General features: G+C 60.0%; 48 protein-coding genes, 1 tRNA gene and 2 pseudogenes (2 of these 51 running past the window's edge). 36 read left to right on the forward strand and 15 right to left on the reverse strand.

Features of this window, described 5'->3' with window-relative positions; translation table 11 throughout:
* Together rapA and ABE960_RS14430 are read right to left on the reverse strand one after the other, a co-directional pair.
* Positions 1-264, reverse strand: partial view of an RNA polymerase-associated protein RapA gene (gene rapA / locus ABE960_RS14425; RefSeq protein WP_349762996.1) — the beginning only. Its footprint begins 2,685 nt before the window's first position; the window shows 264 of its 2,949 coding nt (coding positions 1-264); its start codon is at positions 262-264; its stop codon lies off the left edge, out of view.
* 116 nt (positions 265-380) lie between these two features.
* Positions 381-1,181 carry a redoxin family protein gene (locus ABE960_RS14430; RefSeq protein WP_349762997.1) on the reverse strand — a complete coding sequence of 267 codons (801 nt, stop codon included), beginning with the start codon at positions 1,179-1,181 and terminating at the stop codon, positions 381-383.
* Between the two features lie 116 nt (positions 1,182-1,297).
* Between ABE960_RS14430 and ABE960_RS14435 the strand changes: the two genes are divergently transcribed.
* On the forward strand, positions 1,298-1,531 hold the full coding sequence (locus ABE960_RS14435; RefSeq protein WP_349762998.1) for a hypothetical protein: 234 nt from the start codon (positions 1,298-1,300) through the stop codon (positions 1,529-1,531).
* 84 nt (positions 1,532-1,615) lie between these two features.
* On the opposite strand, the gene aptA is transcribed toward ABE960_RS14435, so the two are convergent.
* Positions 1,616-2,959 carry an omega-aminotransferase AptA gene (gene aptA, locus ABE960_RS14440; RefSeq protein WP_349762999.1) on the reverse strand — a complete coding sequence of 448 codons (1,344 nt, stop codon included), beginning with the start codon at positions 2,957-2,959 and terminating at the stop codon, positions 1,616-1,618.
* Between the two features lie 170 nt (positions 2,960-3,129).
* Between aptA and ABE960_RS14445 the strand changes: the two genes are divergently transcribed.
* The 6 genes from ABE960_RS14445 (at position 3,130) to ABE960_RS14470 (ending at position 10,668) form a co-directional block, all read left to right on the forward strand.
* The gene (locus tag ABE960_RS14445; protein WP_349763001.1) at positions 3,130-4,071 is read left to right on the forward strand and encodes a LysR family transcriptional regulator; all 942 of its coding nucleotides are present in this window, start codon (positions 3,130-3,132) and stop codon (positions 4,069-4,071) included.
* 138 nt (positions 4,072-4,209) lie between these two features.
* Positions 4,210-4,662, forward strand: coding sequence for a universal stress protein (locus ABE960_RS14450; RefSeq protein ID WP_349763002.1), 453 nt, complete (start codon positions 4,210-4,212; stop codon positions 4,660-4,662).
* Between the two features lie 877 nt (positions 4,663-5,539).
* Positions 5,540-5,983 (forward strand): hypothetical protein, encoded by a 444-nt coding sequence (locus ABE960_RS14455; RefSeq protein WP_349763003.1) that lies wholly within the window; start codon positions 5,540-5,542, stop codon positions 5,981-5,983.
* A gap of 305 nt (positions 5,984-6,288) precedes the next feature.
* A complete protein-coding gene (locus ABE960_RS14460; protein WP_349763004.1) occupies positions 6,289-6,831 on the forward strand; it encodes a C39 family peptidase in 543 nt (180 codons plus the stop codon).
* Positions 6,828-7,799 carry a transporter gene (locus ABE960_RS14465; RefSeq protein WP_349763005.1) on the forward strand — a complete coding sequence of 324 codons (972 nt, stop codon included), beginning with the start codon at positions 6,828-6,830 and terminating at the stop codon, positions 7,797-7,799. Before ABE960_RS14460 ends, ABE960_RS14465 begins: the two co-directional genes overlap by 4 nt.
* Positions 7,800-9,381: 1,582 nt before the next feature.
* Positions 9,382-10,668 carry a tyrosine-type recombinase/integrase gene (locus ABE960_RS14470; RefSeq protein WP_349763006.1) on the forward strand — a complete coding sequence of 429 codons (1,287 nt, stop codon included), beginning with the start codon at positions 9,382-9,384 and terminating at the stop codon, positions 10,666-10,668.
* A gap of 81 nt (positions 10,669-10,749) precedes the next feature.
* Here the strand turns inward: ABE960_RS14470 and ABE960_RS14475 are convergent.
* Positions 10,750-10,982, reverse strand: a pseudogene (locus tag ABE960_RS14475) (response regulator); the annotation flags it as partial.
* 953 nt (positions 10,983-11,935) lie between these two features.
* Between ABE960_RS14475 and ABE960_RS14480 the strand changes: the two are divergent.
* The 19 genes from ABE960_RS14480 to ABE960_RS14570 all read left to right on the forward strand — a co-directional run bounded on the left by ABE960_RS14480 (position 11,936) and on the right by ABE960_RS14570 (position 38,401).
* A complete protein-coding gene (locus ABE960_RS14480) occupies positions 11,936-12,874 on the forward strand; it encodes a primase/helicase family protein (protein WP_349763007.1) in 939 nt (312 codons plus the stop codon).
* Positions 12,871-13,125 carry a hypothetical protein gene (locus ABE960_RS14485; RefSeq protein ID WP_349763008.1) on the forward strand — a complete coding sequence of 85 codons (255 nt, stop codon included), beginning with the start codon at positions 12,871-12,873 and terminating at the stop codon, positions 13,123-13,125. The genes ABE960_RS14480 and ABE960_RS14485 overlap by 4 nt, the downstream gene beginning before the upstream one ends.
* A gap of 334 nt (positions 13,126-13,459) precedes the next feature.
* Positions 13,460-14,497: an AAA family ATPase gene (locus ABE960_RS14490; RefSeq protein ID WP_349763009.1), complete on the forward strand. Its 1,038-nt coding sequence runs from the start codon at positions 13,460-13,462 to the stop codon at positions 14,495-14,497.
* A 435-nt stretch (positions 14,498-14,932) separates the two neighbouring features.
* Positions 14,933-15,373, forward strand: a complete 441-nt coding sequence (locus ABE960_RS14495; RefSeq protein WP_349763010.1) for a hypothetical protein — start codon at positions 14,933-14,935, stop codon at positions 15,371-15,373.
* A gap of 237 nt (positions 15,374-15,610) precedes the next feature.
* Positions 15,611-16,033 (forward strand): hypothetical protein, encoded by a 423-nt coding sequence (locus tag ABE960_RS14500; protein ID WP_349763011.1) that lies wholly within the window; start codon positions 15,611-15,613, stop codon positions 16,031-16,033.
* A 319-nt stretch (positions 16,034-16,352) separates the two neighbouring features.
* Complete coding sequence (acs, locus tag ABE960_RS14505) at positions 16,353-18,302, forward strand: acetate--CoA ligase (RefSeq protein ID WP_349763012.1); 1,950 nt, start codon at positions 16,353-16,355, stop codon at positions 18,300-18,302.
* Between the two features lie 239 nt (positions 18,303-18,541).
* Positions 18,542-19,144: a WYL domain-containing protein gene (locus ABE960_RS14510; protein WP_349763013.1), complete on the forward strand. Its 603-nt coding sequence runs from the start codon at positions 18,542-18,544 to the stop codon at positions 19,142-19,144.
* Between the two features lie 12 nt (positions 19,145-19,156).
* Complete coding sequence (locus ABE960_RS14515) at positions 19,157-19,450, forward strand: BrxR family transcriptional regulator (RefSeq protein ID WP_349763014.1); 294 nt, start codon at positions 19,157-19,159, stop codon at positions 19,448-19,450.
* 25 nt (positions 19,451-19,475) lie between these two features.
* Positions 19,476-23,027: a helicase-related protein gene (locus ABE960_RS14520; RefSeq protein WP_349763015.1), complete on the forward strand. Its 3,552-nt coding sequence runs from the start codon at positions 19,476-19,478 to the stop codon at positions 23,025-23,027.
* An 8-nt stretch (positions 23,028-23,035) separates the two neighbouring features.
* Positions 23,036-25,957, forward strand: coding sequence for a DUF1156 domain-containing protein (locus ABE960_RS14525; protein WP_349763016.1), 2,922 nt, complete (start codon positions 23,036-23,038; stop codon positions 25,955-25,957).
* 8 nt (positions 25,958-25,965) lie between these two features.
* Positions 25,966-27,015, forward strand: coding sequence for an AAA family ATPase (locus ABE960_RS14530; protein WP_349763017.1), 1,050 nt, complete (start codon positions 25,966-25,968; stop codon positions 27,013-27,015).
* Positions 27,008-27,604, forward strand: a complete 597-nt coding sequence (locus ABE960_RS14535; protein WP_349763018.1) for a hypothetical protein — start codon at positions 27,008-27,010, stop codon at positions 27,602-27,604. Before ABE960_RS14530 ends, ABE960_RS14535 begins: the two co-directional genes overlap by 8 nt.
* The gene (locus tag ABE960_RS14540) at positions 27,601-30,135 is read left to right on the forward strand and encodes an McrB family protein (RefSeq protein ID WP_349763019.1); all 2,535 of its coding nucleotides are present in this window, start codon (positions 27,601-27,603) and stop codon (positions 30,133-30,135) included. The genes ABE960_RS14535 and ABE960_RS14540 overlap by 4 nt, the downstream gene beginning before the upstream one ends.
* A gap of 6 nt (positions 30,136-30,141) precedes the next feature.
* A complete protein-coding gene (locus ABE960_RS14545) occupies positions 30,142-32,565 on the forward strand; it encodes a DUF2357 domain-containing protein (RefSeq protein WP_349763020.1) in 2,424 nt (807 codons plus the stop codon).
* Positions 32,565-35,438 carry an ATP-binding protein gene (locus ABE960_RS14550; RefSeq protein ID WP_349763021.1) on the forward strand — a complete coding sequence of 958 codons (2,874 nt, stop codon included), beginning with the start codon at positions 32,565-32,567 and terminating at the stop codon, positions 35,436-35,438. Before ABE960_RS14545 ends, ABE960_RS14550 begins: the two co-directional genes overlap by 1 nt.
* Positions 35,439-35,566: 128 nt before the next feature.
* Positions 35,567-36,532, forward strand: a complete 966-nt coding sequence (locus tag ABE960_RS14555) for a tetratricopeptide repeat protein (protein WP_349763022.1) — start codon at positions 35,567-35,569, stop codon at positions 36,530-36,532.
* Between the two features lie 161 nt (positions 36,533-36,693).
* Positions 36,694-36,972 (forward strand): hypothetical protein, encoded by a 279-nt coding sequence (locus ABE960_RS14560; RefSeq protein ID WP_349763023.1) that lies wholly within the window; start codon positions 36,694-36,696, stop codon positions 36,970-36,972.
* A gap of 243 nt (positions 36,973-37,215) precedes the next feature.
* Positions 37,216-38,109: a hypothetical protein gene (locus ABE960_RS14565; RefSeq protein ID WP_349763024.1), complete on the forward strand. Its 894-nt coding sequence runs from the start codon at positions 37,216-37,218 to the stop codon at positions 38,107-38,109.
* Between the two features lie 4 nt (positions 38,110-38,113).
* On the forward strand, positions 38,114-38,401 hold the full coding sequence (locus tag ABE960_RS14570) for a hypothetical protein (protein WP_349763025.1): 288 nt from the start codon (positions 38,114-38,116) through the stop codon (positions 38,399-38,401).
* 21 nt (positions 38,402-38,422) lie between these two features.
* Here ABE960_RS14570 and ABE960_RS14575 read toward each other — a convergent pair whose 3' ends face one another.
* Positions 38,423-39,493, reverse strand: coding sequence for a tetratricopeptide repeat protein (locus tag ABE960_RS14575; protein ID WP_349763026.1), 1,071 nt, complete (start codon positions 39,491-39,493; stop codon positions 38,423-38,425).
* Positions 39,494-39,694: 201 nt separating this feature from the next.
* On the opposite strand from ABE960_RS14575, the gene ABE960_RS14580 reads away from it, so the two are divergent.
* Complete coding sequence (locus ABE960_RS14580) at positions 39,695-40,345, forward strand: hypothetical protein (protein ID WP_349763027.1); 651 nt, start codon at positions 39,695-39,697, stop codon at positions 40,343-40,345.
* A gap of 466 nt (positions 40,346-40,811) precedes the next feature.
* Here ABE960_RS14580 and ABE960_RS14585 read toward each other — a convergent pair whose 3' ends face one another.
* The 3 genes from ABE960_RS14585 to ABE960_RS14595 form a co-directional block, all read right to left on the reverse strand.
* Positions 40,812-41,645: an N-formylglutamate amidohydrolase gene (locus tag ABE960_RS14585; RefSeq protein WP_349763028.1), complete on the reverse strand. Its 834-nt coding sequence runs from the start codon at positions 41,643-41,645 to the stop codon at positions 40,812-40,814.
* A gap of 1,263 nt (positions 41,646-42,908) precedes the next feature.
* Complete coding sequence (locus ABE960_RS14590) at positions 42,909-43,850, reverse strand: tetratricopeptide repeat protein (RefSeq protein WP_349763029.1); 942 nt, start codon at positions 43,848-43,850, stop codon at positions 42,909-42,911.
* Positions 43,851-44,200: 350 nt separating this feature from the next.
* A complete protein-coding gene (locus tag ABE960_RS14595; protein WP_349763030.1) occupies positions 44,201-44,620 on the reverse strand; it encodes a hypothetical protein in 420 nt (139 codons plus the stop codon).
* A 395-nt stretch (positions 44,621-45,015) separates the two neighbouring features.
* Here ABE960_RS14595 and ABE960_RS14600 point away from each other — a divergent pair, with 395 nt between their 5' ends.
* Complete coding sequence (locus ABE960_RS14600) at positions 45,016-45,186, forward strand: hypothetical protein (RefSeq protein WP_349763031.1); 171 nt, start codon at positions 45,016-45,018, stop codon at positions 45,184-45,186.
* Between the two features lie 844 nt (positions 45,187-46,030).
* Positions 46,031-46,390 (forward strand): hypothetical protein, encoded by a 360-nt coding sequence (locus tag ABE960_RS14605; protein WP_349763032.1) that lies wholly within the window; start codon positions 46,031-46,033, stop codon positions 46,388-46,390.
* Between the two features lie 124 nt (positions 46,391-46,514).
* Here the strand turns inward: ABE960_RS14605 and ABE960_RS14610 are convergent, their stop codons facing one another.
* Positions 46,515-46,997, reverse strand: coding sequence for a hypothetical protein (locus tag ABE960_RS14610; RefSeq protein ID WP_349763033.1), 483 nt, complete (start codon positions 46,995-46,997; stop codon positions 46,515-46,517).
* A 452-nt stretch (positions 46,998-47,449) separates the two neighbouring features.
* Between ABE960_RS14610 and ABE960_RS14900 the strand changes: the two are divergent.
* Together ABE960_RS14900 and ABE960_RS14615 are read left to right on the forward strand one after the other, a co-directional pair.
* Positions 47,450-47,641 (forward strand): annotated as a pseudogene (locus tag ABE960_RS14900) (HGGxSTG domain-containing protein); the annotation flags it as partial.
* Between the two features lie 269 nt (positions 47,642-47,910).
* Positions 47,911-48,186, forward strand: a complete 276-nt coding sequence (locus tag ABE960_RS14615) for a hypothetical protein (RefSeq protein ID WP_349763034.1) — start codon at positions 47,911-47,913, stop codon at positions 48,184-48,186.
* Between the two features lie 206 nt (positions 48,187-48,392).
* Here ABE960_RS14615 and ABE960_RS14620 read toward each other — a convergent pair whose 3' ends face one another.
* Entirely contained in the window at positions 48,393-49,013 is a 621-nt protein-coding gene (locus ABE960_RS14620) for a hypothetical protein (protein ID WP_349763035.1), read from the reverse strand.
* Positions 49,014-49,117: 104 nt separating this feature from the next.
* Positions 49,118-49,423, reverse strand: coding sequence for a hypothetical protein (locus ABE960_RS14625; RefSeq protein ID WP_349763036.1), 306 nt, complete (start codon positions 49,421-49,423; stop codon positions 49,118-49,120).
* A 940-nt stretch (positions 49,424-50,363) separates the two neighbouring features.
* Here ABE960_RS14625 and ABE960_RS14630 point away from each other — a divergent pair.
* Positions 50,364-50,768 (forward strand): hypothetical protein, encoded by a 405-nt coding sequence (locus ABE960_RS14630; RefSeq protein ID WP_349763037.1) that lies wholly within the window; start codon positions 50,364-50,366, stop codon positions 50,766-50,768.
* 128 nt (positions 50,769-50,896) lie between these two features.
* Here ABE960_RS14630 and ABE960_RS14635 read toward each other — a convergent pair whose 3' ends face one another.
* Positions 50,897-51,622 carry a tetratricopeptide repeat protein gene (locus ABE960_RS14635; protein ID WP_349763038.1) on the reverse strand — a complete coding sequence of 242 codons (726 nt, stop codon included), beginning with the start codon at positions 51,620-51,622 and terminating at the stop codon, positions 50,897-50,899.
* Positions 51,623-51,901: 279 nt separating this feature from the next.
* Positions 51,902-52,627: a tetratricopeptide repeat protein gene (locus tag ABE960_RS14640; protein ID WP_349763039.1), complete on the reverse strand. Its 726-nt coding sequence runs from the start codon at positions 52,625-52,627 to the stop codon at positions 51,902-51,904.
* A gap of 779 nt (positions 52,628-53,406) precedes the next feature.
* On the opposite strand from ABE960_RS14640, the gene ABE960_RS14645 reads away from it, so the two are divergent.
* Together ABE960_RS14645 and ABE960_RS14650 are read left to right on the forward strand one after the other, a co-directional pair.
* Complete coding sequence (locus tag ABE960_RS14645) at positions 53,407-53,592, forward strand: hypothetical protein (protein WP_349763040.1); 186 nt, start codon at positions 53,407-53,409, stop codon at positions 53,590-53,592.
* Positions 53,593-53,642: 50 nt separating this feature from the next.
* Complete coding sequence (locus ABE960_RS14650) at positions 53,643-54,686, forward strand: hypothetical protein (protein ID WP_349763041.1); 1,044 nt, start codon at positions 53,643-53,645, stop codon at positions 54,684-54,686.
* Positions 54,687-55,614: 928 nt separating this feature from the next.
* On the opposite strand, the gene ABE960_RS14655 is transcribed toward ABE960_RS14650, so the two are convergent.
* Both ABE960_RS14655 and ispB read right to left on the reverse strand, forming a co-directional pair.
* Positions 55,615-55,691, reverse strand: a tRNA-Pro gene (locus tag ABE960_RS14655).
* A 91-nt stretch (positions 55,692-55,782) separates the two neighbouring features.
* A complete protein-coding gene (gene ispB / locus ABE960_RS14660; protein ID WP_349763042.1) occupies positions 55,783-56,790 on the reverse strand; it encodes an octaprenyl diphosphate synthase in 1,008 nt (335 codons plus the stop codon).
* 292 nt (positions 56,791-57,082) lie between these two features.
* Between ispB and rplU the strand changes: the two genes are divergently transcribed.
* Together rplU and rpmA are read left to right on the forward strand one after the other, a co-directional pair.
* On the forward strand, positions 57,083-57,394 hold the full coding sequence (rplU, locus tag ABE960_RS14665) for a 50S ribosomal protein L21 (protein WP_349763043.1): 312 nt from the start codon (positions 57,083-57,085) through the stop codon (positions 57,392-57,394).
* 34 nt (positions 57,395-57,428) lie between these two features.
* Positions 57,429-57,671 carry the 5' portion of a 50S ribosomal protein L27 gene (rpmA, locus tag ABE960_RS14670; RefSeq protein WP_040183062.1) on the forward strand. 15 nt of this gene lie beyond the right edge of the window, so 243 of the gene's 258 nt are visible here — the first part of the coding sequence; it begins with the start codon at positions 57,429-57,431; its stop codon lies off the right edge, out of view.

Genomic DNA, 57,671 nt, shown 5'->3' on the forward strand with positions numbered 1-57,671 from the left:
GTCCTCGCCGATGTAGACGATCAGGCCGCCGACTTCCTTGCTGTCATCGACGGTCATCTGCCAGCCCTCGGCAGACTGGATGCGGTCGCCACTGCCGAAGGCCACACGGGTCAGGGGCGCGTTGCGGCTGCTGTAGGTGCGGGTTTCCTGGCTGGCGCCGAAGAGCACGGTGACGCTGCGGGCGTCGATGTTGAGGATGGTGCCCAGGCCGAGTTCGGCCTCGCCGTCGCTGATCCAGCGCTGGCCGGGAGAGTAGTCGCTCATGGTGCCTCGGGGATGCTTGGGATCGGTTCGGTGCCGCTGGCCACACCCTGCCCAGCGGCGACAGGGCGCGGTATCTTACAGCAAAGCCCGACGCGGCTTAAGCATTCCAATGCCGATCAGCGCTCATCGAGCCATGACGAAAGGTGGGCACGGGTGATCTCGCCGACGTGCTGCTCCACGGCGCGGCCCTCGGCATCGAACAGCAGAGTGGTGGGCAGGCCCGGTGACTCGGCCAGCACCATCAGCTTCTGGCGCGGGTCGAGCAGGGCATGGCGGAAGTCGAGGCCCTGCTCGTCCAGGTAGCGCACCGCCTGCAGCAGCTCCTCGCCCTGGTTGACGATCACCACGCTCACGCCCTCTCGGGCATCGGCCTCGGCTAATATTGGCATCTCGCGCAGGCAGGGCGGACACCAGGTGGCCCAGAGGTTGACCACCACCCGCTCGCCGCTGAGCGAGGCCAGGTTCACCGTCTCGCCCTCGAGGTTCTCAAGGGCCAGGTCGGGCAGCTCGCGAAGGGCCATGCCGCCGCCCAGTGGCGCCACGGTCACCAGCGTCAGCCACATCAGTGAGGCGCCCAGCGCAAGGGCCATGCCCCCCAGCATCGCCCCCAGTCGGTCGCGCAGCGACCAGGCGGTCCAGATCAGCGCGGCCAGCAGCCCCCATAGGCCCTGGTAGCCGGGCTGCCAGAACTTGAGGATATCCAGCGGGGCCTCGGCATAGGCACCGGCGTTCATCAGCACATGGCCCAGGCGGGCGCCGACCAGCCAGGCCACGAGAAGGCCGTTGAACCAGCGCGCATGGCGCCGCCTGGGCAGGCCGAGGAGGAAGGCACTGGCCCCCAGCAGCGCCAGGGCGGCGAGGAAGGCATAAAGACGCGGCAGTGCGATCAGGACGGGCCCCAGGGCGATGGCATCCATGTCGTGGCGGTGACTCCCGTAAGGTCGGCGGCTGGTGCCGGACCGGTTACACTTGGCGAATTCGTTTCGCCAAGCCTACTGCCGGCGGGCAGGGCTGTCATCCAGCGGGAGCACTCATGACACGACCGGCCTTCGATATGCTGCGCGCCCTGGCCATCGCCAGCCAGGCGCTGGGGTTCATCCTGATCATCACCTTCGAGACCCTGATGGGGGATGCCGCTCGCCCCTGGCAGGGCTGGACACTGGCGGCCATGGTGGCGGCCGCCCTGTGGATCGCCCTGGTGCGGCTATACCGACGCAACAAGGCGCGCAAGTCGCTCAATTCTCGCAGTCGACACGAACACCGTTGATCAGACAGTCAGGCCTGGCCCACGGTCAAGCGTGGCCCCGTGCCACCTCTCGAATACCATCTCACGGAGCAATTCGTCCGTTCGTCAGTCAAGTTCGCCGATGGCCTCGCCAAGGGCGTTGATCAGCCGGTCGATCTCCTCGCGCTCGACGATGAAGGGCAGGCCGAGCTGGATGGTGTCGCCGCCATAGCGCACGTAGAAGCCCTTTTCCCAGCACTTCATGGCGATCTCGAAGGGCCTGCGGGCCGGCTCGCCGGGGTAGGGCTCGATCTGCAGGGCCCCGGCGAGGCCGTAGTTGCGGATATCGCTGACATGGCGACTGCCCTTGAGGCCGTGCAGGGCCTCCTCGAACACCGGGCTCATCTCCCGCACGCGGTCGATCAGGCGGTCCTGCTCCAGCACGTCCAGGGCGGCCAGGGCCGCGGCGCAGGCCACCGGATGCCCCGAGTAGGTGTAGCCGTGGGGAAGTTCGATCATGTAGTCCGGGCCGCCCTGCTCCATGAAGGTGTGGTAGATATCGCCCTTCACGATGACCCCGCCCATGGGCACCGCTCCGTTGGTCAACTGCTTGGCGACGTTCATGATGTCCGGCACCACGCCGAACTCCTCGGCGCCGGTCATCGAGCCCATGCGCCCGAAACCGGTGATCACCTCGTCGAAGATCAGCAGGATGTCGTTGGCATCGCATATCTCGCGCAGCCGCTTGAGATAGCCCACCGGCGGCGGGATCACTCCGGCGGAGCCTGCCATGGGCTCGACGATCACCGCGGCGATGTTGGAGGCATCGTGAAGGGCGATCAGCTCCAGCAGCTCGTCGGCACGCTCGGCCCCTCGCTCCGGCATGCCGCGGGTGAAGGCATTCTCCTTGAGCAGGGTATGGGGCAGGTGGTCGGCATCGATGCCCTGGCCGAACAGGGCGCGGTTGGCGCCGATTCCGCCCAGGCTGATGCCACCGAAGTTGACGCCGTGATAGCCCTTGGAACGACCGATCAGCTTGGTCTTGGTCGGCTGGCCCTTCTTGCGCCAGTAGGCGCGGGCGATCTTCAGCGAGGTGTCTGCGCTCTCGGAGCCTGAGCCGGTGAAGAAGACGTAATCGAGGCCCTTGGGGGTCAGTTCACGGATTCGGTGGGCCAGCTCGAAGGCCTTGGGATGGCCATACTGGAAGGGGGGAGCATAGTCCAGCTGGCCAAGCTGCTGGTTGACGGCCTCGGCGATCTCGGGGCGGCAGTGTCCTGCGCCGCAGGTCCACAGGCCGGAGAGGCCATCGTAGATCTGGCGACCGTCGGCCGCGGTGAAGTAGCTGCCCGCGGCGCCGACGATGATCCGCGGGTCGCGCTTGAACTGGCGGTTGCCGGAGTAGGGCATCCAGTAGGCATCCAGCTGCTCTTCGGTGAGGCCCGCGGTCTGCTGGTGAGAACGATCTGACATGACAGCACCCTCCGAGGTCATCGTCTTGTCGGTGGTGGAACAGGAGCAGCGTGGCGCAGCATGGCGATAAGTTAAATCTAGTCTTGTTGAATTTCATGTAAGCGTTAGCTTAACTTTTGTGCATGTCAGGCATAGGCTTCGAGAGACACCACCGCGAGGGGAGGCAGGCGATGTCACGTCGCAAGGAGGCACTCACGGGACAGCTCGGTGATGCGGACCTGCGGCTGTTGCGGATCTATCGCAAGGTCGTGGAATGCGGGGGGTTCTCGGCCGCCGAGGTGGAGCTGAACATCAGCCGTGCCGCCATCAGCATGGCGATGAACGACCTGGAGACGCGGTTGGGACTTCGGCTGTGCCAGCGTGGCCGCAGCGGCTTTGCCCTGACCGACGAGGGCGCCGAGGTCTATGAGGCCACGCTTCAGCTGCTGGCGGCGGCGGAGGGGTTTCGTACCCGTGTCAACGGCCTTCATGCCTGGCTCAAGGGTGAGCTGAACATCGGCATCACCGACAACCTGGTGACCATGCCGGAGATGCACATCACCGATGCCCTCAGCGCGCTGAAGGACCGCGGCCCGGACGTGCGCATCAACATCCGCATGATCCCGCCCCACGACATCGAACTCGGCGTATTGGACGGCCGCCTGCACACCGGGGTGGTTCCCTCGATCAAGACCCTGCCAGGGCTGCACTACCTATCGCTCTACGAGGAGACGTCGCGGCTCTACTGCGCCTCCGGCCATCCGTTGTTCGAGGTCGAGTCGGTGACGGACCCGCAACTGGCAAGCAGCGATGCCGTGACTCCGGCCTATGCTCAGAGCCCGGAGATCAAGGCCCTGCATGAACCCCTCAAGGCCACCGCGTCGGCCACGGACCGGGAGGGCATCGCCTTCCTGATCCTCTCCGGGCGCTTCATTGGCTACCTGCCGACGCATTTCGCCGAGCACTGGGTGCGTGACGGCAGGCTGCGCGCCCTGAACCCGGACACCTGCCGCTACGTCACCGGATACAGCGCCATCACCCGCAAGGGAGCCCCGCCCAACCTGGTACTGGAAAGCTATCTCGAGGAACTGGAGCAGCGCGTGGAGGACGGAGTCAATCCTCCGTGCCGGTGATGGGCTCGCGGGTGTCGGACGTTGCTCAGGGTGTCGGTGGGTATATCGGTATTTGCCGAAATGGTGGCAGCGTCTAGTCTTTAAGGTAAAGGGCCGGCCGAGGCCCCTTTTTCCAACCGCACAGGACCGAGACCCTTCATGTACCAGTCAATCCTTGTTCCGATCGATGGCTCCCCCCATTCCGAGAAGTCCCTCACCATGGCGGCGCAACTGGCCCGCAGCACTGGCGCTACGCTCCATCTTATGACCGTGGTTGAGTTTCCCCCCGACAACCTCGGCCTGTTTCTCGGTGGCACCCCCGAACCTTTCACCGAGGAGGACCGCGAGAAGCTGGCGGCCGACATGAAGCAAGATGGCCACAAGGTTCTCGAGCAGGCCCACGCCAAGGTCGACCTCTCGGGCATCGAGGTCAAGGACGTGTTGCGCCAGGGTCAAGCGGCCTCGCTGATCACCGAAGAGGCCGAGGCCCTCGGCGTCGATGCCATCATCATGGGCAGTCGCGGAGTGAGCGACATGCACGGCATGGTCTTCGGCAGCGTCTCCCACAAGGTCAGCCACACTGCCGCCTGCACCGTCATCACCGTGACCTGAGGGGCCTTCGCCCCTTTCCCTTCAGGCCCTGTTTCTCTCCGCCCCGTTCTCCCTGAGCCCGCCGACAGCCATCACGCCGGCGGTCTGTCGTGGTGCCACCACGCTGCCCTCGACTCCCGACACCCTCTTTTCTCCCGACAGTGAGTCATTCTGCTGTCGATAAGCCCCCAGGGAGTTCCCGCGTTGGTCGGCAGCGGTCTACCTTCCCTGATCGACGACATCGCCACCATCCTCGATGACGTCTCGCTGATGACGTCTCGCTGATGACGAAAGTGGTGGCGAAGAAGACCGTCGGCTTGCTGGGCGACGACCTGGCGCGGTGTCAGTCTGATGATTATTTACCCGTTAGGAGGGGGGTGAAAACAGTCAATGGCTCTCAAATGGCGCCCCGGGCTGGGCGCCTTCGCTGTGCCTGGCCTTCTGATGATTTTTCGACCAGTACGCGCGCGGGCGTCACGTACTCCCTTCACGCACCAGTCAATCACTCACCAGCCAAGGCGCCCGCATGGGCGCTTTATATGTTGGCAAATGTTCGCTTTACGGATGGGAGGCACTCTGCGCGGCACTGCTTCGTCAACCTGGTTTATTTTGGTGGAATCATGGCAGTCGATTGCCATGGTTTTTGCCAGCCATGCAAATGTATTTGTATAAATAAATAAACGGATAATTTCCGGCTAGGGAGAGTTTTTTGACGGTATAAAAAGGGGGAAAGGGGCCTTCAAAGGCCTGCAGAGACGCCCAGAAAAAATATCCGGTTTATTGAAATAGCTTGACTTGTTCTAATTTGAGTATAAATTTGCCCAGGCAGCACGGGGATTTCTTTGCCTCCTTTGCTGGATATTCCAACTAAAACGAAACCAGCATTGAGGAAAAACACATGTTGATCAAAACAACACTTATTGCCGCCGCCGTGGCCATTGGCCTGACCGGCGCTGCCATGGCCATGGCAGACGGGGCCAAGGCGCCCACAATTTTGGATGATCAGGCTCTTGATGTCGTAATCGCCGGAACAAGTAATCCAGTTGGTGCCCTTGAATCAGTTGTCGTTGAGCTCAACGACTCCGATGCATTATTTCTGACCACCCCCAATCTATGCAGCGATGGGAACCCATGTAGCGACACTCTTTATTACGGGAATCCAGCACTTGACATGACGTATGGGGGAGATGCCTGCGACGGTAGTGAGGACTGCAACAAGCATCCCGTTTTCTACACGACGATCGGTGGCGACCCCGAAGAGATAGACACCAATGGAGCAACCCCTCCAACATACGCTCCTGCAGCTGAGGTGATCGAATTTGGAGTATTGCCTCTTTTTTGATTAGCCCGTTTAGCCCCATTTAGTCTATTAACAACCTAGTGTGGGGATTAAGCTCAGGCAATTACGTCCGGAAGGGCAACGCACGCGCGCATTCAGTGCCTCAGAGTGTGTGAGTGTATCTACACTATATGCCCTAACGTCGAACGTACATTTCGAACCGGGAGGAGCCTGACTGCTCCTTCCGGTTTCGCTGATAAAGCCGGGTTGCACGTTCGACGACCTTCCTGATCGACGTTCTGGCGACTGACAAACCCAAATCCATAGTCTACTGGTGGTTCTGGGCGATCCGCCTTCAGAGACATCAGATGCGATTTTTTCCTGTAACTATCTTGATAACTGCCTTCGCTATGGCCCTGTCGCACCCACAGGCGAGCCATGCCGGCCCAGTCGTGTCGCTCAAGGAAATCCGCGAAGCAGGCGTCGTGGTGCAGCAGTGGGACACAAGCTGTGCCGCCGCCGCCCTTGCCACCGTGTTTACCTATACCTTTGACGATGCGGTAACCGAACGGGAGGTGGCGACCGGAATGCTGAAGTTTACCGAACCGCTCAAGGTTCGGTATCGGGGCGGGTTCTCGATGCTCGACATGAAGCGCTATGCCCAAGAGCGCGGCTACACCGCCACCGGCTTCCGCGACCTGAGATTCCAGGATGTCCGCTATTTCGACGCGCCCATCGTCGCCGTCGATTTCTATGGTTACAACCACTACGTCGTCTTCAAGGGGCTGACGCCCGAGGGCGAGGTCCGGCTTGCCGATCCGGCTTATGGCAACCGCACCATGAGCCGCGAACGCTTCGAAAATGCCTGGATCGACGGGATTGCCTTTGTCATGTTGGAGAACAATAAATGAGAGCATTACCCATTCTGGTATGTGCGCTCGTGCTGGCGGGGCCTGCCGCCGCAGAAACGGTGCAAGAGCTCCAGGCGCAACTGGACGCGCAGGTCCGCATCAACGAGTTGTTGAAGCAACGCATTCGCACGCTGGAGGGCGAAGCGCAGGCCGTCGCGGTGGCGGCACCTCCTGCCATAGCGGCACCTGCACCGGCACGCGCCGCCGATGATCCCGATGAGGCCCGCGCGCTGGAGCGTGCGCTTGTGCGCGAAGGCATCGCCGTCCTGCCGCCCGGCAGCTATGAGATTGCGCCCGGCATCGGCTGGACACATTCCGCCAGCGGCTCTGATACCTACAGCGCGTCCCTCGATGGTCGCATGGGGCTGCAGGGCGGCTGGATGATCGGGGCCGGCATACCCTTCCTGAAGCGGGACACGTCCCTTGGCGGAAACTCGGGCCCGGGTGACGTGTCCGTCTCTGTGTGGAAGGAGATTTGGGCGCAGGACGGAACACGGCCTTCGCTGGTCGCCAATCTCAGATACAGGGCGCCAACAGGCAAGGATTTCACCGAGACAGACATACCACTGGGCAGCGGGTTCCACCGGTTGCGCGGCGGACTATCCATGTCCAAGTCCATCGATCCCGTCGCGTTTTACGGCGGCCTGTCCTACACCCGCACATTCGCGCGCACTGTCTATGGGAGGACGGACCTGCGATACGGGGATGCTCTCGGTGGGAACGTCGGCACCTCGCTGGCAGTCACGCCCGAGATTTCGCTCAGCACGGGCGTGGGTGTCTCCTTCAATCAGGAACTCGAGGTCGATGGGGTCAAGGTTCCGGGATCTGATTCCACGGTTGCGAGCGTCAACCTGGGCGCCGGTATCCTGCTGAACAAGGACTTGTTCCTGAACATATCCGGCGTCTTCGGTGTCACCGATGAAAGCCCCGACTTCGGTCTTGGCGTTTCGCTTCCAATGCGGTTCTAGCCGTTTTATGCCAGATCCGGCGTTGGCGTAACGGGGGCACTGAAAAGTGCAGGAAGACGAACTCTGAACCGAATGGATACCGTCAAGAGGAAAAAGACACTCACCAACGCCCCAACCGCTTCCCCGCATGCAAGCGGTCCGCAACTTACCCGTTGGCAGTCGTGCCGTAGGTTTGAATCCTGCCACCTTTGGCAGATTTCTGACCCGCACGACACTTGCCTGGTGACCATCCGGCACTCTCAAGTCGCCCGGTAGCCGTCCTGGCTTTTGTCCTCACAGCGGCGGCGAATCACTACTCGGTTTCTATTGGCCAGCGCCAGCATGATGAGAATTTTTACGTTCGCGCGTGGATCGCAGCAATAGGTACGCACCGGGTACGCAGCATTGGTACGCACTCAGGGATGTAGGCAAAGGTTCATATGCTGAATGCGTCAGCAAGCTTAATATGCGTGAAGGTGCGTGAAGGTGCGTGAAGGTGCGTGAAGGTGCGTGAAGGTGCGTGAAGGTGCGTGAGGCGTGGGGGTGGCCGTCCATGGCCATGCCGCTTCCGTGCGGCGATCCCTCCGGCGCGCCCTAAGCGGCGAGGCCGCGAGACGCGCCAATCTAAGCGTGGCCCGGAGTTGGAAAATGGTATGTGAGATATTGCCGACATGAGACGTAAGCGAAATCCAATCGGGTCTGCGGCCCCCTTGGCAGGCTGCCACCTTGGTAAGTCTGCTTAGGAGGACAGTATGCGACACATCGCGATTTCTCTTTTACTGCTGCCACTGGCTGGTCAGGCGCAGGTCATGAAATGCCCCGTTGGCTCTTACAGCGACCAGTGCTCGGGAGGCGAGGCTTTCCAGGGAGAAGGCGTTTCCAGCTATTCGGCCCCTGATACCCCCAGCGTTCAGCTCAACACTTTGCCCAGCACGTAGCACTTGCCGCCACCTGTTCTTGTACCACCGCATCGGCATGGATTACGTCAAGCTATGCGGTGACAAGGTCGAGTACATTGATACATCGACCGGCTGATAGCCAACTACTTGAAGCAAGCTCCGGCAACGGGCAGGGGGCATACTGATTCTTGAGCCGCTGGTGCCTGCTACCGGAGCGGCCATTTGCTTGTATCGTTAACCGAAAAACCCCCTCGCGAGGGATCAAGCCAGTGCTCGTCGATATGAATGTTGAGGTTTCTTGAGGTGCTGGATCTGCCGGGCCGGCGATGGCCACCCGCTGCCGGGCAGGCAGCAGGACGAGATGGGCAAGGCGTCAGCTGGTTGTCGTGGGCTAACTGGCTTTGCTAGATTCTGCTGGCTGCTACCTATTTGCTACCTAGAGTAGAGGGCAACGAAAAACGGCCACCGCTCTGATGAGCTAAGTGGCCGTTTTTACTGTGTTCTCTGGTCGGAGTAGCAGGATTCGAACCTACGACCTCTGCCTCCCGAAAGCAAAACTCATAGATCTTGATAAACGAAAATAGACAAAAAACCATTGATATTAAATAGATTTTCTAACTTTCTCCGTCTGTGCTTGTCTGTGGTTATCTGTGGTTATAGACTCCAAGAGCAGTTACCGATGTGGTTTCGACTTGGAGTCAGCCATGATAACCACCGACCGTCAGGTTCAAGCTCTGAAGCCAGAGAAAGGCGTCTACTGGGAGAGCGTGAAGTCGCCTCACGGTGGCGGTCTGGCGATCCGAGTGCAGCCATCCGGCTCGAAGAGCTGGTACTTCAGGTATCGATTCAATGGTAAGCAGGACAGCTACAGCTTCGGCCGCTATCCGAGCATGGGCCTTCAGGAAGTACGCGAAGCCCACAAAGATGCAGCTAACCTGCTCGCTCAAGGCATCAACCCGAAACGGGTACGCAAGGAGCGCAAGGAGAAGAATCAGGCCGCCTGGACCATGGGCGAGCTGTTCGCCAAGTGGATTATCAGCTACGCCAAGACTCCCTCGACGCGCACCAAGCGCCCTCCGTCTGAAACGGTTGTCGAGCAGACAGCATGGCGCTGGAACTATTACCTGAAAGACCATCTCGGCGAGTTGCTGGTGATGCATGTCGATAGCCAGCGTATCAAAGGCACTATCTCTGATGTGGCCGCCACCCAGTCCCGAGAGCAGGCCAGGAAGTGCCTTACCCTACTGCGTTCCATGTTCGACTTCGCTGAAGCCAGGGGGCAGGTAGAGAACAACCCTGCTTACGGTATCGAGCCGTCGAAAGTCGGCGCGTCGAAGTCCGCACCCCGTGAACGGAAGCTAGACCTCACCGAGCTAGGCCGACTGTGGGCCGCCATTGAGCAAGCCCGCCTGGCATCATCCACCGCCGCCGCCATCAAGCTGCTGATTCTCACCGGGCAGCGACGTGGCGAGCTGTTGCTGACCAAGTGGGGGCACATCGACCTTGATGCCGGTATCTGGAAGATCCCAGCCAGCAACGCGAAGAACCGCAAGGCCCATACTGTTTACCTGTCCACCGCCGCTGTCGGGCTTCTCCTATCCCTTCCACGACACGGGGAGTTTGTTTTTCCTGGTCGCGTCGAGGGGCAGCCTCTCGGTGCCAACGCCATTACGACTGCAGTCCTGCGCTTGCAGGGCCGGAAGACTCGCAAGAGGGACAAAAAAGCGCCTCTAGGCGACATGGTGCCCTTCAGCGCACATGACCTGCGTCGGAGCTTTGCGACTGGCCTGGGTGAATACTGTGCGACTCAGCCGCATGTGATCGAGAGGATGCTGAACCACGTCCCCGAGGACTCCTTGGTTGCTACCTATCAGCGTGCCGAGTACGCCGAGGAGCAGCGTCGGGCGTGGCAAGCGTGGGGAGAGCTGATCGAGAGTCAGGTAGCCCATGACCCAAAGAACGTTGTCCCGATGCGGCGGGCAATGGAATGAACAGCGAGAGTGGCGGAAAACCCACAACCAAGAGACTTGTTACATGACTGTGTGATCCCTGGCGAAGAGGTAGCCTTTGTCTCGCACACGGCGGCAGATCGACAGGCCGTCCTCGCCGGGCAGCATCAGATCGAAGATCACCAGGTCCGGCAGCAGGGAGAGGATCCGCTCGACATCGCGGGCTCCGTCGGCCTTGACCTGCTGGACTCCAGGTACTCGAGGGTCAGGCTGGCCAGCCGCTCATCGTCCTCGATGATCAACTCCTCGACGATCAGCGCATGATCCTGTTCCTGGGCTTGCAAGCTGTCGTCCATCCTCTGTTCCATCCTGGCGGGCAGGTGAGCGGTGCGCGGCCTCCCGTTGTCGGGAGCCAACGCCAGGAAGATACCCGAAAACCACGATCAAGCCGTGCCGTCGCGAGATGGCGACGGCGGGTGTCGCCAGGCCCCCACTACGAGGCTTCGCGAGATGCCCGATTCTACCCCAGAGAAGTCCACAGCCCATCCACAAGTTATCCACTTGATGAAGGCGAAAAAGCACAGCAGACTAGTACAGATCTACTGGCTATCCAGCCAGTATAAGAAGGCCCCGTAATCCCTCCTCCGACCAAAGACTCGGGATTCCGGAGCCACCACCCGCCAGCAGGCGGAAGGGAATAGCAGATGCTCGACATGAAAACGCACCACCCCCGTAAGCCCGATGCGTCAACATCGGCAGGAGCAGTGCGCAGTCATGTGAAAGAGCATAAACCTTCGGGTATCCCCGTAGGCTTGACGACAATCATAGCAGTGCTGCTGTTGAAATTGAACCCTCAGTAAGCACTGCTGCCGGTTCTGATTCCCTCCCCACCCTGCTGGCTCCTAAAAAGGAGCTGGCCATGTCTGCCAACCCTGCACGGACCGAACGTCAAGCCGCTGACTACCTGGGCTTTGCCCCCGCCACGCTGCGTCACTCACGCTGGAGTGGCTACCTCGGCGGTATTCCGGCCCCCCGGCATATTCACCTCGGGCGAAACGTCAGGTACTTGCAAGTCGACCTCGACGGTTGGCTTGCCAAGGCTGCCGAGGGGGTGTCTGTATGAACCCAACCCAACCCCACTGCCATGAGCACTCAATCCTCTACCGCGCCGACTTTCTGTGCGAAACGCTGGAGGAGCGCCATGTTTGAGCTTTCGCATCTTCTGACCGCCGCCTGGCGCTGGCTCGCCGCGGCGATTCGTCCTAGTCAACACCATGACCACCGCTGAGAAGCAGGAGGCAACATGCACTTGGAAACGACAAAGGCCCGGTCCCCCGAGAGGAGCCGGACCCATACCAAAGCGCCCCTCAATCATACCACCATCGAGGCCGCGCTGGCCGTCTCCCTGGCCCGGCATGGCGTGACGCTGGCGCCCAGAGCGTCAGGGCGGTTCGAGCGATTCGACGCGCCCGACAAGCCCAAGGGCAACGGCAACGGCTGGTATCGCATCCACTCACCCCTGGCCGCGAGCTTTGGCATCTGGCACCAGGACGTTAATGAGGTGGTGACGCTTCACGGCGCCAGCGATCCCGAGGCCGCCGCCCAGGCCCGGCTGGACGCCATGCGCTACCGTGAGCGCCGCGACCGCGAGCGCCAGCAGCGAGGGGCCCAGGCAGCCGAGAAGGCGCGCCGCTGGTGGGCTGAGGCAGGCCCTGGTGATCCGTCACATCCTTGGCTCGCCCGCAAGCGGCTACCGCCCCATGCCTTGCGCCAGCGCGGCGAGATGCTGCTGATGCCCATGTACGTCGAGGGCGAGCTGGTCAACCTGGAGCGTATCTTTCCCGATGGCAGCAAGCGCACCTTACCCGGCGGTCGCCTTGAAGGTGTGGCGAGCCTAATAGGCGACTTGTCTGGCGCCGAGCGCGTGCTGGTGGCCGAGGGCTGGTCAAACGCGGCTGCACTATACGAGGCCATGGGCTGCCCGGTCGTGATCGCCCGTAACTTCGCGTACCTGGAAGAGGTCGCTATTGGCCTGCGTCAGCGTCTCCCTGAGGCGGAAATCACCATCTGCGGTAACGACTACCACCACCTGCCCGCCCACGGATTGCCCAACATAGGCCGAGTTGCGGCCCGCCATGCGGCCCTGGCCATCGACGCCACGCTGCTGATGCCGAGCTTCTGTGAGGGCTGCAAGACCTGCACCGACTTTGCCGACGTGCGCCTTTGTCGTCTGGGAGGTGACAAGTGAGCCACTACCGCGACGGCATCGATCCAGCACTGATCGAGCTGCCCGAGAGAGCCGTATTCCCAGGTCTGATCCCCGCCCAGCCCACCACCGCCCTTAAGGCGCGCTGTACCGGCACCCTGCTGGGTCGGCCTGGGCCACGCTTTGTACGTCGTGGCCGCGCCATTCGTTACCGGCTCAAGGATGTACTCGAGTGGCTGGAGGCCGCCGAAAGCTTTGCCTCCACCGCAGAAGCAGGGAGGGCCATATCATGAGCTGGATTTCTTTATCCGATCGTATACTGATCAACCACCCAGACAGCGTCATCCAGCAGGCGGCCAGGGAGATATTCCTGAGAGGCAGGGATGGACAATTCGTCGTGAGATGCACCTATTGCCGCTGCGTCACCATCCCTACCCATTTCTACCAGGCCTCCTACTGGTGCCGGCGAAGTCGTATCAGGCGGGTCCTGGAATTGCTTCCTTTTCATGACACGTATGACAGCTCCAAGGCTGAACGGAGAGCGATCGCTGAGAGTTGCGCGCGACTGCCAGGTGATTGGCAATCCGCTTGTCGTCATGCGGTCCGCGAGGCAACTGGGAGAGTCCGATGACTTTTAGCTTCGCTAGCGCTGGTGACATGGTGGCCCACCTGAAGCCAGTAGCCTGGCTGGTGCGGGGATTCGTGGAAGCTGATTCTCTGGCGCTTGTTTTTGGCGAGCCTGGTCACGGTAAGTCGTTTCTGGCCCTGGATTGGGCCGCCAGCGTGGCGACCGGTACCGCCTGGCATGGACATCCGACCCGGCAAGGGGCCGTGTTCGTGGTGGCTGGTGAAGGCCATAATGGTATTGCTCGCCGCCTGAAGGCATGGGAACTGGCAAGTAATGTGTCCCTGAAAGTGGCGCCGTTGTTCGTGTCCCATGCTGCCGCCAGCCTGGCTGATCGGGAAAGCGCGATTGAAGTCTTGGACGCCGTGGAAGCCAGGGCCAGGGAAACCGGCCAGGCGCCCGCCCTTATCGTGGTGGACACTTTGTCTCGGAACCTTGGCCCCGCTGATGAGAACAGTAGTGTCGACATGGCCGCCTTCATTCGCACCCTGGACGCCATGCGCCAGCGCTGGCAGGCGACAGTCTGTGTGGTACATCACAGCGGGAAAGACAGCGCCAGGGGCGCCAGAGGAAGCACTGTGCTGAAGGGCGCTGTGAATGCTGAATACCGCGTGGCCAAGGATGGAGCGGGCATCGTCTGCTTGGAGGCCACCAAGATGAAAGATGCCGACCTTCCGAAGCTGCAAGCCTTCAAGCTGGAAGGCGTGAAGTTGCCGATGGTGGACGATGAAGGCGGGGACGTATGGGGCGCCGCCCTGAACCCTGTTCGTGACTATCAGCCGACCGCCAGGGGGAAGGCAGGCAGGGGGAAGAACCAGACCAAGGCGCTGGCCGCGCTGCGTGCTTTGTACGATGCCCACCGCGACCGGCTGGCGCCCGATGGTAGTGACCCCGAAGACGCCAAGGTGCTGATCGACGATTGGCGCGATGCTCTGGCCGATGAAGGCTTCAAGCGCCAGCGTTTCCATGATGTGAAGAACAGTCTGGATAGCGCGGGGAAGGTGCGACTGGTGCCGCCCTATGTGGAATTGGTGGAATGAAAGCGTGTCCGGTTTGCGTCCGGTTTGCGTCCGATTCTGTCACGAACCGTCCGTGTCCGTCCGTCCGGTTTTCTATAACCGGACGGACGGCTATTTCGGACGGCAGCTACCAAGGTCAACCCCTCCCGATCCAGGCGTATGCGTTGTTGACTCACACCACCACGCGATGAATTCCGCTCCCTGGCCAGGGAGGGTCAGGCACGCCTCGGCCTGGCCACCCCCTATCGCCGATTGCTTCGAGCATGCCGAGAGCCCCCAGGCAGGGTGCCATCAGGCTGAGACGCTGGTGCGGCTCGCATCCACCTGAATGAGGCACTCGGCAGCCTCAGCGATGTTTTCCTGACCCACTATGAGCGAAACCCTGGTTACACGCTGGACTCGTCGCTGGTGGAGGGAGCCTTCAACGTTCCGGACGTCTGTGCCACCGTGGCTCCCATGGACCTTAGCGCCACGGCGAACATCGAAGACGCCTCGCAGGCGGACTACCTTGCGGAGATTGTCTCGGGGGTGCTGCGCCAGAAAGCGGCCGGCCTGAACGACGATGCCCAGGCGCTTATGCGGGTGACAGACAGCCGCAACGACATCGTGGAGGAGACACAGGACTCCTTCGATATCGCGCTGGACAATATCTTCGATGCATTGCCGCACCTGCTGGAGGTGTGGCCGACCTCGGCGCTGGAGGCCTATCGTTTGCTTGATGTCGCCCGCCGTGAGTCGCTAGCGCTGATCCTGGCGGTGACCCAGCAGTCTGGCGCGACCCCCAGTCCGGTGGACTTTCGCTGGGCGCTGTATTCTGGCGCACTTCCGAATGGTTCTCCATTGCGTGTGCCGCCGACGCTCGAGGAGTGCCTTTCGGGATGGTGGGCCTACCATTGAAATGACCTCTCGCATGTCTGCTTTGCGACCCTTCTGAGCTTCGCTCTGGAACGGCTTTCCGAATACCCGGATGGCATTCCCCTCGAGCGGTTGCTTGCCCGCCTTGTCGAGGAGCTCCTCGAGGCCACCCCCTCTCCCCCGGCAACTTGGGCCGGCCTGCTGCAGAGCGTGCCACCGGTGCCCAATGCATAGTCCAACCAGGAAGACCATGCCGGCTATCAGCTAGCAAAGACCCTGTTGGCGCTAAATCGCAAGCAATCGGTTTGCAAGGCGTCGGATGCCTGGGCGGCCATTCAAATACTCGGCGTGCTGTATCAGCGGGAAGGGGAACGGCGCGAGACCGTTAGTCTTTACCTTGGGGGCAAAGACTCCGAAATCTTCCGATCGGTGCACACCGAGATGGCTTTCCTGGAGCCGCGCCTGGACCAGCCTTTCGCAGACACCCTGCATGAGCTACTGGAAAGGCGGGTCATCCAGCGCCACCTGTTGATCGCCCTGCGCAAGCTGCGATACCAGAAGGATTACACCTATCTGCTGGAGGTGGATGATGGCCGGTTTCGGCAGCATGATCATGCCAAGCCCGTGTTCACCAACGGGTACCGCGACACGGCGTACTTCTTCCTGAAGATCCGTGCCGCGTTTCCCGGCAAAGAGAGATGAACCAAACTTTATACTGGCTGCTGATAGCAAGACTTCACCGAGCTCCTCCATAGGCTGGCCCATCGAGGGCGCGGCTACTGATTACAGCACTGTGCTCAGACCTTGGTCTATCTTGGCGGCTCGGTGTTTAAAAAGGTTTTTAAGTCTTTGTTATAAAAAAGGAATGTTATCATACCAATGTCTAAAGGGAAGTCGCTATGGGCGGGAGTATGCTGGGACTACTTTCCAATGATGCCGGTAAAACGCGCACGCAATGCCAATGGCATGCTGGCCGGCTTCACTCATCTGACGGGGCCACCCCAAGGACAGAGGCATTTCCATGACCGAACAGCAGAAAGTCTATCCGGTAAGTGACGACTTCGCCGCCAAGTCCAACGCCGACAAGGCCACCTACCAGGCCATGTACCGGGAGTCGGTCGAAGATCCCAAGGGTTTCTGGGGTGAGCAGGCCAAGCACCTCGACTGGTTCAAGGCTCCCACCAAGATCAAGAACACCTCCTTCGACTCTCACAACGTGGATATCCGTTGGTTCGAGGACGGCACCCTCAACGCCAGCGTCAATTGCCTCGACCGCCATCTCGAGACCCGCGGCGACCAGCCGGCGATCATCTGGGAAGGCGATGATCCCAAGGATGACAAGACGCTCACCTACCGTGAGCTCTACGAGCAGACCTGCCAACTGGCCAACGGTCTCAAGGAACTGGGTGTCGGCAAGGGCGACGTGGTCACGCTCTACATGCCGATGATTCCCGAGGCCGCCATGGCGATGCTGGCCTGTGCCCGCATCGGTGCGGTGCACTCGGTGGTGTTCGGTGGCTTCTCGCCGGATGCCGTCGCCCAGCGCGTGGTCGGCGCCCAGTCCAAGCTGATCATCACCTCCGACGAGTCCGTGCGCGGCGGCAAGCAGGTGCCGCTCAAGGACAATGTCGATGCTGCCCTGACACGTGACGGTACCGAGGTGTGCGAGAAGGTGCTGGTGGTCAAGCGCACCGGCGGCGAGGTCGACTGGCACGAGGGTCGCGATGTCTGGTACGAGGATGTCGTCTCCAAGCAGTCTACCGACTGCCCGGCCGAAGAGATGAATGCCGAGGACCCGCTGTTCATCCTCTATACCTCGGGCTCCACCGGCGCGCCCAAGGGGCTTAAGCACACCACTGGTGGCTACCTCCTGCATGCGGCCATGACCCACCGATATGTCTTCGACTATCAGGACGGCGAGGTCTACTGGTGCACCGCCGACGTGGGCTGGGTCACCGGCCACAGCTACATCGTCTATGGGCCGCTGGCCAACGGTGGCACGACCCTGATGTTCGAGGGTGTGCCCAGCTATCCGACCCATGGCCGCATGGGCGAGATCGTCGACAAGCACAACGTCAGTATCCTCTATACCGCTCCCACCGCGGTGCGGGCGCTGATGGCCCATGGCGACAACGTCATGGACTCCAGCAAGCGTGACAGCCTGCGTCTGCTCGGTTCGGTGGGTGAGCCGATCAATCCGGAGGCGTGGGAATGGTTCCATCGGGTGATCGGTAATTCGAAGTGTCCCATCGTCGATACCTGGTGGCAGACCGAGACCGGCGGCATCATGATCGCGCCGCTGCCAGGTGCCACCGACCTCAAGCCGGGCTCGGCGACCCTTCCGTTCTTCGGCGTGATGCCGGCCCTGGTCGACAACGAGGGCAACGAGCTCAAGGGCGCCGCCGAGGGCAACCTGGTGATCCTCGATTCCTGGCCGGGTCAGGCGCGCTCCATCTGGGGTGACCATGAGCGTTTCGTGCAGACCTATTTCTCCGCCTACAAGGGCATGTACTTCACCGGCGACGGCTGTCGCCGTGACCAGGATGGCTACTACTGGATCACCGGCCGCGTCGATGACGTGCTTAACGTCTCCGGTCACCGCATGGGTACCGCCGAGATCGAGTCCTCGCTGGTGGCGCATGAGGCGGTGGCCGAGGCGGCTGTGGTCGGCTTCCCCCACGACATCAAGGGGCAGGGCATCTACATCTACGTGACCCTGGGCGATGGCTTCGAGGAGAGCGACGCGCTCAAGAAGGAGCTGACCCAGTGGGTGCGCAAGGACATCGGTCCCATCGCCTCGCCGGACGTCATCCAGTGGGCTCCGGGGCTGCCCAAGACCCGCTCGGGCAAGATCATGCGCCGCATCCTGCGCAAGATTGCTGCCAACGAGTGCGATGGCCTGGGCGACACCAGCACGCTGGCGGACCCCTCTGTGGTCGATGAGCTGATTGAGCATCGCGCCAATCGCTGATATAAAACTCCGAGCGAAATGTTCTAATCAAGAAAGCCGGCCCTGCGAGGCCGGTTTTTTGCAGACTTTGGCTGATGTGATAGCAATAGCAGATCGGTAGAAAACCATTATATATCAAGGAACTAATATTTTTGAGACGGAGTGAATGAACAGGGTAAGTTCTTCTGCTGTCATGTTACCTAATTTTATCTACTAGGCTATGCTCGCCAGGTCACAGTCGCCGCCAAGGAGGCCCGCGGGTGCCTAACGCATCACACCAGCCCATCACGCTGGCGTCGCACTCCACGCCGCAGCGGGAGCTTCTAGGCCATATCGACTTCACCCTGATGTTCAAGAATGAGGCGGGGCGCGACGACCTGATGAAGCTCTTCGCCATCGCGCCGACGCAGGCCACCAAGGACTTCGCGCTCTATCACGAATTAGCGCCGGCCAACATCGTTTACGATAAGTCGAAGCGCCTGCACGTCCGTGTCCGCGCATTTGCCCCGCTGTTCAACTACGACACCACCCGTACCCTGAGCACCCTGTGTCAGGGGCTTGGCGACGGCTTCCTTGGCACACTGCCGACGTCGGTGCGCTGCGAGATGCCCCATCAGCCTAACCAGCCGGATCTCACCCTGGTGGACTTGGTCAGCGAGGCCATTCACAAGGGTAGTGCGCTGGCGATTCGCTATGTGTCGCGCTCCAGCGGTGAGGCCCGGCGCGAGATTGTGCCTCACACCCTGGTCGATAACGGCCTGCGCTGGCATGTGCGGGCTTTCGATCGCCACTCCGGTTTAATTCGCGACTTCGTACTCACGCGGCTACTGTCGGCTGCTGTGCTCGAACTGAGCGTTGCATAGGAACACGAGGGTATGTTGCAGGACCGTCAGTGGAACCGCTTCGTCGAGCTGGAGTTGGTTCCTCACCCCAACATCGGCCACCCTCAGGCCATTGAGCGCTACTACACCATGCGCGAGGGGAGCTTGAAAGTGGAGCTGCGTGCTGCCCTGGCCGGCTACCTGCTTCGGCGCTGGAACGTGGATTGCTCGCCCGGTCATTCGCTGCAGGGGGCGGAGTACCAGCTGGCTCTGGCCAATGCACCGGCCCTGTATGGGGTCAAGAATCTTCGGCTGGCCCCTGGTTACGATCACGTTGAGCCGGTATAACGCGCCGAACTGCGGAGGGAACTGCATGCTGAAGCTGGAAGACATCAAGCAGGACGCTCAGGTCCGCGGTATCAAGCCCGATGAGGTGGTCCGCGTCGTGGCGGTGGTGCCGGTGGGCACCGATGCGCTGACCGTCTACTTCAAGGATAGCCAGGGCGCCGTTCATGAGCAGATGCTGTTCCGAGACAACGAGCCCAACCTCTCGCTGGCACAGGCCGGCCGTCCATGGGCCTTCGATGCGCCGGGCGCCGATTTCAAGCTGGGCTTGGAGGCCTACCGCATCAGCCAGGCGGCGCTGTTCGATCCCATGATGGCGGTGCATACCTCCAACGTGGAGCCGCTACCTCATCAGATTTCCGCCGTCTACGAGGTGATGCTCCCCCGTCAGCCGCTGCGCTTCGTGCTGGCCGACGACCCAGGCGCTGGCAAGACGATCATGGCCGGCTTGTTGATCCGCGAGCTGCTGATGCGTGCCGACGCCAAGCGCATCCTGATCGTCTCCCCTGGAGGGCTTACCGACCAATGGCAGGATGAGCTGCTGGAGAAGTTTGGGGTGCAGTTCGAGATATTCAGCCGAGAGAAGCAGGAGCAGTGCGCGTCCGGTAACTACTTCGACGAGCAGGACCAGCTGATCTGTCGTCTTGACCAGCTCTCCCGCAACGAGCAGTTCCAGGAAAAGCTGGCCAACACCGAGTGGGACCTGATCATCGTCGATGAGGCCCACAAGCTATCGGCCAACTACTTTGGCAACAAGGTCAACAAGACCAAACGTTTCCAGCTCGGCGAGTTGTTGGGCACGATTACCCGCCACTTCCTGCTGATGACCGCCACGCCCCACAACGGCAAGGAAGAGGACTTCCAGATCTGGTTGTCGTTGATCGACAGCGACCGCTTCTACGGCAAGTTCCGTGAAGGCGCCCACAAGGTCGACGTCTCGGACATGATGCGGCGCATGGTCAAGGAGGAGCTGCTCAAGTTCGATGGCACTCCGCTGTTCCCAGAGCGTCGCGCCTACACCGCCAACTATGACCTCTCCGACGCCGAGGCTGTGCTCTATGAGCAGGTCACTGACTACGTGCGCAACGAGATGAACCGTGCCGATGCGCTCTCCGGTAAGCGCAAGGGCACCGTGGGCTTCGCACTCACCCAGCTCCAGCGGCGGCTGGCCTCCAGCCCCGAGGCGATCTACCAGTCGCTCAAGCGTCGCCGGCGCAAGCTGGAAGACAAGCTCAACGAGATGAAGCTGATGGCGCGCGGCCAGTCGGTGCGGGAAGGCAGTGTGGCCTCCACCTTGGGGACTTACGCCATCCAGAAGCAGATCGAGTTGCCAGAAAACTTTGATGAACTGGATGAGGAGCTCAGTGCCGAGGAGTACGAGCTCTATGCCGAGCAGGTGGTGGATCAGGCCACCGCCGCCGAGACCGTACCCGAGCTGGAAGCCGAGATCCTGATCCTGAAGGACCTGGAGGAGCAGGCTTCACAGCTGGTGGAGTCGGGCAACGACCGTAAGTGGGAGGAGCTTTCGCACCTTCTGCAGGACAGCCCGCAAATGATTTCTGAGTCGGGCAACCGCCGCAAGCTGATCATCTTTACCGAGCACAAGGACACCCTGAACTACCTGGTCGACCGCATTCGCAGCCTGCTGGGACGCCCCGAGGCGGTGATTACCATCTATGGCGGCACCAACCGCGACGACCGCCGCAAGGCCCAGGAGCAGTTCCGCAACAACCCCGACGTACTCGTGCTGGTGGCCACCGATGCCGCCGGCGAGGGCGTCAACCTCCAGAACGCCAACCTGATGGTCAACTACGACCTGCCCTGGAACCCCAACCGACTGGAGCAGCGCTTCGGTCGTATTCACCGTATCGGCCAGACCGAGGTCTGCCACCTGTGGAACCTAGTGGCCAACGAGACCCGTGAGGGCGCAGTGTTCCAGAAGCTGTTCGACAAGCTGGAGGTGGAGAAGAGTGCTCTCGGTGGCAAGGTCTTCGACATTCTCGGCGAGGCCTTCGAGAACACCTCGCTCAAAGATCTGCTGGTGGAGGCGATACGCTATGGCGAGTCCGACGAGGTGAAGTCGCGCCTGGAGCAAGTCATCGAAGGTGCCCTGGATACCGATCACCTGCGCGAGATCATCCGACGTAACGCCTTGGTTGAGCAGCATATGGGCCTGGACGAGCTCTATGCGGTGAAGGAGGAGATGGAGAAGGCCGAAGCGCGCAAGCTGCAGCCCTACTTTATCCGCGCCTTTTTTACCGAAGCGTTTCAGATGGTGCGCGGCGAGCTGCGCCCCCGTGAACCTGGCCGCTATGAGGTGCGTCACGTGCCCGCCGCGATCCGCGAGCGCGACCGAGTGATCGGCGAGAGCCGCACCCCGGTGCTCAGGAAGTACGAACGCATCTGCTTCGAGAAGGAGCACGTGCGCCTGGCCGGCAAGCCCATGGCCGACCTGATCCATCCCATGCACCCGCTGATGCATGCTACCACCGACCTGATGCTGCAGGCCCACCGCGGCAAGCTCAAGCAGGGCGCCGTGTTGGTAGATCCCAACGACGACGGTACCACGCCCAAGGTACTGTTTATGGTCGATCATTCAGTGCGTGAGGTGGAGAACCAGAGCAACGGCTCGCCTAGGGTGGTCTCGCGCCGACTGCAGTTCGTGGAGATCGACGAGCAGGGTAGGGAGACCCATGCCGGCTGGGCGCCGCATCTGGACATGCAGCCCATCGATGACCATGACCTCGACCTCGTTCAAGACGTGCTCAAGGCGCCATGGATCACCGGCGACCTGGAAGCCCTGGCGCTCAACCATGCTGTACAGGCCCTGGTACCCGATCACTTCCGCGAGGTGAAAGGGCGCCGCGAGCGGCACGCCGACAAAGTGCTCAATGCCGTCAACGAGCGGTTGGTCAAGGAGATCAACTACTGGTCCGACCGCTACATCAAGCTCACCGACGACATGAAGGCCGGCAAGCAACCGCGCATGCAGCCGGAGATGGCGCGCCGGCGGGTCGATGAACTGACCGAACGCCTCAACCAGCGCCGCCGTGAGCTCGATGCCATGAAGCAGGTGGTCTCCAGCACTCCGGTGGTGATCGGCGGCGCCCTGGTGATTCCCCAGGGCATGCTGGCTGAACGCAAGGGCGAGACCGAGTTCACCGTCGATGCCCAGGCCCGCGCCCGTATCGAGCAGCTGGCCATGCAGGCGGTGATGGACGCCGAGCAGGCTATGGGCCACCAGGTGTTCGATGTTTCGGACCAGAAGTGCGGCTGGGACGTGACTGCTCGCCCCCCGGCCAACCCGGATGGCTCGATCTTGACCGACCGCCATATCGAGGTGAAGGGCCGCGCAAAGGGGCAGACCACTATCACCGTCTCGCGCAACGAGATCATCTACGGCCTCAACCAGGCCGACAAATTCTGGCTGGCCATCGTCATCGTAGATCGCGACAGCGTCGAGGGCCCCCACTACGTGAAGAGCCCCTTCACCACCGAGCCCGACTTCGGCGTGGCCAGCATCAACTATGACCTGGGCGAGCTGCTTTCCAAAGCTGCCGGTCCACAACAGACGCTATAGGGAACCGGATGACCGACATCAAATCTCCCAAGAAACTCATCGAAGTGGCGCTGCCGCTGGATGATATCAATGCCGCTGCTGCTCGCGAGAAGTCGATCCGCCACGGCCACCCTAGCACTTTGCATTTGTGGTGGGCGCGGCGTCCATTGGCGGCGGCACGAGCGGTCTTGTTTGCGCAGCTGGTCAACGACCCTGGATACCAGCGTGAGCTGGGCTACGGCGTTAACAAGCAGGAAGCCGAGCGAAAGCGTGAGAAGCTGTTCGATATCATTCGTGACTTCGTGAAGTGGGAGAACACCAACAACGAAGAGGTGTTGAGCCGCGCCCGGGAGGCCATCTGGGAAAGCTGGCGGGAGACCTGCCACCTGAACCGCAACCACCCTCAGGCGGCGGAGCTGTTCGATCCTGAGAAACTACCGGCCTTTCATGATCCATTCGCCGGTGGTGGTGCGATACCGCTGGAAGCCCAACGTCTTGGGCTCGAGAGTCATGCTTCGGATCTCAATCCCGTGGCGGTGATGATCAATAAAGCGATGATCGAGATTCCACCGAAGTTTGCCGGCCAACCGCCGGTGGGGCCGTTGCCTGAACAGGATACAACTGGCAAAGATACCTTGCGGCCGGGCAGTGGACTAACTGAGTACTGGTCGGGCGCCAGGGGGCTGGCTGAAGATGTACGTCGTTACGGCCATTGGATGCATGAAGAGGCTTTCAAGCGGATTGGGCACCTCTACCCCAAGGTCAAGATAAATCCGGAGATAATCGCTGAGCGACCTGACCTTGAAATGTATGCAAACGAAGAATTGACTGTAATAGCATGGCTTTGGGTTAAAACAGTCAATAGCCCTAGCCCTGCTTTTGAAGATGTGCGGGTTCCATTGGCTTCAACCTATCTTTTGTCAAAGAAGAAGGGTGATGATCACTATGTAGAGGTGGAGGCAGACGGTCGTGACTGGAGGTTCGTAGTTAGAAGAGGCGAGGCACCTGACAGCGCAAAAAAAGGAAACAAACTTTCTCGTGGTGCAAATTTCTCTTGCGTAGTTTCTGGCGCCCCCATTGGGCATAAATATGTTAAAGAACAGGGTAAGCTTGGTCGTATTGGCAGCAAGCTCATGGGGATCGTGTTGCAAGGGAAGAGAGAGAGAGTCTATATCTCACCTAGTGTTGAACACGAAGAGATTGCTAAGAGTGCAGTTCCGGACTGGGAGCCGAATCTGCCAATATCTGGGAGTACACAGTACTTAGGTGTTAAACCATATGGGATCGAAAAGTTTTCTGAGCTATTTACAAAAAGACAGCTTGTTGCTTTAAATGAGTTTTTTCAACTGATTGGAGAAGTTGAGGGTAAGATTGAAGAGGACTTTAGGGATGTCAATGGTGATGAAGATGAAGCGCCTTTGTCCATGGGTGGGCGTGGTTCAATAGCATATGCACAGGCAGTGTGCTCTTATTTGGTTTTTGCTTTAGGTAAGGTTGAAAATATTGGGTCTACAGTTGCCTCATGGATGAACGATAGAGGTGCGTTTAGGGAGACATTTGCGAGACAAGCAATACAAATGACTTGGGATTATGCGGAAGCGAACCCTTTTGCCTCGGCTGGTGGTAGCTTCCTAACAGCTATTGATAAGGGTGCTAAGTCTATAGCTCACCTGCCAGCTAACCAGCTTGGCAGTGCTGTTCAGTTTGATGCAACTCTTCAGGATATAAGTAAGAATAAGGTGGTGTCTACTGATCCGCCCTATTATGACAATGTTCCTTATGCAGATCTTTCTGACTTTTTCTATGTCTGGATGCGTCGTGGACTAAGGAAGATGTGGCCGGACATTTTCTCAACTATTGCTGTTCCCAAATCAGAGGAGTTGGTTGCGTTTTCTCATAGGCATGAAAGTCGTGATGTGGCTGAGTCTTTTTTTATGAAAGGCATGAAGGAGGCTATGAAGAAGATTTCTTGGGAGATGCATCCTGCCTTCCCTATTACTATTTATTATGCTTTCAAGCAAGTTAACGAAAGCGAGGTTGGTGCGGGTAATACAGGATGGGAAACATTTTTGGCGGCAGTGATTGAGTCTGGCTTGGAGATTCATGGTACATGGCCGATGAGAACCGAAGGTTCAGGTAGGCTCAGGGGGCTAAACTCGAATGCTTTAGCATCTTCCATTGTTCTTGTCTGCCGTAAACGTATGCCTGTGGCCGAGACTACTTCACGCCGAAACTTTCAACGTCAACTGCGTGAAGAGATGCCTGAGGCGCTGGAAGCTATGATTGGTGGCCAGTCAGGACAGGCACCCATCGCGCCGGTGGACCTGGCTCAGGCGGCCATCGGCCCAGGTATGGCCATCTACTCCAAGTATGAGGCAGTGCTGAACCAGGATGGCTCGCTGATGAGCGTCCACGATGCCTTGGTGCTGATCAACCGGGCGATTACCGAGTTCCTGACGCCGGACTCCGGCAACTTCGATGCGGATACCCAATTCTGTGCCAGCTGGTTCGACCAATACGCCTGGAGCTCGGGGCCCTTTGGTGAGGCCGATACGCTTGCGCGTGCCAAGGGCACCAGTGTAGATGGCGTCAAGGAAGCTGGTGTGGTTGAGTCCGGCGCTGGCAAGGTGCGCTTGCTCAAGTGGAGCGGGTACGAATCCGACTGGGACCCCGCCGCCGACAAGCGCACACCGGTGTGGGAGGCCTGCCACCAGATGATCCGCCGACTGCAGAATCATGGTGAATCCGCCGCCGGTGAGCTGCTGGCCAAGATGCCTGAGAAGGGCGAGGCGATCCGGCAGCTGGCCTACCACCTCTATACCCTCTGCGAGCGCAAGAAGTGGGCCGATGAGGCGCGCGCCTACAACGAGCTGATTGGCTCCTGGCATGCCATTGTCGCCGCTTCTCACGAGACCGGGCATGCTGGCGAACAGGTCGGCTTTGATCTTTAGGAGGCAGCATGCTGAAGCGGTTGGCACTCGATAACCTCACACTCTTTCCGCACGCACGGCTCGATTTCGCGCCGGGGCTAAACGTCTTCGTGGGGGAGAACGGCACGGGCAAGTCGCATCTGCTCAAGGCAGCGTACAGCGTGATCGCCAACGCTCACGAGCAGGCCAACGAGCCGAGCGTGGCCGATCCCACCAAGGTGCTGCTGCAGAAGGGTATCGCCGACAAGCTGATCAAGGTGTTTCGGCCCGAGTCGCTGGGTCGACTGGCCAGCCGTCGTCAGGGGGCACACACCTGCAAGGTCTCGGTCTCCTTCGAGCAGGCGGCGCTGGATACCGCCTTCAGCTTTAGCACCCGCTCCCAGACCGAGGTTAAGATCGACCGGCTACCCAGTGCCTGGCAGGAGAAGGCGCCGGTTTTTTTGCCGACCCGTGAGTTGCTTAGCCAGTACCACTGGCTGCTGCCGCTCTACGAAAGCCGCCATGTGGATATCGAAGAGCACCATATCGACCTCTGCAAGCTGTTGGGCGCACCCGCCATCAAGGGCGCTCGTGAAAAGGCCGTGGCCGAGCTGGTGGCCCCGCTGGAAGAGGCCATGGGCGGCAAGGTGGTGCTGGACAAGAACGGTCGCTTCTACCTGCGTATTCCTGGCCAGGGCAACCTGGAGATGCCACTGGTGGCCGAGGGGCTACGCAAGCTGGCGATGCTAGCTCGCCTGATCACCACCGGCTCATTGCTCGACAAGGGCTACCTGTTCTGGGATGAGCCCGAGGCCAACCTCAACCCCAAGCTGATCAAGCTGGTGGCCCGGGCCGCCTTCACGTTGAGCCAGCAGGGCATTCAGGTGTTGATTGCGACCCACAGCTACTTCCTGCTCAAGGAGTTGGACTTGCTGAGCCGCCAGTACACGGTACCCCAGCGTTACTTCGCCTTGGTACGCGGAGAGGGAATGGTTGAGCAGGTCGAGTCTGCCGATAGCCTGAGTGGGCTGGAACACCTCGTCACCCTCGACGAAGAGCTGGCCCAGTACGATCGGGAGATGGAGCTGGCCAATGCCTGAGGTGCAGGAAGGGCGCCTGACGTTTCAGTTTCCTGAGGGATGGCAGCTTCTCAAATATGACGACAGCACCTGGCACCGCCAGCGGATGAAGAGTCGTCTCAAGGGCGTGGATATTCTTGCACACGATGGCGGCCCCACTCACTGGTGGATCGAGGTCAAGGATTGCGAAGGCTACGAGCCAGAAAACCGTCCTCGGCTCTCAGGAACAGAGCCCGTTGAGGTCGACCAGGCAAGAGAGTGGGTTGATCAACAGGGGTTGAAGCCCACGGTGCAGGTGACTCGCCGCAAGCCGTTTATCGTCGATGAAGTCGAGGAGAAGCTGCGCGATACCCTCGCGGCTATCTCCGTCGCTCAGCGCAAAGCCGACCTCGAGCTTGAAGATTTTTACGTTGTACGGGCTCAATCGCCAGCGCTCACGGTCGTGCTGCTGCTGACCTGGAACCATCGTGACTTCAAACGCCTGGCCTCTCGCCTGCAGACACGACTGGAGCGTGCCCTTGCGCCTTACGGAATCCGAAGCTTTGTGGTGAATGAACAGAATCCGGTAGACGCTGGGCTGTATTGCCAGGTGATAAGGGGTGAGGCATGAGTATTGAACAGGCGGTACAGCAGCTAACGCGCAGCGATGTGATTCGCACCATCGATGCGAGCGGTCAGCGTATACCGCCTGGTGAGCGATTCTCATGCCTGTACCAAGGGCACCGGTTCGACCCCAAGCAGCTGGTGGCGGAGGCGCTGGCGACTACCAAGCAGCACCGTGTCGACCCTGAGGCGCTGGAACAGGCGCTCCATGAGCCCTTCGTGGAGGCGCTCAAGGAGCTCGAGTTTGCGGTGGTCAGCAACTCCCGTCAGATCGGGGATACCGGCCTGACGGTGATGGTCTACGAGGTGAAAAAGCCACCCCTGGTGCAGGAGAACTTCAAGCGTCTGTTCTCGGCCAACCAGAATCGCTTCTACTGGAACCGCGAAAAATTCTCTCGACTGCACCAAAGTGCCCCGGTTTTCGTGGTCAATAATAGCGCGTCCCGTGTGCTGTTTGGCTACGTTCAGGACACCAAGATCCTCGCCGAATTCGATGAGGAGAGTAATGTCAGTAGATTCACCCATCAGGGTGAGACGTTTGAGGTCAGCGGCAAGTATCTAGAGTTCGTCTGTATCGAGGTCAAATCGCTACAGCACCCGCCGCCGGGGTGGCAGTGGAAGACCTTTGGCAGCGGTGAACACACTTACATCTCAGGCCCTGAGGTAAGCGCCAATGCCGCCAGGAACAACCTGGAAAGGGTCAATCTACTACTTGAGGTGTTTGCCCAGGAAGAAGAGGTCGCGCTGCAACTGCAGACCTGCTATCAGGCGTTGCGGGGCCACGTGGTCGACCACGATGAACCCGAGCAGGAGCATGAGCCCCGCGTGTGGTATGTGATGCAGGGCAAAACCTTCACTCCCCAGCAGGGCTTGGCCTACTTGTGGGCGCCCATAGAGGGGAAGGGTGGTCGTACCTTCAATCACTGGAAGGCCGTTGGTGACGTCAGACCAGGTGACATTATCGTTCACCATGCTGCAGGTGGTGGGGTTCAGGCTGTTTCCCGGGCGAGCTCAATGCCTTTCGTGGCGCAGCAGCCGGATGACGTCGACAATGAGTGGCGCGGTGATGGGCAGCGTGTCGAGCTGGAGGTTCTGGTTCAGCTGAAGCAACCGGTCCCCCTGGACGATATTCGGCAGAAAAAGTCTCAGCTGCAGAAGGCTCTGGCCGATGTTCGTGGCCCTTATAACCGCGACGGCACGGGTAATTTTGGCTATCTGTTCGAGTTTACCTGGGAGGCTCTGGCGATCCTGCTGGATGGGCACTCGATAGCCCTGCCTGAGGAGCTCCAGCGCTGGCTGCCTTCACTCGACGAGTTGGTAGAGGAAGCCGAGGAGACGCCTGGCGAGGAACCCCTTTCTGAGGAAGCTCTTTTTGATGAAAACCAGGAGCGTCGCCTGCCCGTCGGAGTCACCCAAACCCCTGTCAGAGAGTGGCTGCCTCGGGTGAAGGCCTATATGGCCAGTCAGGGTTTTCACTACTCGTTGGCAGAGGTAGCCAACTTCTACCTCTGCATGCGCACCAAGCCGCTGGCGATGCTGGCGGGCATCTCGGGTACCGGCAAGACCCAGCTGGTTCGCCAATTTGCCAAAGCCATCGGCTATGGTGACTCCGACCACTGCGTGCTGATCGCCGTGCGCCCGGACTGGGCCGATAGCTCGGACCTGATCGGCTACGCCAACATCCAGGGCAAGTTCGAGACCAAGCCGCTCCTGGACGTGATGGCACGTGCCATCGAACACCCCGATGAGCTCTACTTCGTGATCCTGGATGAGATGAACCTGGCCCGGGTCGAGCACTATTTCTCGGAGTTCCTTAGCTTCATCGAGACGCGCATGCGCGACGCCGACGACGTCATCGTCACCGAGCCGCTGATCAGTCGCGCCGACGTCAATGGTGGTCGTCCGGTCTACTTACCGCAGAACCTGATGGTGGTGGGCACGGTAAATATGGACGAGACCACCCACGCTTTCAGCCGCAAGGTGCTGGACCGGGCCAACGCCATCGAGATGAACGATATTGACCTTGCGTGGGTAAGCCCGGATCGCGATGTGGCACCGGTCTCAGGCGTCTATGCTGATGCACTGAGGACGCCGTTTCTCAATTCAATTGACCTAACCGAAGCCCATAAGCAAGCCCTCACGAGCGCCATGGCCATGCTGATGCGGGTCAACGGCATACTCGAGCCGGCCGGGCTGCACTTCGGCTACCGCGTGCGCGACGAGGTGGCCTTCTACCTGACCCTGCACCGCGAAGAGGCGCTGGAGAGCCTAGACGGCTTCGACACTGACGCGGCCATGGACTTCCAGCTGATGCAGAAGGTGCTGCCGCGCATCCAGGGCAGCTCGCTGAGTGTGCTCAAGGTGCTGATACAGCTGCTGGGCCTGTTGGCCGAAAAGCCCCTCGACGAAGAGGCGGAGTACTACACCATCAAGCAGGAGGTCGACACGCACTCCACTCGGTATCCTCGTAGCGTCAAGAAGCTGCTGTTCATGCTGCAGCGTTTCCATGACGACGGTTTCACTTCCTTCTGGCTGTGAGTTGAAATGACCGCGCTCTGCTTCGATCATCCCAACGGCACTATTTGCCACCTCTCGGTGAGCGATGTGCGGCTACCACGGGCGATCCTGGCGCAGCGGCATGAGGCCCAGTCGGCGCGCTTCGCTCCCCATGCGCTGAGTCTGAACCTCGATGACTCCGAGCTGGAGGGGCCCCTGGAAGCGCCGCTGTTCTTCGAGTGGCAGCGCCTGGAGTGGCTGTTTGAGCCGGGAGAAACGTGCCATTTCCAGCCTCCGCTCAGGCTGTTCGTGAATGACGCCCCCCAGGAGCGGGTGAAGTCCAAGCCGCTTCACGGCAAAACTCGCCTGATGGGCTCCATCAACCTAGAGAACAGCGTGGGGCTGACCCGGTTCGATGTACGCGACGCTAGTGGCAAGGTCCTGTTTGCGCTGGATACCGAGGTGTTCCCGCAGAAGCTGGACTACAAGGATGACTTTCCAGCCATGCTGGATGAGATAACCGAGATCTTGTATTCATTGGCGTTCGATGCCTTTACCAAGACTTTCGCCTCGACCAGGCCGCGCTCGACCTACCACCAGCTGACCTCGGAATGGCTGAACCTGTTCAAGGCGCTCTATCACAGCCTGGAGCAGAGCCTGGATACGCTGCTGCGCTCACCCAAGTCCGACCTGCGCAAGGAGTCACGGGTGAAACCCATCCACCGGGTGAAGCGCGCGACGCCCCGGGCGATCAAGGCAGCCACCCAGCGGCCAGACCGCTATTGCCGCGGGGGTGGGTTGCAGGTCGCCCCCGGTGTCGAGCTATCGCACCTGAGCGAGCAGCACAAGCGCATCAGCTACGACACCCAGGAGAACCGTTTCGTCGCCTGGGCGATCACCGACATATTGCGCCAGATTCAGCGAGCCGTTAGGCACCTGAGCGGTAAGCAGGGGCTGGATCCACAGCGTATTCAGCTTGAGGTAGAGGCGCTGGAGCGCAGCAAGTCGCACCTTCGCCGCCGCCTGCGGGGCCCGGTGCTCAGCGAGGTGGGCACCTTCAACCACCAGATGTTTTTTTCCACGGTGCTGACCATGGCCCCGGGGTACAAGGAGTTTTACCACCGGTTTCTGCTGCTGCGGAAAGGCCTTACCATGGCCGAACACCCGTTGTTCAAGATGGATTACAAGGATGTCGCCACCATCTACGAATACTGGTGCTTCCTGAAGACGGTCAGCTTGCTGCGTGAGAACCCCAAGTACGACCTGGCCAGCAATGACATCATCAAGCTGGAGCACAACCGCTTCAAGGTGAGCCTGAAGAAGGGCAAGTGCTCGGGGGTCAACTTCGTGCAGCGCGGCACGGGCGACGATATCTCGATCTACTTCAACCGCTTGTTCCAGCGCGTGCCCTATACCTACACTTTCGATCAGCGCCCAGACCAGTTCATCGAGTTCTCGCGTAGCGGCTTCGGCAAGGATCGGGACAAGAAGTCATTCAAGGTGGTGATGGACGCCAAGTACCGCTTCGATCGCGAGTCGGCCGGCTACCCGGCGTCGGCGAATCCTTATGGGCCGCCGCTGGATACCATCGCCCAGCTGCATCGCTATCGTGATGCCATTCTCTGGGAGCAGGGGCAGGATGAAACCGTCAAGGTGGCCAACAAAAGCATCGGCGGCGTGATCCTGTTCCCTTACCCCGAGGACGAGCAGGACTTCGTTGAGCACCCCTTCTACCAGAGCATCGACAAGGTCAACATCGGGGCGATTCCGCTGCAGCCTGGCCGAACCAGAAAGAACGCTCTGTTCCGGCAGTATCTGGATAGCCTGTTCGAGCAGCCGGGTGAGGTGATCACCGAGTCGCTCTATCACTACGATAACCGGGTCTATCAGCAGCGCCGCCAGTCGAGCAAGGATCTGGTGATGGTGGGGTTGATACCCTCCCGGCAGCGGTCGGCGAGGCTGCAGTACCATTTCGAGCACCAGGTCTTCTATACCCAACGCCATGAGTCATCGCGCTATCCGCTGCATGAAGTGAAGGCGGTGGCGCTCTATGACCAATCGAGCCGCTCGATCATCGGCTGGGCGGATGTGCTGGGCATCGAGGTGTTGCTGGGCAAGGAGCTCAGGCGCACCGGCACGATTTGGGCGCCCAGCAAGCCCGACCAGCCCTACTACGTGTATCGCCTGGGCCCGATCCAGCGCATCAGCCTGCTGTCCGGCTACCAGATGAAGGGCAACCGCACCGGTCGCTACTTCATTTCCCGGCTGGGCCTGGAGCTGGCGATCGACGAGCAAGAGCCGCAGCTGCAGTTTATTGACAGCTGGGAGCAGTTCATTAAATGGAAGACGCTGAAGACTCGCTACCCGGTGGTGCGTGTACAGCGCAATCGCAACCAAGACATCGATCAGAGCACTGGCAGACCAGTGAGCGATCTAGAGTTCATACCAGAATCAGACGTGGAGCCGTCATAATGTCACTGAAAGCCTGGCGAGACATTGCTACGCCACACAAGGATGTACTGGGAGGCACATTCAAGCAGTCGGAATTCGCTGCTGACATTACGCAAGTGGCGACCGGCACCGCAGAGGAGGAGTATCAGGACGCTGAGAAGTTCTTCGCGCGCACCTATATCACCGAGGGGATGCGGCTGCTGTTGATCTCGGTGGCCCAGCGCCTCGCGGGCCATGGTGGTGACCCGGTCATCCAGCTGCAGACGGCCTTTGGTGGGGGTAAGACCCACACCATGCTGGCGGTTTACCACATGGCCTCGCGCAAGACGTCTACCGATAAGCTGCATGGCGTGTCGCCGGTGCTGGACGAGGCCGGTATCAGCGAGCTGCCAAGCGCTCGCGTCGCGGTGATCGACGGGATCAACATGGCACCGAGCCAGCAGTCGGTGAAAAAGGAAGGGCAGAAGGTCTCCACGCTGTGGGGGGAGCTCGCTTGGCAGCTGCTGAGCGACCAAGGCCTGGCCATGGTCAAGGACTCCCATGAGCAAGGCACTTCGCCCGGCAAGCAGGTACTGGTGGAGCTGCTGAAGAAGGCAGCGCCCTGCGTCATCCTGGTCGATGAGCTAGTGTCGTATATACGTCAGTTTGAGCCGGGCAAGACCTACTCAGCCGGTACCTACGACAGCAACATCAGCTTTATCCAGGCGTTGACCGAGGCGATGAAGGCGGTACCTAACGCCATCCTGCTGGCATCGCTGCCTGAGTCGGAGCTGGAAGTTGGTGGCACTAGAGGTCAAGAGACCCTGCTTGCTCTTGAGAAGTTCTTCGGCCGCGTGGAGTCGGTTTGGAAGCCGGTGGGCACCGAGGAAGCCTTCGAGATCGTGCGTCGCCGCCTGTTCGAGAACGCGGGCGATCGCGCCGAGGTGGAAGGCATCAGCCGCCAGTTTTCGGATTTCTATCGGCAGCATGCCGAGAAGTTTCCCACCGAGACACAGTCCAACGAGTACTTCGAGCGCCTGTGTCGTTCCTACCCGATCCATCCCGAGGTGTTCGACCGTCTCTACGAAGACTGGTCGACGCTGGATAAATTCCAGCGTACCCGCGGTGTGCTGCAGTACATGGCGATCGTGATTCACCAGCTGTGGGTATCGGGCAACCGCGACGCTTTGATCATGCCGGGGTCACTTCCTTTGGAAGACAGCAGCGTGCGCGATAAGAGCATTCACTACCTCCCTCAAGGCTGGCAACCGGTGATCGAGCGTGAGGTGGATGGACCGCGTTCCGCCGCCCTTGATCTTGACAGCCAGATTGCCCTGTTCGGGAGTATGCAGGCCGCTCGGCGTGCCGCACGGACCATCTTCCTCGGTAGCGCCGCCTCCAACAGTGTCCAGGCGGCCCGCGGCATCAAGCAGGAGCGGATTCTGCTGGGGGCTGCACAGCCGGGCCAGTCTCTCGGTGTCTTCGAGGACGTGCTCAAGCGCCTGCGTGATCGCTTGCACTACCTCTATTCCGAGCAGGATCGCTTCTGGTTCGACACCAAGCCCAACCTGCGTCGTGAGATGGAGAGCCGCAAGCAGAACATCAGTGAGCGTGACGCGCTGATTCCCCTTCTGAAAGAGCGCACCACTCGCCTGATGGGGCGTCAGCACCATTTCGCCGGCATTCATGTCTTCAACCCATCGGGCGATGTGCCGGATGAGTATGGTTCAGGGCCCCGCCTGGTGGTGGTGCCCACCAATGCCGCCTTCAGCCGCACCGAGACCAACCAGGCCTACAATGCGGCTGAGGAGATCCTGCGCAACCGCGGCGATCAGCCTCGACAGAAGCAGAACCGCCTGATCTTCCTGGCCGCCGACTTTGACGTAGTCAGCCGCCTGAAAGACCAGGCACGTACCTTCCTGGCCTGGAAATCCATCGTCGAAGACATCGATAGCGGCACCCTCAACCAGGATCTCGTCCACCTGCGACAAGCCAAGCAGAGCCGAGATGCCGCGGACTCCTCCCTGTCGCAGCTGATCCGTGAGACTTACAAGTGGCTGATGGCGCCGGTAGAGGAATTCGTAAAGGGCAAACCCAAGCTAGAGTGGGAGGTGGTGCAGATATCCACCACGACCCCGAACCTGGTCGAGACGATCGAGAACAAGCTGCGCGAGGAAGAATGGCTGATCTACGAGTGGTCGCCGATCTTCCTGCGCAACATCCTCAATCAATGGTACTTCAAGGATGGCGTGAGTGAGGTCAGTGCCCTCAAGGTCTGGCAGGATTGCTGCCACTACCTCTACCTGCCGCGTCTGGTGAACGATCAGGTCTTCAAGAACGCCATGCACCAGGGTGTCGCCTCGGAAGACTTCTTCGGCTACGCCTCGGGCAAGGAAGGAGACACCTACCTCGGCTTCGCCTTTGGCCAAGGCAGCATCGGTGGGCTGGATAGCGAAGCCCTCATCATCGAGCGTGAAGCAGCCAAGGCGTATCGCGACAATCTGGCTGAGGAAGCCGCTAAGCGTGCCAGGGAACAGGGTGGAAGCAGCGATGGCCAACCTGGATTTACAGCCACCGGAGAAGGAAACGAATGCGGGACGGCCCCCACTGGAGGGCCTGCGCCCATGGGCGGGGCGACAGGCGGTGGACCTACCGCTGATCCAGTGTCCACCAGTGCGATCAAGAAGCACTTCTATGGCACCGCCGAGTTGGATCCGCTGAAGGCGAAGATGGACTTCGCCACGCTGGTCGACGAGGTCGTCGAGCAGTTCTCCCTGCGCAGCGGGGTAGAGGTCAAGATCTCCGTGGAAATCGAGGCCACCAGTGCCGACGGCTTCGATGAGGCGCTGCAGCGGACCATCAAGGAAAATTGTAATGTGTTGAAGTTTAGTAGCTCGGAATTTGAGGGAGAGTGAAGAATCATGTTTAAGTCAAGCAAGTTGGTTATCCGTTTGGGGGTAATCATGGATAAAATGTGTGGTTTTGATTGATTGGCTATTGCCACAGTTAATTGTGCCTGGAGCATGCTGGAGCAAGGTTTTTTATGTTTAAGAAATTTTTGACGGTTGTGGTTTTTTTTGCCATTTCAACTTCTTCTGTTTTCGCTAACAGCTATGATGAGGGAGTCGACGCATATGAGGCTGGTGACTACAAGGAGGCAATGGAGATTTTGTTGCCATTTGCTGAGCAGGGTAATGCTGAAGCGCAGGTTGTTATAGGTACTTTACATAGTTCAGGGATGGGGGTTGATAAAGATAAAGAGAATGCTGCGAGATGGTTTCGAAAGGCTGCTAACAAAGGAAATGCCGTGGCAATTTTAAACTTAGATTTACTCTATTCGAGAGGCGAGGGGGGAACGAGCGAAGAAATCTTTTCTTGGTATTTAAATCTAGCGAATTCGAAGGAATCCTTAGATCCAAGTAATCCCGGTAGTATTTATGTCACGGCTCAATATAATGTTGGACTTTTTTATTTGGAGGGTAAAGGAGTTGAGAGGGATCCTGAAGAAGCTATAAATTGGCTAATGGAGGCTGAGAAAAATGGATCTTTATCTGCGAAGTATGTACTTGCCATGGAGTATTATAAAGGTGATATTTTAGATAAAGATGCGAGAAAGGCATTCGATTTATTTGAGGTATTGGCAAGTGAGGGAGATGCTCGGTCGCAATACTTCATTGGCATGTTTTACCTTGAAGGAGATGTGGTCCCTCAGAACCACTCTAACGCCTCGTATTGGTTTAAAAAATCATCTGAGCAAGGTGTGCCTAACGCTCAGTATCAGCTGTCGAGTATGTATACGCAAGGCCTAGGGGTTAGAGAGGACTTGGTTATTGCATATTTTCTTTCTTCATTGTCTGCAGCTCAAGGGCATGAAGGCGCCAAAGAAATCAGAGATATTTTATTTGATTATTTGTCTAGGGATCAAGTGGAAGAAGGTCAACGTTTAACAGCGCAGTGGGAAGTTGGCACTAGGCTGCCAAGTCATGAAGATACGCTGACATGGCCGTGATTGTTTGAGGATTTATTTATCAGATGGCTCTGCTGGGAATTTGGGAAATGAATAGGCTGTACTTTCCAATTAACAGTAGGGATCGTCGCAACGGTTTTTTATTAAATTTCCATAGGTGTATAAAATTAAGTGTAATAACAAATCGGAATGTTGGAGTTTTCATGTCGAGATCCCTGAAAGAACAGCTGATTTCCGAGCTTCGTGCATCTGGGCAATACGATGTCGCTGAAGCTGTTGAAGAGGGAAAGGCTAACTCGCTTCCTCAACTGAAAAAAGATGTTCTAATGTCCGCGGCATCTAAGGTTAAAAGCGGTGATGGAAGAGTTTATTATCATCACGGGATGGCGGGGCCATCCCCTTCTTCTGGCACTGGAGGTATTTGGTCCGGTGGGTGGGGATATCCTGAGGCAGATGCTGATGATAGTGGTCGAGGATCATGATTAATCGGGACTAAATAACTAGTGCCGATAACTACCCTGATTTACTTTTCAAAGTGAAGCAGGGCGTGCTGTGGTAATTGCCCACATAGACAGAGCATTATCAGGTCCATTCTTGTTGTGTTGGGAATGTGCTAAATTACTTCATCGCTAAGCTAATCCCCGCCCCCGGCTGACCCCCGGAGTCAGACCACCTACCGCCACTACCCCAGCTTCACTCGCCGCTACGTCCGCTCGGTGATGAACATGATGGGCTTGCCCAAGAAGCCCAAGGTCGAGGCCGAGTTGTTCGCCAGCATGCTGCAGGATCAAGAGCTCGCGCTCTCCATCAACGGCGAGGTGCTGATGCTCGAGTGGCACCATGCCCGCGAGGGCAAGGTGGTGGTGCTGGAGCCGACCTTGTCGCAGTGGCTGCAGTCGGTGAAGCTCAGCCAGGTGCAGGGTGACGCCTGGTCATGGCCCTGGGGGTTCAGCACCCTGCCCTTCCCGACGAGCCAGACCTTCCATGGGCTTCCGGTGGACGGGGCCCTGGTAGCCTGGGTGGACTCCACCACGCTGCCCGGAGGCTACGAGAACTTCCTGGGCGCCCACGGCAACCCCAACGGCGTCGACATGCAGGGCATAGGTGAGGCGTGGCTGATGGTGGCGGTCCACAATCCGCTGGACTCCCAGCCAAGCGTCAATCCCACCATGCTTCGCGGCGCCTTTTCGCCCGAGCAGATTAGTGACTTCATCAACCGCGAGGCCATCGAGCATTCCGGCGGCAGCGCTGCCCCGCTGGCGGACGAGGAGGGGATGATCCTGCGCGAGGTGGTGCGTTACGTGCTCTCCCTGGGCATGTACATCTCCGCCTACCCGGAGGCGCAGTCGAACGGCGTGCCGACCTGGATGAAGAACAAGCACCCCGAGGGCCGGAAGGGCATCCACTTCGCTCAGGTGGGCGTCGACCGTGAGGATCGCGAGCTCTCCTTGGCGATGACCGCGCCGCGCTCGGTATCGCCTTACTGGCGGCAGCTGCGCGACGAGCGCTTCTACCGCGGCAAGTGGGCCGACCACCGCCGCGGCAGCCGCTATGTGCTGGTCAGTGGTTACGAGGTGGGGGCGGGGAAAACGGTTGGCGTTGAGCAGGTCGAGGAGTAGCGGCATGGTAGAGGTCATCGACGACGACTTCATGGTCTGTACGGACTGCCTGATGATCATCGCCAACGACGATGCCAGCGGGCTGGACTACTCGCTGGATGAGGAGACCGAAGGCCGGGAGCAGGAGATCCGGGAGGCCATCGCCGAGATCCAGCGGGAGGAGGGACAGATCGCCGTGGGCGATAGCGGCAGGGACGACGAGTTATCCTCAAGCCCCTGTGCCTGCTGCGGCACGCGCCTGGTGGGGGCGCGGCACCACTTCGTGATCCTGGGCTGCGGCCGGGAGCGGTGAGCTCACGGCCAGCGTGAGAGATTACTTGCCGGCCATGGTCTTGGCCGCGTCGTACTCGGCGTCGAGGCCGGACTGGGTGTCCAGCGACGGATCGATTTGCTTCAGGCCGACGTGCATCATCGACAGCAACTGCAGGCCAGAGAAGTCGCCGTCCAGGCTCTTGAGCGTATAGCGCTTGTCCGGGTCGTTGATGGAGAGCCCGCTCTCGCCGAGCTTGGCGATCTCGAAGACCACCTTGGCAAGCTCTTGCTGTTCCATGTTTTCGAATGTCTCGAAGGCGCCGGTCATGTACATCACTGCGTCCATGCGCAAGCCACCGTCGGCCTTCTCCTTCATGGTGCCTTGGGCGAGGCGGCTCAGCGCCTTCTTGGACTCGATGGCAATCGGTGACGACGAATCCAGGTCAATGATCCGCTTGTAGATGCCAGTGGCCTGCTCGGCGTTCTGAGGCCCCATTTCCTCCAGGCTCAGCGCCAGACCATACAGTGTTGCGACATCCTGAGGGTTGGCCGCCAGGGCGCGCTCGAAGAATGGCTTGGCTTCCTCGTGCTTGCCGCGCTTGGCAAGCAGACCGGCGAGGTTGCGGTTGATCCACAAGTCGTCGGGCAGTTGCTTGGCTGCGTCGCGAAGCACGCTCTCGGCCTTGTCCAACTGACCGAGCTTGATGAATGAGAAGCCCAGGGCTGCGTGGGCATGGGCGTAATTGGGCTCGGCCTCGGTGCACGCCTTGAGCGGTGCCACCGATTCCTCGACGCGGCCCATCTCAGACAGGCATACGCCGTAGTTGTAGAGTATCTCGGGATCGTTGGTCATCTCGGCCATGATCTCGAGCGCGGGCAGTGCATCCTCCAGGAAGCGGTGCTCGAGCAGGCCCAGGATGTACTGCTTGGGCTCGACGCCTTCCTGCGGGACCGCGACGCCCAGCACATGCCCATCCTGGACGACGAGCGCGGCCGAATATCCCTTCGCCGCGTACTGGGTCGTCAGGGTGAGCAGGACCGCATCCTCGTACCCCGGGTCATCTCGCGGCGGCAGCCCATCGAGATTGATGTCGTCGAGGCTGCGTTTGAAGATCTCAGGGGCTTGCAGCATTGCTTCACCTTCGGGGCGTTGGATATCTGGTGGAGCATGTTAACAAGGAATGCCCCTGGATATGGAGGATGAGCTGCGCTTGTGAACGTCGATGATCACTTGCCAGGGGACTTGCTCCATCCCGGCCGGGATCTCGGCACTTCAGCGGCCATCGAGTCTCTGACCCATACTGTTGAGCATCACCTCAGGGAGGAGACCCGCATGTTGTCCCACGCCACGCTCAAGACTCGCCAGCGCGCCGAACGCGAACACCATGCCGAGGGCATCGCCCTACGCATCCACCGGGCACTGAGCTGGTTGAATCGCGCCGAGTTGTGCGATGACGAGGACGGCCGGTTCATCTTCCTGTGGATCGCCTTCAACGCCGCCTACGCCAACGACCTGGGCGACATGCGCATGGCCGAAAGCCGCCTTCTGGGGGAATTCCTGCAACGTCTGAGCCAGCTTGATGGCCACAACCATCTCTATGGCCTGGTCTGGCGACGCTACCCCGGCGCGATCCGTCTGCTTCTCGACAATCGCTATGTCTTCCAACCCTACTGGGATCATCAGAATGGTTTTCCCGGCAGTGACGACTGGGAGCAGCGTTTTGCATCTGCCCGTAAGGCAGCACATGCCGCGCTGGCCAACCAAGCCACCGGCACGGTGCTGAGCATCGTCTTCCAGCGCCTCTACACCCTGCGAAACCAGCTGATCCACGGAGGTGCGACTTGGGGCAGCTCGGTGAACCGGGAGCAACTGCGTGACGCCAACAAGGTCATGGGCGATATGGTACCGGCCATCATTGAGATCCTGCTGGATAACACGCAGCGGCACTGGGGCGATGCCTGCTATCCGGTGCGCTCAGAGTGAGCCGCGACTGCTCCAGGAGATTTTATGCAAGCAAGTGCTTGGCGAGGAGGATCCCGCGACAACCCGATCTATGGCATCCGAGTTGGCCGGCCAAACCGCGGCGTTTACTTCATTCGCAACTGGACCAGATTCGAAGTGGAAATGGATGGTCAGTGGGAGTCATTCACTTTAACACTCGGCTTCTGGAATCTGTGCACGGAATTTCGCGACTGAATCGCCCCAGATATTCTAGACGCCCGATGTCGAGATAGCCGTCGCCTACCGGTACGACGCTGCCAATGCCCTGAAGGGCTATGAGATGCTCGGCAAGCACCTAAAGCTCTTCACGGATCGCCACGAGCATGGTGGCAAAACTGAGGCTGTAAACAGGGTAGAGCTAGTTGCTCCCAACATGGAGCCTGAAGAGGCCAGCAGGCTATATCGGGAAATGCTGAAGGGCCAGCCCTAGATATCATAGATGCTGCGCTTATTGTTTGAGTTCAGGAACAAAATCCGGAGGGTTTCTCGCAGCCTTTTTCTGAATCCGAGAATACAGTCGTTCAACACAGTCCTTAACTTTTCGAAAGCCTGATTCCCTCAACTCAAAATCTGACCCCAGATAGAGATGTCGGTTTATCTCAATCATGATGGACGACACTCTTCGATCCTTCTGATACCTCACCAGAGGAACCATGGTCCCCGAGTAGGGATGATTGATGCTGACGGAGAAACCCTGCGCCTCGAAATGATCTTTCACCATTTCGACAAGCCATGACGGCGTATGAAAGTCGTCAGTCCCGAGACAAATGTCCGGGCGGTTCGGGGCCTGACTCTGATCGCAGGGAAGCGCCTGCGCCGGAAAGGAATGTCCATCGATAATCATAACGCTCCCGTTTTTTTCAATGGCCTGCTTGACGAGTTTCTCCAATTTTTGGTGATGTGGCCGATAGTATTTCGACACCAGCTTCTCCCGGGCATTGGAACTCAAATCCTCCCGAAACCTTCTGCCCTCGGTGTCATGTGTGTAAAGCACCCCCATGCCTTGGGCGGCCATCGGCTCGGCATCGTCTTTTTCAAAACGCTCGACATCAACCAAAAATCGATTGACCGGAAAAATGAGCGAGGTGACTTCATCAAGCGACGAATTAAAAATTTTGTCAGTGAAATGATCGTTAAGTTTTTTTACCTCATGCACGAGCTTTTCTTTCGAGCGGAGAAACCCCGTCTGATCGTCTTCGGGTATTGCCATACTGCTGTGGGGAATGTGCGCAATGATAGGCCACTTTCCCAATGACCGTTCTGGCCCAGCATTTTGCTTCATACTTTACCCCTCGAGCTCATCAAGCTTTCATAGTCTGAATTTGGAAACCATCAATTCTGAATTATTCCAAGGTGAGGAAGAATAAAAATATGTTGCTATTCCCCAATCTTTAGCCCTGACCGTTCTACCTTTGAGGCCTGCGTCTCCTTTCCTACTTCCTGTCTGTGAAAATTCTTCGGCTCTATTTTTCATGGCGCTTTCGATCTTCAGACCGCCAGGAGAGCGGTGATCGTGACTGCGGTTTTTTCATGACTACTCCCCTGTTTTGAAGATTGTTGAGATAGGCGCCGGAACCACCGCCCTGAAGGCCCTATTCGTCTCTCTGCTGGATCATCACGACTGTACCCTGTAGCTATACCTGAAGCCTAGCGGCTCTCGCGTCCGATTCTGAGGCGATCTGAGGTGGGCTCTATCGAGACCGACGTCGTGGTGCTGAATGAGGGATAAGGGCTGGCCGTCCTTGGCCGTGAATCTGTCTCTGGGGCGCACCCACTAGACGACCGGGGCCGCGAGATAATGGCGCCGTCTTTAGCGTGGACCAGGACTCTCAGGTTCGCTGTACGAGATCGCCGACGGGTCATGTACTCCACCGCCTACTCCTACCTGGGGGGACGCCGAGCCCCAGACGCACGCTATTTACGGCAGTTTCGTTTTGGCTTCGTTTCCGCCTCGCTGAGTAGCAAGTCCCGCGCCTCGACAGAGGTGCCGGCCATCATCCAACCGGAAGCGGACAGAGAGCCCGCGGCTGTGAGCCAACCAGCAGAGTGACAGCGTGCCGGTGCCGGTGCCGGTGATGGTCGCGATGTTCACTTTTATGCTGGTGTTGGCGTATGTTTGCTGTGGTCGGAGTGGACTGAAAAAAATGATCGGCCAGATTTTTGTCAGGGAGGACATTCATGAAGATGCTCAAGCCGGTAGTAGGAATTTTGTTGGCTTTATCCATCCAGCCCGCTCTCGCAACTTGCATAGGTTACGACGGACCCGGAGGCCCGTGTTACGACGGACCTGGCGGTCCAGAGTATTCCGGACCCGGCGGCGCAGCTTACGACGGGCCGGGTGGACCGAGGTATGACGGACCTGGCGGTCCAGAGTATTCCGGACCCGGCGGCGCAGCCTACGACGGACCCGGCGGTCCACGCTATGACGGACCCGGCGGGGCGGCCTATGACGGGCCAGGGGGGGCTTGCTACTCGGGACCGGGGGGACCGTGCTACTCGGGACCAGGAGGTGGAGATTACTGTCCCAAAGCTTGTCGCTAATCGATCAGGGCCAGGTCTTGGTGTCTTTCGTGGTGGGGAGAGGAGTCCCCACCTGCCATTGGGAGGCGAGGCGTTGGCCCTCGGAGATCTGTTCACTGGAGAGTGACTCGAGACTTATGTCGCGATTTTTGCTGGCATTTCGGTTGCCGCGGGCGGCTGCCAGATTCGCAAGGACGTACGCAATAACAGGATCGTTGGATACACCTTCGCCATTGAAGTACATGATACTCAGGTTGTACTGGGCACGATCATCACCCTGCTCAGCAGCGCGGCGGTACCACTGAGCGGCCTTCCTGAAGTTCTGCGGGACGCCCTCGCCGCTGTCGTACAAATAACCGAGGTTGAACTGGGCAGAGGCATTACCCTGCTCGGCGGCGCGGCGAAACCACTTAGCGGCCTCACCGTGGTTCTGCGTATTGCCTTCACCGCCGTTGTACGACAATCCGAGCATTACCTGGGCGTCGGCATCCCCCTGCTCGGCCGCACGTCGAAACCACTTGGATGCTTCGCTGTAGCTCTGCGGGACGCCTCTGCCGCTCGTGTACATAAGTCCGAGGTTGTACTCGGCTCTAGTGACACCCTGCTCGGCGGCGCGGCGAAACCACTTAGCGGCCTCACGATCGTCCCGAGGGACACCATGGCCGTAGTTGTACATCTTCCCGAGTATTACCTGGGCTCTGGTGACACCCTGTTCGGCAGCGCGACGATACCACTTAGATGCCTCGCGGTAGCTCTTCGGTACGCCCTCCCCATTGAAGTTCATATAGCCGAGGTTAAATTGAGCTAAGGGATTGCCCTGCTCGGCGAGAGGCCTGAAGTTTTCTATGGCCGTTGAGTAGTCCCCACTTTTGTAGGCCTCGAGGCCCGCTTCAAAAGACTGACCAACGGTAAAGCCTGACAGGCTCATGGCGGCGGCGAGCAGTGATACCTGGATGAGACGACGCATACTTGAGGCTCCATTTCCATTTCTGTGGCCCCCAGCCTAGATCATCCTCTCGGGCTGCTGCAGACCCTCCAGGTGAGATTCTGATTACTGACCCTGACCTCGGAGGTCATGCGTGTCTGTCCCGGCACCGAAGGTGGACGCTGGGGTGGATGAAGTGGGCACGGTAGACACCCATCTAGATCGCCCGGAGAAGCCGCACGAGGCGAGCAAGGACGACACTCCAGCGATGACCGCCCCGGACTGGCGAAGCCTGGTGGACGCCATATGGAGGTCCGAGAAGTGACCTTGAGTCAGGGCCAGATCATGGGTGTCGAGGCGGCGCTCGAACACGGTCCTGGACTCGAGGGCGGCTAGTACACCCCGCTCTCGTCGATCAGCTGCTGGGCCTTCTCTCTGGAAACTCCGTGATCTCTCATTACCAGTTCGACCAGGTCGCGCGGCGGTGAAGCGGCGCTGTTGCTGCTCTCAGTCGCGTCGTTGTCGAGCCTCTGGTCGATTGGAAACTGTCTCGTCCGCATCATGCTGGCGAAGAGCTCCCGCTCTTTCTGACGCTCCTTTTCCGGGCGCTGAGCACTGGCCTGACTCGAGTCCTGATCGGCTTCGTCCTCGAAGTCTCCAACGCGGTCATCGTGACCCTGGGCTGCTCCATCCGTAGTGGCGGATGAAGTCATCGAAGACCCTCTGGACGCGTGGTTGGAGCTGATCTCGGGCCCAGTCGAGAAGATCGGATCGTCCGGCTTCGCCAAGCCTTTGTTGATAATCTTGCCCATCGGGATTCTCCTTCCAGTTGTTATCCGCGAAGCCCCCGTCGAGGCGACTCATCCTGGCCGCTGAGGCGTCGGCTTCAATGATCTGACCTGCGACGTCACTCTGGCCCCGAGGCCGACAGCCGCCTTCCATGGCTCTCACATCAGAAGCCTAGCACTCGTCGCTATCCTCTTCGGCCTGACACTGAACTTCGAGAAGGTCGTCGCTCACGGGCAGGGCAGCACAGCAGCAGACGACATCGGGCCGCAGACGGGGGCATCGAGCGGCTCGTACCAATGCCTCGTACCGGAACCGAGAGAGCGCGAACCGTCGTCGCCCTGGTTACAGGACAGAACAGGCATTGCCCGCCGGCTCGTGTCTGCTAGTATGTCAGTATTACCGACGACAGGATGCCGCCATGAGCGACCGCTACATGATTACGTGCCGGGTGCCGGACGAGCTGCGTCAGGAGCTGGACGACATCGCCCGCCAGCGTCGCCAGGCGACCGGGGATCAGGTGACGAGATCCGAACTTATGGTGGAGGCCATCGAGGCTTTCATCAGGAAGGAGCGCCGGAAGAAGGCGTGATGAAGCGCACCCGCGACGGTGGCCGCCGTCCGGGCGCATGACACGGCGAAAACGGTGTGGAGATCCTGAGCCAGTACCGACACGAGCCGCTGAACCGGGCGACCATCGACCTTGCTCTACGCCTGGCTCGCCTGACACGACTGGAGGCCACCCAATGAGCATTGAGCAGATGACGCCGCCATGGGGGCAGTGCTACATAGCGGGCACCCTGGCCGGCGACCCCGACGCCGCCGAGGGGCTGATGACTGCCCTGCCAGACTGCAAGCGTGGGCACATGGCTATTGCTTTGGCAGAGCACGGCATTGCGGCGCCGGCCCTTGGAAGTTTCCTGCGCAGATGCTGGGAGTGTGACCACGGATACCTTATAGCCGCATGCCGGGAGCGAGGGGTTAGCCTTGGGATCTTGTTCGCCGCTGCCGACTTTGGTGATGTAGACCTGCCTGAAAAGACACTGACAGTCTGGCGCGGCGGATCCGGTATGTCCCGCCAAGACCTGGCTGCTGGTCTTTCATGGTCAACAGACCGCGACTGCGCCTGCTTCTTTGCGATGCGCTTTGGAGAGACGTTCGGCAAGCCCCTGGTAGTGCGGGGGAAATTGATCGAGATGAAGTCGTGTTCTTCACCAATGAGCGTCGCGAATCTGAGGTTGTGGCGGGGGCGGCTCCGTTCAATGTCGAAGTGGATGGAACGCCTGACGACTGGCAGGCCGCTATGGAGCGATACAAGGAGGCCGACAAATGAAATTCCGCATTGCCGAGGGCGATGCCTGGATTGCCGACCCGCAGACCGGCCACTGGCTGACCGATGACGAGAAGGACGTCTTCGGGGCGTGGAGGGCCGCGAGATGATCGTCTACACCATCGACCGGCCCTATGAGGACGGCGTCATCGAGATCTACACCGTGGAGCGGGGCGGGGGCTCCTATGAGGTCCGCACCATCGAGCGGGGGGAGATCATCCGCGACACGGCACGGCATGGCACCGTCGGCATGCTCTACACGTCGCCCGCCATCGCCCTGCGCGACGCCCTGAACCATGACCAGCCGCCCCGCGCTGCCAGTCACAAGGACCGCGCACTCGACGCCCTGGTGAACCTCGCCAATGAGCTGCAAGGTTCGCCAGAGGGCGACCGCTGCGCCGACATCATCCGCCACGCGATGGACGTGATCGACGGCTATGCAGCATGGCCACCTGACCACGACTAGACCACCAGCTACGGGACATTGCCGCCCAGGGATCATGACCTGATCGCCACCGCCTGCTTACAGGACAGAACAGGGGCCCCGCCATCGCAATGGCTGTGCCAGCTGTAGCCGCTTGGGGCGTGCCTCAGCACCTCTCCAGGATTTTTTTAAGGGGAGGGGTGGCTCCGTTCAAATCGAAGCGATAGACAGTGCCTTGTCTATTGAGCCGGAGGTTTAGCTGGCTCGACCTCGCTGCTTGCTCGATGAAAGCCCTCTGGTTCCCTCGGTACCAGCTGTTCTTGTACTTCATCATGTTCATCATCCAATACGTGGTGTCTGCCTTAGGGGCCTCCTCAAATTTGTGTGTCGTAGAGATCCTCATGTAGTTGTCTGGAAGGTCGTCGGGGAACATGACATCCCGTGTAGCTAGCTGGACGCTCAGGCCCTCGGCTGGGTTGCACGAAAGGTAGAGGGAGGCAGCCGAAGTATCCGAGGTTGATACCCTTAAAGTGGAAATGACCTTGTTGCTGAAGTCATCGCCTCGCTCTGAAAACTCCAGGTTGGGGTTTGCAATGGCGCTTGACGCAAAGGTGATGCTTACAATCAGTGTGAGCAGCTTGATATTCACGATACCTCCTTGTACTGATAGACACCTATTAGATTAGCCTACTTAGCATCGTGGTATCCTCTGTCGCGGAGTGACACGCTGACACGGGCCATGCTTGAGGAGTTCGTGGCTCTGCGCCGAGAAGTAGAGCAGCTACGCGCTGACCTTCGCCGTCTCCCTGCCCCGAGCCCTCAGGGCCAGAAACAGCGCCCCCAAAGCCTTCCCATCCCCATTCCGACCAGCCAGCCTAGGACGAACAGCCCTGGTACTTACTGCCCGACAGAAACCGACACCTTCACCAGACACCCCGACAGGGGCCGACAGTGTTGAAATCCTGACCAAGTTCGATGCTCTGCTGGAAGTGGTCACAGACCAGCGTGATGAGCTGCGTAGGCTTCGTGAGGAGGTGGTAGAGCTTCGGGGGCAACTTGCCCCAAGGCAGGTAGAGCAAGGGCCGCTGAGGAGGACCACTGATGGACGATCAAGCCGAGCTGCGGAAACGATACCGGGCATGGTCACGAGCCTTCGACAGAGGCGAACGCCGGCCTTTCCCCGATGAGTGCCGCGACCTGCGCTGCGGTGCCAAGACGAGGGCCGGGACACCGTGTAAGCGCCGCGATCTGTATGCGTCAGGCCGTTGTCGCCTTCATGGCGGGCTATCGACCGGCCCAAAGTCGGGTCCGAGGGCCAAGCGACCCGAGCCGCCGAAGGTGGAGGAGCCCTATAACCCGATGGAGAACCCCGAGTTCCTGGAGTGCCTGCGCCGCCAGGGTATCCCGGTAAACGACGTCACCGAGCGGGTCCGGTATCGGTAAATTTTCGCTCACGGGCGGGGCGCCCTGGCCATATCCCATGAGAGGGTTATAAAACCTGTCATCCCAAAGCCCATGAGGGATAACGGATCATCACGCCAAACCCCATGAAAGGTTGGTAAATGTTGGGATCGAAAGATCGCCTGTCTGCGCCCTGGATCACTACCGGAACCGGCGAGGTAAACAGCCAGGTGGACGAAGTGGACGCGGTGGACGCTCGTGTCTACCACCGTCCACTAGAGCCCTGGACGATACTGGAAAGCGAGGAGCCCTTGGTCAATCCCACTCGCCTGGAAGAGGCCGATCAACGCGCTACTCGTACCGAAGCCCGTATCGAGTCCCTGGAAGCCGATATGGAACGCCTGCGAGCCAGTTCCAAGGGTAAAAAGAAGGGGTGATGAGGACATCGGCATGCCGACCCGCCACACGATGAAGAACCGTTGCGTTCACCTAGAGGACGGAATTCGGGTGATTGTGGCGATACCGCCGCCCCGTCCGATACTTGTGACCCTTGACCCCTACCCAGTGCGGTTTGCCCGCCACTGGCGATGCCGTTGGCTGCTGCTGCGGCGAAAAGCCCGATCGTTGTTCTAGAGCATCAGTACTAATGGACGATGACGAACGAATCGAGGAAGTATTCGATGGCCTGGCTCGCCTGAAGTGAGTCAGGTCGGGTGCTCTGTGTTTTCACTTCGACAACCTCACCTTGGTGGGTCAGGAAGAAACCTCGTTCTCGCACGATAGATCCTTGATAGTCGTATGCTTGCCGGTAGCTAAGGCGTTTGTTATTGGTGCCAAACGACTGCCACTCCATCTCCAGGAGCTCCGTCGGTGAAACGAGACGAGATTTCTCTTTGAGGATGGCTTCCAAGGCTCGCCGTGGGCCAAGTTCTTCGAGCTGAGGGGATAGAGCGTAACGGGTGATCTGATACACGATGACGCCTTGGTCGCTTTCTTCACCGCTTACGTAAGCAGTTACTTCCCCGTCACGCCCTTCTCCAGACAACTTTTCTACTTCACCCGGGAAGACAGCCCCGTAGCGGTCATCTGGGCTCATCCATGTCTCGGAGGGCAGGTGGGCAGTGGAATCGCTGCTGGAAGATTGGTTTGGTTGCTGTGCTGAAGAGGAGGTGGTTACTGGGAAAAAGTTCGCCATCAAGTAGGGGAGCGTCGTCCCAATGGCGATGATTATGGCAAAGCGCTTCCAGCTAGCCTTGATTCTCATTGCTGCTCCTTGATGAGTCGTCCTAGGCCACACCTGTTTTCTCACGCGGTGCTCATCGAACCGGAAGAGGTCGTTGCTGCAGGTTGATGACAGCCAGAATGGCTCTAGTACTCCCCGCTCTCGTCGATCATCTCCTGGGCCTCTTTTCTCGAAACCCCGTGACGCCGGGCTACCAGCTCGACCAGGTCGCGCGGCGGCGAATCTCCGCTGCCGCTCTTCCCGGTCGAGTCGGTAAAGTTGTCCATCGGCGGCTGCTTCACCTTGCCGAGACGGCTGAAGAGGTCGCGTTCGGCCTTCACCGCCTCGGGATCTCGATCCACTGTCGGCGCGTGGTTGGAGCTGATCTCTGGCCCAGTCGAGAAGATCGGATCGTCCGGCTTCGCCAAGCCTCTCCGTGTAATTTTGCCCATACGGGTTCTCCTTATCAGTGGGGCTGTGGCCTTCACCTTAGGCGATAGCCTCTCCAGCTGCGATGGTCTGCCTACTATCGGTCTTTAGGGTGTCCCAGGCGCAACTGAGGTAACGGGGGGGGTATCTACTGGTTTCTGATGTCGGGGAGTAAGAGCCCAAACCCCATGAGAGGTTGATAAAAGTTGACGTCGATAGGCTGCCGACGAGCCCTGATAGCTGACGCTGTGGCTCCCTGCGCGCCGATCATACCCGAGCTCTACCGATGCGCCCGCCGAAGCTCTGCGCCGCTTGTGCGCGATTCTGAGTCGATCTGAGGGGGTCTCTGTCGAGACCCGACGCCGTGGTGCTGGATGACGGATAAGGGCTGGCCGTCCGTGGCCGAGGAGTTGTCTCTGGGGCGCACCCACTAGGCGACCTGAGCCGCGAGATAATGGCGCCGTCTTCAGCGTGGACCAGGAATCTCATGCTCTCTGTACGAGATTACTGACAAATCACGTACTCCATTGCTCACGGGACTCGGCGGCGGCTGGAGCGGCTCGTTGCTGACAGTCGGGTACGAAGTTCGAGAGAGGTTTTCAGAACAGTACGCGCGCGGGCGTCACGCACTATCTTCACGCGCCGTCCGACATGGCGAGGGCGGCAGCGACCTGACAAAACCTGACATCGGCGACGGCTGCTGTAGGACAAAAGGTACTCCACCCCCCCTTCTGCCTGCGGGGACGCCGAGCCCCAGGCGCGCGCTATTTACCAGCACTCCTGCTTCGTTTCGTTTCCGCCTCGCTGAGTAGCAAGTCCCGCGCCTCGACTGAGGTGTCGGCTATCATCCAACCGGAACCGGGCAGAGAGCCCGTGACTGTGAGAAAACCAGCAGAGTGACAGCGTGCCGGTGCCGGGCCATGATGTCGGTCGCCCTACAGACAAAGCCCGACACTGCCCGACATGCCCGCTCTGACCATCGGCCGCATGGCCAAAATGTACCGCCTGCACCGCTCGACGCTCTATGAAGCCGTGGAGAAAGGCCGCTTCACTGCTGGCTTTGACGGCAAGGGGCAGCGCGTCATCGACCTGTCCGAGATGATCCGAGTTTACGGCGAGCCGCCCGGCCAGCCTGGCAAACCCGACACCAACCCGACACCTTCGCCCGACACCCCACCAGACATCGCCCAGGCGATGCTCGAGGAGCTGCGAGCGATGCGTGCCGAGCTGGTCGCACTACGGGAGGAGGTGGCTCAACTGCGTGCTCTACCGGCCCCTGGTCAGGGTGCCTCTCATCCCGACGACGAGCGCGTTGGGCGCGGTGAGGGTAATGAGCCAGGCGGGCACGACGAGGCTGCTGCGCCTTAAGAGCAGCAGGGGGATGAACCGCCTGCTCGATCCTTCAATGATCTGCTGGCCAAACTGAACGCCTGCGTTGGCGAGTGACGGCCACCGTAGTATCGGCACCGTCCGGCAAACGCTCAGCTTAAGTCCGGTCAGGGCCAGGTCTTGGTGTCTTTCGTGGTGGGGAGGGGCTTCCCGACCTGCCACTCGGAGGCGAGCCGCTGGCCCTCAGCGATCTGTTCTCTATTGAGCTTCTCTAGAGTGGTGTCTCGTAAATGAGGATACCCTACCTTGCTCTCAGTAGCCGCCAGACTCGTTAAGATATAGGCCATAACGAGATTCCGGCTGACGCCCATGCCTTTGGAGTACATGTAGCCGAGATGGCCCTGGGCATAGGCCATCCCCTGCTCGGCTGCGCGGCGGTACCACTGCGCGGCCTCGAGAAAATTCTGAGGGACGCCCCGACCCACTTGAAACGCGTGGCCGAGATCGGCTTGGGCACTAAGATTGCCCTGCTCGGCGGCGAGACGAAACCATTTCACCGCCTCGCCATAGTCCTGCGTAGTGCCCTCACCACTTCTGTACATCCTGCCGAGTTCGGCCTGGGCATAGGAGCTCCCCTGCTCGGCAGCCCGGCGGTACCAATGTACTGCTTGGCTATAGTCCTGCGGAACACCTTTGCCTTCGCTGTACATGGTACCCATAACTGCTTGTGAAACCATTTCACCCTGCTCGGCGAGAGGCCTGAAGTTATCTATAGCCGTTGAGTAGTCACCCATGTCGAAGGCATGGGCACCCTCTTCCAAAGACTGACCGACGGAAAAGCCTGACAGGCTCATGGCGGCGGTGAGCAGTGATACCTGGATGAGACGACGCATACCGGAGGCTCCATTTCCGTTTGGTTTGGCCCCAGCCTAGATCATCCGCTCGGGCTGCTGCAGACCCTCCTGGTGGGATCCTGCTGACTGACCATGCTCTCAGAGGTCACGCGGGTCTGTTCCGGCACCGAAGGTGGGCGCTGGGGTGGACGAAGTGGACAGGGTGGACAGCACCCAGAGAGCGCCCGGAGAAGCCGCAGGAGCCGCGAAAGGATGACGCCGCCACGGACTGGCACAGCCTGGTGGATGCTCTACGGCGGCAGGAGGAGTAGCCCTGAGTCAGGGCCAGGTGGTGACGTCACTGGAGGTGGGCAGAGGAGTGCCAACCTGCCACTCGGAGGCGAGGCGCTGGCCCGCGGAGATCTGCTCGGAAGTCAGGCCCTCGCGAATGATGTCGCGCATCTTAAGTGCTGTCTCGTGGCCCTGGGCTGCTGCGAGATTCTCAAGAACGTAAGCGAGAACAAAGTTGCTGGAGACGCCCTGACCTTGGGTGTACATAGATCCCAGGGTCATTTGCGCATCGGCATTGCCTTGCTCAGCGGCACGCCGATGCCAGGAGACGGCCTCTTGGTAATTCTGGGTGATGCCCTTTCCTTTTCTATACATTTCGCCCAGGTCGTACTGAGCATCAACACCGCCCTTCTCAGCAGCACGTCGATACCACGTCACGGCCGCTAAGTGATTTTGAGCGACGCCCCGACCGTTGGCGTACATAAAGCCCAGCCTCTGCTGCGCAACGGCATAGCCTTGCTCGGCGGCACGCCTAAACCAGGAGACGGCCTCTGAGTAATTCTGGGTGACGCCGGCGCCGTTGTAGTACATTTCGCCCAGGCTGATCTGAGCAGTGGCATACCCCTGCTCGGCCAACGGCTCGAAGTGCTGTAACGCGGTCTCGAAGTCCCGTCGTTGTAAAGCGGACACACCTTCGTCGAGCGACTGAGCGAAGGCGGGTGGCCCTGATAAAGCCAGAAGGGTAACGAGGGCGGTGGCGGTGACGAGGCGCATTGTCGAGCTCCTGGTTCGTTCATGGGTGAGTTCCACCGTACATGAGGATGAGGGGGGTGCGCTCTTTGATCTAGAGGGCGTGGCCGACACAGCCACATCTGGACGCGGTAATCACGCCGGTATAGGCGCTACTGGCTGACGATTGAGCTTCGTCATGAGCAGTTGCCGTCCCTGGCGGAGGTCGATCCCTGAGACCACAGGGTGCCGCGAGCTTTGAGACGACCGTGGCCGAAGACTTCCGGCAACACCCTGCCCTCAGCATGGCCGAGCCGCTCGTGCCCCGCTGTAAGAGATCTGCGACAGTTGATGTAAGCCTGATTGACTCCCCCGCCTGCTTGCTGCCCACTGGCTGAAACAATAGATAAAGCCGGTGCGTTGAATCTCCGGCTCAGGGAGTGAGAGTCTCGCCATGCGGCGACCACCATCGAGAGCCAAGTCTGGCGCGGTCGCGGCCATGCCCTATGACATGCCCTATGAGCAGTGCCCCGCCAAGACCTTCTTGACCGACGCTGGCGATGTCACCTTCGGCCGCAGCGTCTTCAACCATTGCCAGATTGTGGGCGAGGTGGCTAGGGTCTTGTCGAGCCTCTGCGCTCATCCTCCAAAAGCCCAAATCTTCCCTGACGGTACCAGGCTGGTCAGCGTCCTCCTTCACTACGCGTCGGACACTACCACCCGCAGTACGCTGCGTTAGTACAGCTTCCATCACTGCTATTAGCCGGGCCGGCTCGAAACAGACGAGATCCCGCTTAGGGGCACTTTTGGATGAGGCAGGAGCCTTGGACACTCTGGGCGGGGTGGCCCACCTGCGCGATATCTACGACTACGCTGCCGACCGGCGCCCCACGCAGAACTCGCACTGGCGCGAGCAGATTCGCAAGGTCTGCCGGAAGACGGCCAAGCGGGTAGGGCGGGGCCGCTACGCCCTGGCCGACACCCTCGAACTCGATCTGGCGGTGGCGTGATGCGCCTCTCGCCTTCCTCACGACCCGCCACCCACACCAGAGGCCTCTCCATGCGCTTGCACCGCCTATTCATTCCCGCCGTGCTGTCCCTGCTGCTGGCTGGCGCCGGCGCTAGCGCCGCCGCCCAGCCGACCTTTCCCACCAAGCGCCAGGCGCTCAGCGACGTCAGCCAGGCTTTCGGCTTCCTGTACGGCCAGCAGCTCACGCTCGAGCACATCCGAACCCGTTATCCCGGCCTCGCGGCTCAGGTCAAGATCGCTGAATCGTCGATCAACCTGGCCTACTCCGGGGCCGACACCTTCCTCGAGTCGGTTCTGGTCGGCGTCGTTGGCGATGACGGCTTCGCCGAGATGACCGACCACTTCTATGCCGAAATGGAGGGCATTCCGGAAAGTCAGACACAGAGCCGCGAGGACGCCCTGGCATTTCTCGGCGAGGTGCGGGCGCGCGCCGAGGATGCTCAACACATCCCCTCGCCGATCCGCGAACTGATCCTCACGGCCACTTATGCCGACCATCCCGAGCAGGAACTGCTCGACGGCCATCGCGCCATGTTTTCGACGACCGGGCACGACAAGTCGATGGGCCTGGATCTCACCATGACCCTGCCGCTCTCCTGGCTGGCGCGCGAGGGACGGCGCCCGCACATCGTCCAGAAATGGCGCAGCCAGGGCGGCCACGGTCGCGCCGAAATCATGCTACTTATCCAGGACCTGGGCATGCCGCTGACCTCCGAGGAGGTCGAGGAGATGATGGCTAACGAAGACTTCTCGACCTGGGTACCCGACGAGGTCGAGTACCTGGATGCCAGTCGGCTGCGCATCGACAACCAGCCCTCGGTGGCCATCGACTACGTGCTCACGCAGGAAGTGGGGACCGCGACGGTCCTGATCCGCACCCGGCAATACCAGATGTTTGTCGACGACAAGGGGATTGCCCTGCAGTGCCAGGCTGGCGCCGCGGTCGGCGATGGCCCCACGGCCTTCGAGACGCTCGATGCGGCGCGCGCCAGTGCCGCCGAGGTCTTCGCCGCCAATGAGCGCCTGTGCTACCTGACTGCCAACAGTATCGTGGTGGATCAAATATGGCGCTGAACGAAGTCTTGGTAGCCTGAATTCAAGCAATAGATGCAGCATCGGCAGCCCCCAGGGCTCCTGTTCTGGCCCAGTTCCAGGGTGCAATCCGACCATCAACCTCCGCTGTACCAGGGGCCGGTTTCCTCCTCGTGCTCGGCGCGACCCACGGCGACGAGCGACAGCAGCCCGTCCTCGACGGACTTGCGCGGCTTGCGCTTGAACAGCTCGATTAACCTAGGCGCGGCCGGGAGGTGACCCTCAATGTCGACACACCTGGTTCACCAATATCCATCACACATCATGCGGGTGCCGACCCTGGATTCGCTGACCAGTCGAGCGGTCTCACCAGGTTCGATGACGTAGGGAATCCACGTCAGGTCGCTCTGGACGTTCCCGAGAGGGTTACACGCGACAGGAGCCCGTGTAGTCGTAGAAGCAGATACCCCTGACTTGGCTCGGATCTTGGCCCTCGCGCCTTGCAGCGAGCGGTTGGTGCCGTCTGTGCCCGCCTCCACCACTATGCCCATGGAAGCATTCCCGGGTGAACTTACCCGGACAGGCGAAGACCCACCTAGTACAGGCCGTTGTCGGCTGATTCGGGAGCCATCGAGACGGGAGCTTCATGATGCGCGCCTCTACCGCGGCAAGTGGGCCAACCACCGACGCGTCAGCCGGGCCATGTGTCAGGGAAGGATGTCCCACACCTGTCCCGGCGCAAGCCCGCATGATGGAGCCGTTGGGACACTCGGGACACGTGGGACACCACGAAAATCAGATAGGGCAGGGCGAGGCCGGGCCGCTTCTCGGTACCGTCGTGGCAAGGACGCGCATTGATCATTGTCCTTCAACTGCTTTCGCATTGCAGGTTGTGATTACCAGCGTGGTTACGAGTGGTGGGATAGCAAAAGAAAAGGGGCTGCGATTTCTCGCAACCCCTTGAATCTCTTGGTCGGAGTAGCAGGATTCGAACCTACGACCTCTGCCTCCCGAAGGCAGCGCTCTACCAAGCTGAGCTATACTCCGATGTCCTGCGTGCCGGGCCCGTGGCGACCGACGTGGCGAATTATACGTAAACTGCCCCGGCGTGCAAGCCCTCGGGGCGGCTTTCCGTCGCTCAGTTCTGGCGGTCCACGGCCAGTCGGGCGAGGTGGGCCATGCTGTCGCGAAAGGTGCTCTCGGGTAGCGCGTCGAGCTGTGCCAGAGCCTTGTCGGCCATCTCTTCGGCGCGGGCCCGGGTGTAGTCCAGGGCGCCGGTATCGCGAACGATGGCGAGCACCTCATCCAGGTGGTCGAGGCCGCCCTGGCGAATCGCCCGCCGGATCAGCGAACGCTGCTCCGGCGTGCCGGTGGCCATGGCCTGGATCAGTGGCAGGGTCGGCTTGCCCTCGGCCAGGTCGTCACCGACGTTCTTGCCCATGGCCTCGGCGTCGCCCTGGTAGTCGAGCAGGTCGTCGATCAGCTGGAAGGCCAGGCCCAGGTAGCGGCCGTAATACTGCAGGGCCGCCTCCTGCTCGGGGCTGGCCTCGGCGAGGATGGCGCCGCTGTGTGAGGCCGCCTCGAAGAGCATGGCGGTCTTGCCCTGGATTGTCTCGAAGTAGGCGGCCTCGTCGGTGTCGGGGTTGCCGACGTTGGTCAACTGCTGCACCTCGCCCTCGGCGATGGTGCAGGTTGCCCGCGAGAGTACGTCCATGATGCGCATGGAGCCGACCTCGACCATCATCTGGAACGAGCGCGAATAGAGGAAGTCGCCCACCAGTACCGAGGGGGCATTGCCCCATGAGTCGTTGGCCGTGGCCTTGCCGCGACGCATGTGTGACTCGTCGACCACGTCGTCGTGCAGCAGGGTCGAGGTGTGCATGAACTCGATCAGGGTGGCGAGGGTGACGTGCCGGTCGCCGGCGTAGCCCAGCGAACGGGACGCCAGCAGCACCAGCAGGGGGCGCAGCCGCTTGCCGCCGCTCTCGATGATGTACTGGCCGATGGTCTCCACCAGCGGGATGCGCGAGGCGAGCTGGTCCATGATCGTGCGGTTCACGGCGGTGAAGTCGTCGGCGACGACCGCGTGCAGGGACGATTCCGGTGCGGAGCTTGGCGACTGGGGCGGCGGGGCGTTGGCTGGCATGGAGGCAGTATCGACGAGTAGGTGGGGCCGGGGCACAAAGGCCCCTTCTGGCCTTGGGCTGCCGGCCATGCTATGGGGCCCCCATGGGGGCGTCAAGGCGCTGCGATGGAGGGCCATGGCCGGCCGGCGGCGCCATGCCGGGAGTTCCCCCGCGCGGGTTGTGTGCGACTTCCCACGCGGTTATAATCCGCGACCCACTCATCACGCTCCCTGTCAGATGGCTGCCGGAAGGGGCGCCACTCGCAGCAGGTCGATGAAGAGCCAACACCCGATGAGTCCTGGAGAGAAAAGCATGTACGCAGTTATCAAGAGCGGTGGCAAGCAGTACCGCGTTCAGGAAGGCCAGACTCTCAAGCTCGAGAAGCTGGAAGTGCCGACCGGCGACACCATCGAGTTCGACGAGGTCCTGCTGGTGGGCAACGACGAGGACGTCACGATCGGCGCTCCTCTCGTCGACGGTGCCAAGGTGGCGGCCGAGGTCGTCTCCCACGGCCGTGGCGACAAGGTGACCATCATCAAGTTCCGTCGCCGCAAGCACAGCATGAAGCGTCAGGGCCACCGTCAGTGGTTCACTGAAGTCAAGATCACCGGGATCTCCGCGTAAGCGGCTGACCCCCTGAACGAGCGAGGTATTTGCAATGGCTCATAAGAAGGCAGCGGGCTCCACACGTAACGGTCGCGATTCCGAATCCAAACGCCTTGGCGTTAAGCTCTTCGGTGGCCAGGTCGTCAACCCGGGCAACATCATCGTGCGCCAGCGTGGCACCAAGTTCCACGCCGGCACCGGCGTCGGTATCGGCAAGGACCATACCCTGTTCGCCCTGGACGAGGGCGTGGTCAAGTTCGAGACCAAGGGCCCGAAGAACCGCAAGTTCGTCAGT

It is taken from the genome of Halomonas aquatica (assembly GCF_040196335.1).
Lineage (GTDB): Bacteria > Pseudomonadota > Gammaproteobacteria > Pseudomonadales > Halomonadaceae > Halomonas > Halomonas aquatica.

Coding starts and splice junctions, on each gene's coding strand:
- ABE960_RS14560 (WP_349763023.1), top strand. CDS start 36,694: ATGTCGAGATCCCTGAAAGAACAGCTGATTTCCGAGCTTCGTGCATCT.
- ABE960_RS14545 (WP_349763020.1), top strand. CDS start 30,142: ATGACCGCGCTCTGCTTCGATCATCCCAACGGCACTATTTGCCACCTC.
- ABE960_RS14620 (WP_349763035.1), bottom strand. CDS start 49,013: ATGAGAATCAAGGCTAGCTGGAAGCGCTTTGCCATAATCATCGCCATT.
- ABE960_RS14625 (WP_349763036.1), bottom strand. CDS start 49,423: ATGGGCAAAATTACACGGAGAGGCTTGGCGAAGCCGGACGATCCGATC.
- ABE960_RS14540 (WP_349763019.1), top strand. CDS start 27,601: ATGAGTATTGAACAGGCGGTACAGCAGCTAACGCGCAGCGATGTGATT.
- rplU (WP_349763043.1), top strand. CDS start 57,083: ATGTACGCAGTTATCAAGAGCGGTGGCAAGCAGTACCGCGTTCAGGAA.
- ABE960_RS14530 (WP_349763017.1), top strand. CDS start 25,966: ATGCTGAAGCGGTTGGCACTCGATAACCTCACACTCTTTCCGCACGCA.
- ABE960_RS14555 (WP_349763022.1), top strand. CDS start 35,567: ATGTTTAAGAAATTTTTGACGGTTGTGGTTTTTTTTGCCATTTCAACT.
- ABE960_RS14640 (WP_349763039.1), bottom strand. CDS start 52,627: ATGCGCCTCGTCACCGCCACCGCCCTCGTTACCCTTCTGGCTTTATCA.
- ispB (WP_349763042.1), bottom strand. CDS start 56,790: ATGCCAGCCAACGCCCCGCCGCCCCAGTCGCCAAGCTCCGCACCGGAA.
- ABE960_RS14585 (WP_349763028.1), bottom strand. CDS start 41,645: ATGAAGCAAAATGCTGGGCCAGAACGGTCATTGGGAAAGTGGCCTATC.
- ABE960_RS14520 (WP_349763015.1), top strand. CDS start 19,476: ATGCTGAAGCTGGAAGACATCAAGCAGGACGCTCAGGTCCGCGGTATC.
- ABE960_RS14575 (WP_349763026.1), bottom strand. CDS start 39,493: ATGCTGCAAGCCCCTGAGATCTTCAAACGCAGCCTCGACGACATCAAT.
- ABE960_RS14590 (WP_349763029.1), bottom strand. CDS start 43,850: ATGCGTCGTCTCATCCAGGTATCACTGCTCGCCGCCGCCATGAGCCTG.
- ABE960_RS14435 (WP_349762998.1), top strand. CDS start 1,298: ATGACACGACCGGCCTTCGATATGCTGCGCGCCCTGGCCATCGCCAGC.
- ABE960_RS14515 (WP_349763014.1), top strand. CDS start 19,157: ATGTTGCAGGACCGTCAGTGGAACCGCTTCGTCGAGCTGGAGTTGGTT.
- aptA (WP_349762999.1), bottom strand. CDS start 2,959: ATGTCAGATCGTTCTCACCAGCAGACCGCGGGCCTCACCGAAGAGCAG.
- ABE960_RS14650 (WP_349763041.1), top strand. CDS start 53,643: ATGCGCTTGCACCGCCTATTCATTCCCGCCGTGCTGTCCCTGCTGCTG.
- ABE960_RS14605 (WP_349763032.1), top strand. CDS start 46,031: ATGATCGTCTACACCATCGACCGGCCCTATGAGGACGGCGTCATCGAG.
- ABE960_RS14535 (WP_349763018.1), top strand. CDS start 27,008: ATGCCTGAGGTGCAGGAAGGGCGCCTGACGTTTCAGTTTCCTGAGGGA.
- ABE960_RS14525 (WP_349763016.1), top strand. CDS start 23,036: ATGACCGACATCAAATCTCCCAAGAAACTCATCGAAGTGGCGCTGCCG.
- ABE960_RS14600 (WP_349763031.1), top strand. CDS start 45,016: ATGAGCGACCGCTACATGATTACGTGCCGGGTGCCGGACGAGCTGCGT.
- ABE960_RS14550 (WP_349763021.1), top strand. CDS start 32,565: ATGTCACTGAAAGCCTGGCGAGACATTGCTACGCCACACAAGGATGTA.
- ABE960_RS14470 (WP_349763006.1), top strand. CDS start 9,382: ATGATAACCACCGACCGTCAGGTTCAAGCTCTGAAGCCAGAGAAAGGC.
- ABE960_RS14465 (WP_349763005.1), top strand. CDS start 6,828: ATGAGAGCATTACCCATTCTGGTATGTGCGCTCGTGCTGGCGGGGCCT.
- ABE960_RS14430 (WP_349762997.1), bottom strand. CDS start 1,181: ATGGATGCCATCGCCCTGGGGCCCGTCCTGATCGCACTGCCGCGTCTT.
- ABE960_RS14490 (WP_349763009.1), top strand. CDS start 13,460: ATGACTTTTAGCTTCGCTAGCGCTGGTGACATGGTGGCCCACCTGAAG.
- ABE960_RS14495 (WP_349763010.1), top strand. CDS start 14,933: ATGGACCTTAGCGCCACGGCGAACATCGAAGACGCCTCGCAGGCGGAC.
- acs (WP_349763012.1), top strand. CDS start 16,353: ATGACCGAACAGCAGAAAGTCTATCCGGTAAGTGACGACTTCGCCGCC.
- ABE960_RS14570 (WP_349763025.1), top strand. CDS start 38,114: ATGGTAGAGGTCATCGACGACGACTTCATGGTCTGTACGGACTGCCTG.
- ABE960_RS14630 (WP_349763037.1), top strand. CDS start 50,364: ATGCCCGCTCTGACCATCGGCCGCATGGCCAAAATGTACCGCCTGCAC.
- ABE960_RS14455 (WP_349763003.1), top strand. CDS start 5,540: ATGTTGATCAAAACAACACTTATTGCCGCCGCCGTGGCCATTGGCCTG.
- ABE960_RS14460 (WP_349763004.1), top strand. CDS start 6,289: ATGCGATTTTTTCCTGTAACTATCTTGATAACTGCCTTCGCTATGGCC.
- ABE960_RS14445 (WP_349763001.1), top strand. CDS start 3,130: ATGTCACGTCGCAAGGAGGCACTCACGGGACAGCTCGGTGATGCGGAC.
- ABE960_RS14580 (WP_349763027.1), top strand. CDS start 39,695: ATGTTGTCCCACGCCACGCTCAAGACTCGCCAGCGCGCCGAACGCGAA.
- ABE960_RS14635 (WP_349763038.1), bottom strand. CDS start 51,622: ATGCGTCGTCTCATCCAGGTATCACTGCTCACCGCCGCCATGAGCCTG.
- ABE960_RS14450 (WP_349763002.1), top strand. CDS start 4,210: ATGTACCAGTCAATCCTTGTTCCGATCGATGGCTCCCCCCATTCCGAG.
- ABE960_RS14565 (WP_349763024.1), top strand. CDS start 37,216: ATGATGGGCTTGCCCAAGAAGCCCAAGGTCGAGGCCGAGTTGTTCGCC.
- ABE960_RS14615 (WP_349763034.1), top strand. CDS start 47,911: ATGTTGGGATCGAAAGATCGCCTGTCTGCGCCCTGGATCACTACCGGA.
- ABE960_RS14595 (WP_349763030.1), bottom strand. CDS start 44,620: ATGGGCAAGATTATCAACAAAGGCTTGGCGAAGCCGGACGATCCGATC.